The sequence below is a fragment of the Burkholderia sp. BCC0405 genome (assembly GCF_902833075.1).
Lineage (GTDB): Bacteria > Pseudomonadota > Gammaproteobacteria > Burkholderiales > Burkholderiaceae > Burkholderia.
Genome location: NZ_CADFEO010000003.1, coordinates 1 through 55,501 on the forward strand (window position 1 = coordinate 1; position 55,501 = coordinate 55,501).

Here is a 55,501-nt window from a genome sequence, read left to right on the forward strand (position 1 = left end):
ACCAGGACGTTGATAGGTCAGGTGTGTAAGCGCAGTAATGCGTTCAGCTAACTGATACTAATTGCCCGTAAGGCTTGATCCTATAACAAGTCTGCCTTGTAGATCGGCGCCGTGCGACAGCACCGGCCGCGATCCAAAGCGACAGGTTGGATTCTCGTGTGTGATACACACAACTCAAAATTACTGCTTCTTCCCAGATTGGTTCTGTTGGCCGCGCCAGCAGAACAACCCTCTTTGCCTGATGACCATAGCGAGTCGGTCCCACCCCTTCCCATCCCGAACAGGACCGTGAAACGACTCTACGCCGATGATAGTGCGGATTCCCGTGTGAAAGTAGGTAATCGTCAGGCTCCCTAAGCCAGAAACCCCCGCCCGAACAGGCGGGGGTTTTTGCATTGGGGCGACGGAAATGCGCGCGGCGTATTCGGCATGGCTGCATGTCGTGCTGCACGCATTGATGCTCGCGATGCCGCAGGATGCGGAGAAGACGGAACGCAACTTCTCGTCAGTTGTGACGATTGTTGAAGTTGCCTGCAGCCTCACCGCGGACCATTTGCGTCAACGCGTGTGCCGAAGTGCTGCACGCCGAGCCATCACCAGACAGTAGAGCCGCGCAAAGCGGCCAGCGCTGCGTAGTCCTCAGCCTCATCCTCTTCCTGGGCAGCTGCACCATAGGGCTGCTCTCGCCAGTTCAGCGCGCTGTAGTCGGGCGTGATGATGACCCTTCGGGAAGCAAAGCTGAACCGAAGATAGACGCGATCACCCGGCTTGAATCCGAACATCTCGAAATGCGCGTCGATGGCGCGCATCCATGGCATGTACGGTTGGCCATCCTGGGGAAGGTCCGGCTTGTTGCCGAGGGTTAGCTCAACCTCGGGATACTGTTTGAGCTTCTTGGGACGTGACTTACTATAGGCGTTAGCCATTTCCGACTCCGATGATGAGTTGGTTGTGGTCAGCGGGTCGTATGGGTGGCAGCCCATGCGGCCCGCGCTTTTACTGCTTTGCTCTCTTCAGTTTTTCATTGGATTCGCGTTTCAGAGAGAAACGATCTTCCCCACTGCTGGTGCTACGGGACCGCCGACAGACATTCGATGCTTGAGAAGCAGCGCCTCAAGTACCGATTTGGCGACGAGCTTGTCGTCGGGGCCGAGTGCTCGCAAGCCTTCAAAAATCGGGCGAAAGTCCTCGTCTAGTCGAAGCTCGCTCGAATCAAACAGCAACGAGTCGGTGCTTACACACAGAGCGATTGCGAGACGTTTCATCACGTCGAGATTCGGACATGTCAGCCCGGCTTCATATCGATTGATCTGCACCATATGAACCTTTGCACGATCGGCCAGTTGCTTTTGAGTGAACCCTCTCTGCTTGCGAAAGGTTGCGAGTCGATCCGGAAAAGTCATAGGTGTAATGGAGCAGTCGAAGAGGTGCGAGGTGGATACGTCGATCAGTGTGTATGGACAGTGTAGTGTCTGTCGCATCTCATAAATCACCGTGATGTGCGGATTGGCCGATCGGTAGATGTAGCGAGTTGATCTGCGCAGGCCGTAGATAGGGTTTCGTACCTGTCCAATAGTTTTGTGATGATCTGCATGATATGACTTCGCATACCTAATAAAATAAGGCGAAGAAGAATGAAACGGTTCTATCTCAAGAAAGGAGACCGTTCGTCTAACGGCGGAGTCGTCCTGGAGGGCATGGACTTCTTCAAGCATCACGGTACGCCGGTGACGTTTCTGGGGGCCGAAGTTTACTGCTCGGCGTGCGACTCGATTGGCGTCATCGTTGGTCACGGGCCACGACGGCCAGACTCACTCATGGGCAAGCACGCTGCGCTAGATGGTGATCTGTGTGCTTGTCGCTGCCATCCCCGCCCAGTGATGCGGGCGTCTCAAGATACCGCTTGTCTGGACTTCACATCAGGCGAACTCGCCGAGATGGGCTTCGGCCCCGCGGGAAATCCGCTCTCGAAGCGTCGTCGCGAATCGTACGACGAGCAGGTGCGAGTTGTGGATCGTGCTGGAAATCCAATATCCGGCGTGCCGTATCACATTCGTTCCGCAACCGGTGCCACGTACAAAGGGCTAACCGATAGCCAGGGGTACTGCCCTCGCGTCTATACAGACAACCCTCAACAGCTCGACATCGCGGTAGGCGTTCAAGCTCTGGAAAGGTGGGCGCGATGAGCGACTACATTTACCGAGCGCCGACAAACGATCGATCGGGATCACAATATGACGTCCTCGGGCATCTGATGCCCGCGCGCGTGTTCGTGCTTGTGGTGGTAGACGAGCCAGGTAAAGACGGGTTTCTCGTTCGACGCTGCTACACGACCATTCACGATCCGTACTTGCAGTCACTTCGCCTGGGGCCGCTCGAGGCGATGCGGGAAGTGCACCCGGAAAAATACGGGTTGTGGCCCAGGGGGCCGGGTTCGAGCGCGAGTATCGCCGAGCACGTGATGGGCTACGAAAAGCTGACGAGCTACATTTCCACTAGCAGTGACTTTCCAGGTGGAGCTGAGCGATTCAAGGGCAAGGTGCTTTACGTCGACATCGCGCAAGCCAAGCGTGCGGGCGCCAAGCTTGTAACGACGCAGGAGATCAGGCTTGCGTTGGATAGATACGCGACGGAGTACCCTCACCTGAAAAACAGGATTGCCCGTATCAAGAGTTATGCGGAAGGGCTCGACAAGGAGGTGCTCATCAAGCCGAATCCGATGGTTCCGTCGTCTGGGATTTACACCACGCGCGGGCTGGCTGTCACGCTCGGTCTGGTCAAGTTCGCACGCGTGGTTCAAGTCATTGGAATCGGGTTCACCGCGTACGATCTTTCCGTTGCTACAAACGAGTCGTTCAAGGCGAAGTCCGTGAAGCCAATTGAGAAAGAGGTGATTCGTCAGATGGGCGGCTGGGGCGGTGCTATTGCTGGCTGGAAGATGGGCGCAGCTGCCGGAGCGCTGGTCGGCATTGAGACTGGACCGGGTGCAGTGATCACGGGACTTGTCGGTGGCCTGGTTTTCGGATCCATCGGGTATTTCGGAGGCGCCCTTGCTGCTGACGAGATCGTCGGCAAATGACAGGGAGTTGATGTGTCGAACTTGAAGAGAATGTTCGCCGACTTCATGGATGGGCGCCAGAGCAGGCGTGCGTCGCGAGAGCTGTTCGAGCAGCAACAGATGGCAATTGAGGAGCTTTTCGAGGCGGATCTGACGTACTTGCGCAAGACGTTCGCAGGAACGCCGGAGACACTTCAAACGGAGTCGTTTCCGGACTATCCCGGGGCGGTATGGATGGGGGGCCTTGGCGTCAAAGCGTTCTGCGTGACGCGGGATGTCGAAGTCGAGCAGTTCCCGGTCTACGTCAATCTTGTGGCCGCTGGCAGGATGCGAGTGGGGCCACGCCAGTTCGTGCGAGCCGGGTCGATTCACGCATTCTTTTCCGGTGTCGATCGCTTCTCCGGGAAGCAGGTTAGTTTGCTGACGAACGATGTCGAGCTTGTTCGCTCAGTTTCGGCAGCCGGATTCAATCCGCCACCACCGTGGCTTGCGTGGTACGAACTCGGCCCGTTGATATACAACCTCCAGGGCGACGCGCAGTACTGGTATGAGAATGTGTGGGATCGGTACTGGGTGAGTCTGAGTCTGGTTGAGCAGGATGCTTTTATCGATGGACGGAGATCGTCGGCCCACACTTATCTGGGCAAGGAGGGGTGGGCGGAATGGACCGATGCGATTCGAACTAGGGACGCCCGTTATCGAGAGCGGTTGAGGATCGAGTACCCCGATGACGGGCGATGAGTTGCTGCCAATTGGTACGCGGGTGACAGCCGGGTGACATCAACCGGTGGCGGGCGACCGTCGGGATCGATTCAATGGCAGGTTGATGGCGGAGGTATCCGGGGATGCCCCAAGCTGTTTGCTGCAAGCCGCTATCCTGTGTGCCATGTCACTTCTTACTGCATCGCGCGTCACGTACAAAGCGCTGATCGATGGCCTGAGCGCGTTCATACTGACGCCCCTCAGCCGCTCGACATCGCGATTGGCTTTCAAGCGCTGCAAAGGTGGGCGCGATGAGCGACCATCTTTACCGAACCCCGCCGAACGATCGCGCGGGGTCACAATACGGCGTCCCTGGCATTGATACCCGCCCGTGTGTCGTGTTCGTGGCGGCGGAAGAGCCGGGCAAAGATGGGTTTGTCGATCGGCGCTGTTACACGATCATCCTCGCTCCGTATTTGCAAGTGCTTCGGCTCGGACCGATCGACGCGATGCGAGAGGCGCGCCCCAAAAAAAGCTGTGGTCCCGGGTCCCGGGGGCGAGCATGAGCATCACCGAACATGTGATGGGCTACGACAAACTGGCGAGTTACATCTCCACCAGGGGCGAATTCCCGGGCGGGGCTGATCGATTCAAGGGCAAGCTGCTTGATGTCGACATCGCTTAGGCCAAGCGCGCAGGTGAGAGGCTTGTAACGACGCAGAAAATCAAGCCCGAGTTGGATCGATGCGCAGCACGGTATCAGTATCTGACAAACTGGATTGCTCGTATCAAGAGCTACGCTGAAAGGCTCGACAAGGAGGTGCTCAACAAGCCGAACCAACTTCGAAATTGTCAGCTAGGATGATAGGAGCGGAGGGGGCCAGCTAATCGAGGCCGAAAAAAACAATCGTGTATAGAATTTTCGGCACACGCTTAATGATTTGTCGGTCGATGTAATTTTTATTTTACGGATTATTGGAAAAATTGAGGGGCGAGATATGGACAGAGTTTCGCCGAATCGAAGAAGCGAAATAATGCGACGCATACACTCCAAAGACACTTCTATCGAGATGCGTGTTCGGAAGTATATTTATTCATTAGGGTTCCGTTATAGATTGCATGTGAAAGATCTACCTGGAAAGCCAGATATCGTATTTAGAAAAACTAAAAAAATTGTATTCGTTCACGGTTGCTTTTGGCACGGGCACGGATGTAGGAAGGGGCAGCTGCCAAAAACTAATATAGAGTTTTGGGGGGATAAAATAAGGGCCAACGTAGATCGCGATTCGAGAGTAATTCGTGATCTAGAGTCGGCCGGTTGGCATGTCTTAGTAATATGGCAGTGCCAGATCGGCGATCTTTCAATGCTTCAGTCGGAAATTAAAAAATTCCTTCTGTGAAATAATCGTGCGATTCCGATCGATCGCGTTAACTTTCTATTAAGTGGCGTAGGATAGGGAGGATTTCATCCCGAATCTGAAACGCCTCGGATCGAGTAATTGGCTGGTAAGCGTTATGTGCTGCACTATTAAGCATCTTCTTATGGTACTGCATTCTAGTTAGGCTGTGCCGCAAATATTGATCTTTTCCTGCTCCGAAAACATCGGGATTTTTCGCAAGGTAAGTGAGCGCCTCGTCAAGGCTTGGAAGAATGCTTGGATTATTTTGTGTTGAATCTGTTTCCACGCTTGAATTTCTAGATTTTTTTCGTTCCTTTTTGATGTGCTCACTGAATTCGTCGAATGAATTGTGACGTATCATGTAAGTGACTACTGTCGTCTCAAACAGTATTCTAATTAGAACCAGTCCCGAGTAGACGAAATCGCCGAGTATGAACTGCTTCGCCTCATGGACGAGGGCAAGGTGCTTATCATTACAGTGTTTTTCATCGATATCAGCGGGTAAAATTGTTGCTACCTGATGATGGTCGATTTTCTCGATCACTTTCTTCTTAATCACCGGCCTCGGAATACCTGCGGGAGGTTCCTTTTTTGTGGGCTTGTCTTTGGGCGGTGGTGGATTCAGCGGAATATGCTGCTTCTTCTTTTTCTTTGCATCGGTTGCATTACTTCGCCAGTTTTCTGCAAAGCGACGCATATCATCGAGAGCAGTTTGATATGCCGAATTGTTAAGATCGACATCTTCCTTCGTAGTCGTCCATGGGAGTTTTGCCGGATCACCCACAAAATTTACTTCACCGACAAAGCCATAGAACTCGGTGTGAAATTTAGTATACCAGCCGGTTTTAGAGGATCTATCGTGACTTACGACAACGCGATCATTGCAATAAATTGTCCAGCCGAATTCATTGGTAATTTGACCGTTAACTTCCTTGTCGTAGTCCGGTTCAGCACCGAAGCGGTGTTTCGTATGTTGTCCCGCGTGCAAGAAAATAGAAATGCCGTCCTCTGTTTTATACAATTTTCGATCCGGGGCGTACGGGCCGTTTTCCCGGATCTCAATAGCATACGATTGAACAATTTTCCTGTTAACAAGAATTTTCAATCCTTTTTCTATGAAGCGGCTATAGATCCGACCTATCTCATTGCTGAAGTTTTCAATTTCATCTCTATCGGCGAATCTTCGAGCGGTCTCTGTCGACAGGCCGCTAATCTTTATGGTGGTGCCGGCTTTGCCTATAGTTGGAACTTCAACTGCAGGAAGCGCCCAACCTTTGGTTCGAAGATATTTGCCTGTATCTAGATCGAGCTCTGCTCGCTGAGTACCTGTATCAGTGACAATGTGACTGGTGCGTCCGATTTTGAATAACGCACGGTTCAATCCCATTCCGAAAACCCCGATGCCAAGCTGATGGGCCGAGCGCTCGCCGAATCTAAGAACCGATGTTCTCAGGTCCGCAATCGAAATTCCACCGCAATTGTCTTGTATTGAGAATTCGTCAGCGCTGAACTGTATTTTTATCTCGTAACTTTTGTATGAGATGGGGAGTTCATCGTTATCGCCATTCTCTTTCTTCTTGGTAAAAATTGAATTTCTTGCGGCATCGACGGCGTTATCGATTAGGTCGAATATGCAAGCATCAATCGATATATCCCGCGTAAGGCTTTCGACTATTACTTCTTTGCTTGGAGTTGTATCGACGGTAAATTTCGCTGTTTTCCTTGTTGCCATAACCGGCTCCCCGTTTTTGATTTAGGCGGCTCTGCGTTCCAATTTATTGTGGGATGGTTTTCTTTGACCAAGATTTCTTAATATTGTCGACAAAATGCCGAATGAAACGCTTGGTGAGACACTATTTCCAATCATCCGGAAGCTATGCCAAATGGTAGGATGAAAAATGAACCAATCTGGAAAAGCTTGCATCCGAGCGGCCTCTCTAACCGTGATGACGCGAGGTTCGGACGGATGTAGTGGGCGTACAGCTTGAAATGCACCTTTTTCCGAACCCGTACCGGCGCGAATAGTCGGGCATTGCCCCTCCCAACTGAGGCGGTAAGATTTGCTGACCTTGTCGCTACTTCCGTTGGGAATCGATCCATACCGCGCTTTTACCGCCTCTGTATGCTTTGTTTCAAACATCCCAGACACCATGTTAGAAGACAGACGCTTTAATGCATCTGACCAGCCCAAATGTTTCGGAGGAAGTTGGCGGAGGCTTTTCGCGTACTCCGATACTGTAGCAATTGAGCTGGAATTGTAACTTGCCCAACCAAAATCGTTCTTATCGTGAGGATTACGTGGTACCGGAGAGGAAAGATCACCAATTGCGTCTCGAACGGTTGCTTTTCTTTCTACGGCTACTTGATCGAAAAAATGTTGCTGAAGCATCAACTCGTTTGAATCGTAACCGACAACAACTGTCCGACGGCGATTGGTCGCTGCCCCAAAATCTGCTGCGTTTACTACGAATGGGCCCAAAACCGTATACTTGTGTTTGACAGTTTCAATGGCGGCATCTAGAACTCCAATATTATCTTCATCTAGCAAACCTTCCACGTTTTCCATTACGAAAAATTTAGGCTGCAACAGAAGTACATGCCTGTAAAAATGATGGATAAGTGTATTTCTTGGATCATCTTTGCTGCGCTTGCCAATTCGACTGAAGCCTTGGCACGGCGGACCACCTATTATTCCATCAGGTCTTTGATCCCCGATAAGGATATTCCAATCTGCTCGATTAATATCTGCGACGTTCGCTTGAACCGGCTTCGAATAGGGAAAATTTCGCCCGAAGCTTGATTGAAGAGTCGGCTCAATATCAATTGCGACAATAGATTGAAAGCCTGCTAATTCTGCCCCGAGCGAAAAGCCGCCGCAGCCGCAAAACAAATCTATGACGGTAGGCTTATTTTCTTTCATTCGTTATCAATTCAAGAATATTAACTTGGGACGTAAGACTCGTTCCTTCGGGGCAGGGTATCAGAAAAATACCGAGCTGTCGACTTACGGAGCGGAAGACCCCGAGCGGTGCCAATGGCGGTTTCGGTAGCCCTCTTCCCTGTCGATCTACGGCAATTTAGAGCCTTCGCCTTACTGAGTTTGAGTATCGTCTTGGGATGGAGTCGGGTCTACCTTCGCAGTAACGCTTGCCTGTTTGCGTTCACTTCTTCGATGATTGTCTGTCCTAGAATTGGCTGAGATCCATTTGATAAGTTTGACGTACGAAATTGGTGGCTAAAAGGGGCGATAGTACTTGTATCGTTGCGTAAGCTTGGTTGGTTGGATTTGGTTGATCTCGCTAGCCGAGCCTTGTGAGATGTCATCATGTGGCGCAAGGTTGGTGCCTGTTCTAACCTGGAGCGAGGTGTCAAAAAGCCGATAGCGCAGCGTTGGCGAGGAGTGAATGCGGACTATGATGCGCCTCCCATCAGCTAGGTAAATTTGCTGGCATCCACGACTACAAATACAAAACGCCCGACGCGGTGCGCCGGGCGTTCGAGAGTACGAGTAAAGAAGACTTGACGCTATTTGAAGGGTTTAGACGTCAATATTCCCCGCCCGCAACGCATTCGACTCGATAAACGCTCTCCGCGGCTCGACATCATCCCCCATGAGCGTAGTAAAGATCCCATCCGCAGCAATCGCGTCCTCGATCTGCACACGCAGCAGTCGCCGCACCGCCGGATCCATCGTCGTTTCCCAAAGCTGCCCGGGGTTCATCTCCCCCAGCCCCTTATACCGCTGCTTCGACACATTCCGCTCGGCATCCGCCAGCAACCACTTCATCGCGCTCTTGAAGTCCGTCACGGCCATGCTGCGCTCACCACGCTTGATAACCGCCCCTTCCCCAATAAGCCCCGTAAACGTATTCGCAGTAGCCACGAGCTGTTGATAATCCGCCGTGTGCTGGAACTCCTGATCGATAACCGAAACCCGCACATTCCCGTGATGGGTACGTTCGACATGCAGCGACCGCTGTTCCCGAACCGCGTCATACGCAGGCACCACGCGCACTTCGTTCTTCAAAGCCTCGTCATGCAACGCAGCGTGAAGAGCCTTCGCCGAAGCCTCCGTCGAAGCCTCGTTGGAAAGATCGATCGACACGCCATCCATGATCGCCTCGAGCGCCGCCGGGTCATACAACCGGCTCAACCGATCGATCACGCTCTGCGACAGCAGATACGACCGCGCCAGCTCCCCGAGCGCATCGCCGGAAATCGCCGCCGCATTCTCCCCAGGCACCAGCTCCGACCCTTGCAGCGCCAACCGCAGCATATGCGCGTTCAGCTCCACATCATCCTTCAGATACCGCTCGTCCTTGCCCGCCTTGATCTTGTAAAGCGGCGGCTGCGCGATATACACGTACCCGCGCTCGATCATGTCCGGCATTTGGCGATAGAGGAACGTGAGCAGCAGCGTCCGGATGTGCGCACCGTCGACGTCCGCGTCGGTCATGATGATGATGCGGTGATAGCGCAGCTTGTCGAGGTTGTAATCGTCCTTGCCGATCCCGCACCCGAGCGCCGTGACCAGCGTCACGATCTGCTCCGACGACAGCAGCTTGTCGTAGCGCGCCTTCTCGACGTTCAGCACCTTGCCGCGCAGCGGCAGGATCGCCTGGAACTTGCGGTCGCGCCCTTGCTTGGCCGAGCCGCCTGCCGAGTCGCCCTCGACGATGTAGATTTCGCACTTCGCCGGGTCTTTCTCCTGGCAGTCCGCGAGCTTGCCCGGCAGGCCGACGCCGTCGAGCACGCCCTTGCGGCGCGTCATCTCGCGAGCCTTCCGTGCCGCATCGCGCGCACGCGCGGCTTCGACGATCTTCCCGCAGATGATCTTCGCGTCGATCGGCGTTTCCAGCAGGAACTCTTCCAGCGCCTTGGCCACGACTTCCTCAACCGGCGCCCGCACTTCGGACGAAACCAGCTTGTCCTTCGTCTGCGAGCTGAACTTCGGCTCCGGCACCTTCACGGAAAGCACGCACGACAGCCCTTCGCGCATGTCGTCGCCGGTCGTCTCGACCTTGGCCTTCTTCGCGATTTCGTTGTCGGTGATGTACTTGTTGATGACGCGCGTCATCGCGGCCCGCAGGCCGGTCAGGTGCGTGCCGCCGTCGCGCTGCGGAATGTTGTTCGTGAAGCACAGCACGTTTTCGTTGTAGCTGTCGTTCCACTGCATCGCGACTTCCACCCCCACGCCGTCCTTCTCGCCGATCGCGTGGAAAACTGTCGGGTGCAGGTTGGTCTTCGTCTTGTTGATGTACTCGACGAAGCCCTTCACACCGCCGGCGAACGCGAAATCGTCTTCCTTGCCCGAGCGCAGATCGGTGAGACGAATCCGCACGCCGTTGTTCAGGAACGAAAGCTCGCGCATGCGCTTCGCGAGGATGTCGTAGTGATACTCGACCGTGCCGAAAATGGTCGGATCGGCCATGAAGTGCACTTCGGTGCCGCGGTTCTCGGTATCGCCGGTCACCAGCATCGGCGACACTTCCACGCCGTCCACCTTCTCGATCACGCGCTCCTGCGCGATGCCGCGATGGAACTCCATGAAATGCTTCTTGCCGTTGCGGCGCACGGTGAGGCGCAGCCAGCTCGACAGTGCGTTCACGCACGACACGCCCACGCCGTGCAGGCCGCCGGACACCTTGTAGCTGTTCTGGTCGAACTTGCCGCCGGCGTGCAGCTCGGTCATCACGATCTCGGCGGCGCTGCGCTTCGGCTCGTGCTTGTCGTTCATCTTCACGTCGGTCGGAATCCCGCGGCCGTTGTCGGTCACGGTAATCGAGTTGTCGACGTGAATCGTCACCTGGATGTCGTTGCAGTACCCGGCCAGCGCTTCGTCGATCGAGTTGTCGAGCACCTCGAACACGAGGTGATGCAGACCGGTGCCGTCCGACGTGTCGCCGATGTACATCCCGGGGCGCTTGCGCACCGCTTCCAGACCTTCGAGGATCTGGATCGACGAGGCGCCGTAGCTGCTGTTATCGGGTTGCGAATTGTGCTGTTCACTCATGGATATCTTCCGGTTCTGCGGGGCCACTCTCGTGGCGGCGCGGTGCGTTTCAGCGAGAAATCGCCGGGCCGCTCCAGTTTCCTGGCCCGTCCGAGGTGCCGTTAGGGCACCAAAGGGACGGGTTGTCGGTTCGCCATAAAAACGCCAAAGGGGCTTGCCGCCCCCTGGTGTGTGTCGCGATGTCGAGCGCGTCAGATGCGCATCGGCATCACGACATACTTGAACTCGTCGTTCTCGGGCACGGTAATCAGCGCGCTCGAACTGGCGTCGCCGAGGCTCACCTGCACGGTGTCGACCTTCAGGTTCGCGAGCACGTCGAGCAGATACGTGACGTTGAAGCCGATGTCGACGGTATCGCCCTGGTAGGCGATTTCCAGTTCTTCCTGCGCCTCTTCCTGATCGGCGTTGGTCGACATGATCTTCAACTGGCCCGGTGCGATGATGCAGCGCACGCCCTTGAACTTGTCCGAGGTCAGGATTGCCGCGCGTTGCAGCGAACGCTGCAGTTCTTCACGGCCGATCTCGAACGTGTTCTTGTGCGCCTTCGGGATCACGCGCTGGAAGTCGGGGAACTTGCCCTCGACGAGTTTCGACACGAGCTCGACCTGGCCGAACGTGAACTTGGCCTGGGTTTGCGCGATGTCGATGGTGACGGTGTCGTCGATGTCTTCGAGCAGGCGTTGCAGCTCGAGAATCGTCTTGCGCGGCACGATGACTTCCTGGCGGCCGAACGTGCCGCCTTCGAGCTTCATCGACGAGAACGCGAGGCGGTGGCCGTCGGTGGCCACGGCCATCAGCTGGTCGCCGTCGACGACGAGCAGCATGCCGTTCAGGTAGTAGCGGATGTCCTGCTGCGCCATCGCGAAGTGCACCATGCCGAGCAGCTGGCGGAACGACTTCTGCGGGACGGTGAGGGTGGCGCCGAAATCCTTGGCCTGCGCGACGGTCGGGAACTCGTCGGCCGCCAGCGTCTGCAGTGCGAAACGGCTCTTGCCCGATTGAACGGTGAGGCGCTTGTCGGCGAGCGACAGCGTGACCTGGCCGTCAGGCATCGCACGCAGGATGTCGAGCAGCTTGCGGGCCGCGACGGTGGTGGCCACCTGGTCGCCGCCGACGCCGAAATCGGCGCGCGTGGTGATCTGCAGCTCCAGGTCGGTCGACAGGAATGAAACGTCCGGGCCGTTCTTGGTGATCAGCAGGTTGGCAAGGATCGGCAACGTATGGCGGCGTTCGACGATGCCGCTGACCGTTTGCAGCGGCCTGAGGAGGGTGTCTCGTTCGGTCTTGACCAGTTGCATAGAGTTCCTTCGTTGAGTAACGGCCTGCAGCGCAGCAGCCACGCAGCGCCCCGCCGGCCGGGCTCTTGGCCCGCCACCGCCGGAGCGGTCAAACCAGTATTGTGCCTCAAAACCGAACCGCCCCCCTTAAATTGGGGCGGAGGCCGAATGATCAAGCGCGCCCGCGCGCTCAGCCCTTCAGCGTCTGTTCCAGCACGTGCAGCTCGTGGTTGAGCTGCGCGTCCTTGCTGCGCTCGTCGGCGATCTTGCGCACGGCGTGCAGCACGGTGGTGTGATCGCGCCCGCCGAACAGCTCGCCGATTTCCGGCAGGCTCTTCTGCGTGAGTTCCTTCGCGAGGTACATCGCGATCTGCCGCGGCCGCGCGATGTTCGCGGGACGCTTCTTCGAATACATGTCGGCGACCTTGATGTTGTAGAAGTCGGCGACGGTCTTCTGGATGTTCTCGACCGAAATCTGCCGGTTCTGCACGGTCAGCAAATCCTTCAGCGCTTCCTTGGTCAGCTCGATCGAGATCTCGCGGCCGTGGAACTTCGAATACGCGAGGATCTTGCGCAGTGCGCCCTCGAGCTCGCGCACGTTCGAGCGCAGGTGCTTCGCGACGAAGAACGCGACGTCCTCCGACAGGTTCACGCCTTCCGACTGCGCCTTGCGCATCAGGATCGCGACGCGCATTTCCAGCTCGGGCGGCTCGATCGCGACGGTGAGGCCCGAGTCGAAGCGCGAGATCAGGCGATCGTCGATGCCCGAGATTTCCTTCGGATACGTGTCGCTGGTGATGATCACCTGCGCCTTGTTCGCGACCAGCGCCTCGAACGCGTAGAAGAATTCCTCTTGCGTGCGCGATTTGCCGGAGAAGAACTGGATATCGTCGATCAGCAGCAGGTCGAGCGAGTGGTAGTAGCGCTTGAAGTCGTCGAACGCCTTGCGCTGGTACGCCTTCACCACGTCCGACACGTATTGCTCGGCGTGGATGTAGCGGATCCGCGCGCCGGCCTTGTCGAGCAGCAGCTGGTTGCCGATCGCGTGGATCAGGTGGGTCTTGCCGAGGCCGACGCCGCCGTACAGGAACAGCGGGTTGTACGAGATGCCGGGGTTGTCCGCGACCTGGATCGCGGCGGCGCGCGCCAACTGGTTCGCCTTGCCGGTCACGAAGTTGTCGAACGTGAGCACGGGGTTCAGCTTCGAGCGCTCGTACATCGAATCGGCTTCGCCGTTGGCGGGGGCCGCACCGGGGCCCGGGCGCCACGTGCGGCGGCCGGCGGCCGCCTCGTGCGCGGGCAGGCTCGGCAGGTCGATATCGGCGTCGTCGGCGTTCAGGTGGTGCGCGGCGGCGGCCGGCGGCGTCATCGGCACGTCGGCCGGCGCGGCGGGCGCAGCGGCGGCATTCGCGCTCAGGTTCGCGGCGATCGCAGCCACCGCGGCGGCCGGGCCGCCCGGTTGCAGCGGCGCGCGCGGGGCGGTGGCCGACGTGGCGCCCGTCGCGGCGCTGCGCATGCCGGCCTTCGGATCGAGGACGAACTGGACTTCGATCGGCGCATTCCAGAAATCCCGGGCCAGATCGGAGATCCGGCCCGAAAACTGGCTCTTGACCCAGTCCAGCTTGAAGCGGTTCGGCGCGGCGATGGACAGCGTGTTCGCCGACGCATCGAAGGCCACCGGGGCCAAGGGTTTGATCCACGTCACGTACTGCTGGGGCGTCAGCTCGCGCTCCAGCAGTGCGGAACAGTGTTGCCAGAAATCGTTCATCAAGTAGCTGTCGTTTTTTGCATGCACAGCGCGGCTCGCCGGCGCCCTTGTCGCGATGGCGCGACAAGGCCCGAAGCGGTCGTGCGAGCGTGCCTCGGACGCCTGCGTCACAGTCGTGCAGAGGCAGGCGGGAGCCGAAGCGGCGTGCGGGATTCTTGGAGATAAGGCGAGATTCTACCGCCAAACGCGGCCACAGCGGGACTTATCCACAGGCTGGACTTGTGGGTCGCGGGGCCGGATCGGCGCGGGCCGGCACAGGCGCTTGACTCGTAAAGTATTGACCGTCAAGAGAAAAACGGTTTAAATAGCGGGTTCCGCGAAAACCAATCCTGTATTCCCGGCGATTGCGTTCGCCCGAATGCCTCCGGTTAAGGGCACGCGGTCCCCTGAATTTCGACATTCTCGAACAAGTGAGAACATCATGAAACGTACTTACCAACCGTCCGTGACGCGCCGCAAGCGCACCCATGGCTTCCGTGTCCGCATGAAGACGGCAGGTGGCCGCAAGGTCATCAACGCTCGCCGCGCGAAGGGCCGCAAGCGCCTCGCCATCTAAGGCAGGTTGCGCGCTGTGTCCGCCGTCCGCAGTGGTGCGGAAGGTGCCGTCGAGCCGGGTGCGAATCCGTCGCAGACGAAAGCCGCCTTCCCGAAAGCTGCGCGACTTCTGAAAACGGATGAATTTTCATCCGTTTTTCGTTTGCGTCCCTGGCGGCGCTCCGCGCACTTCGTGATTTACGGCAAGCCGACCGGTCAGCCTGCACGTCTGGGGCTCGTCGTCGGCAAGAAGTATGCGCCGCGAGCAGTAACCCGTAATCTCGTGAAGCGGCTGGCGCGCGATGCGTTTCGCCTGCGCCGGGCCGAATTCGCCGGTTACGACCTGCTGCTGCGGCAGCACACGCGCTTCGACAAGAAAGCGCTGCCGAGCGCGGCTTCCGCCCCGCTCGCGGCGATGTGCGCGGCCGAGATCCGCGAGCTGCTCGACAGGGCAGTCCGGGAAATCGCCCGCCGCGCGTCGAAGCCCGCGTCCGAGTGACGCATCCGTGCCCGGTGCGGCGTTCGCGCCTGCCCGGCCGGTTTTGACGCGGCGTCGTACGGCGCCGCCCAAGGTATGAAAACGGTCTTGATCGCGTTGCTGCGCTTCTACAAGGTTGCCGTGAGCCCGATGCTCGGCAACCGTTGCCGTTTTTATCCTTCCTGTTCGGATTACGCGCGCGAGGCAATCCAGTATCATGGCGCCGCGCGCGGCACGTATCTCGCCGTCAGGCGCGTGTGCCGATGCCATCCGTTTTCCGCGGGCGGCATCGACCTCGTCCCGCCGCCCAACTCCGACACTCGCGCTCGCGGCGAAGCCGACGCGCGGTCCCATCGACTCTGAGACAACGCATGGATATCAAACGCACCGTCCTATGGGTGATCTTCTTCATGTCAGCTGTCATGCTGTACGACAACTGGCAGCGGTCCCATGGACGCCCGTCGATGTTCTTCCCGAGCGCCACGCAGACGGCCCCCGCGGCCGCTGCCGGCGGCGCATCGGGCACGGGCGCGACGACGACGACCGCAGGTGAAGTGCCTGCCGCCGCAGCCGGCGCCGCACCGTCGACGACGGCACCGGCCGCCCAGGCGCAGCTCGTGAAGTTCTCGACCGACGTGTATGACGGCGAAATCGACACGCGCGGCGGCACGCTCGCGAAGCTGACGCTGAAGAAGCAGGGCGACGGCAAGCAGCCCGACCTGTACATCACGCTGTTCGACCACACGGCCGGCCACACGTATCTCGCACGCTCGGGCCTGCTCGGCGGCGATTTCCCGAACCACAACGACGTCTACACACAGCTGAACCCCGGCTCGACGTCGCTGACGGGTGACCAGAATTCGCTGAAGCTGTCGTTCGAATCGCCGGTGAAGGGCGGCGTGAAGGTCGTGAAGACCTACACGTTCACGCGCGGCAGCTATGTGATCGGCGTCGACACCAAGATCGACAACGTCGGCACGGCGCCTGTCACGCCGACGGTCTATATGGAACTGGTGCGCGACAACACGGCCGTCGAAACGCCGATGTTCTCGCACACGTTCCTCGGGCCGGCGGTCTATACGTCGGACAAGCACTTCCAGAAGATCACGTTCAGCGACCTCGACAAGAACAAGGCCGACTACGTGACCTCCGCCGACAACGGCTGGGTCGCGATGGTGCAGCACTACTTCGCGTCGGCCTGGATTCCGCAGCAGGGCGTGAAGCGCGACATCTACGCCGAGAAGATCGATCCGACGCTGTACCGCGTCGGCGTGAAGCAGCCGGTCGCCGCGATCGCGCCGGGCCAGTCGGCCGACGTGCAGGCACGCCTGTTCGCCGGTCCGGAAGAAGAGCGCATGCTCGAAGGCATCGCGCCGGGCCTGGAGCTCGTGAAGGACTACGGCTGGGTGACGATCATCGCGAAGCCGCTGTTCTGGCTGCTCGAGAAGATCCACAGCTACATCGGCAACTGGGGCTGGTCGATCGTGCTGCTGACGATCCTGATCAAGGCCGTGTTCTTCCCGCTGTCGGCTGCGAGCTACAAGTCGATGGCGCGCATGAAGGAAATCACGCCGCGCATGCAGGCGCTGCGCGAACGCTTCAAGAGCGATCCGCAGAAGATGAACGCCGCGCTGATGGAGCTGTACAAGACCGAGAAGGTCAATCCGTTCGGCGGCTGCCTGCCGGTCGTGATCCAGATCCCGGTGTTCATCTCGCTGTACTGGGTGCTGCTCGCATCGGTCGAAATGCGCGGCGCGCCGTGGGTGCTGTGGATTCACGACCTGTCGCAGCGCGATCCGTTCTTCATCCTGCCGGTGCTGATGGCTGTGTCGATGTACGTGCAGACGAGCCTGAACCCGACCCCGCCGGACCCGGTCCAGGCGAAGATGATGAAGTTCATGCCGATCGCGTTCTCGGTGATGTTCTTCTTCTTCCCGGCCGGTCTCGTGCTGTACTACGTCGTGAACAACGTGCTGTCGATCACGCAGCAGTACTACATCACGCGCAAGTTCGGCGGGGCCAAGAAGAAACCGGCCTGACGCCCGTTGCACACGCGGGGCGGCGCGTTCGCCCCGCGCGGCACGAAAAAAAGCCGCATGGTTCGCCCATGCGGCTTTTTGCTTTCTCCGGATCCGGTGGTGCGGGCTCAGCCCTTCTTCGATTCGCCCGAGTCGCCGTAGAACTGCTCGACCAGTTCCTGCACGAGGTAGCGACGATGCGGCGCCAACGCTTCGATCTTCGACGCGAGTTCGATCGTCTCGGGCGTCAGCGGATAGCGCTCGTCACGCGGCAGCGGTTGCGGCGTCGGGTGTTCGATCACGCTCGGCGACGGGCCGTAGTGCAGCCAGTGGACGTCGACGCGCAGCCATTCGGCGAGCGTGGCGAGTTTGTCCGACGTCGGGATCGTGCGGCCCGTCAGCCATTTATGCGCGGTTTGCGGCGAAACGGGCTGCGCTCCGCGATGGCGCAGATTGAATCGGTTCGCCAGTTCCGTCGCACCCGCGATCTTCTCCGGGCTGCGCCGCAGGGCGAATTTCAGGCGTTCCGAGAACGCGGCTTTTTCTTCGGATGTCGGCATGGGGGAGATTGTGCAATTCCACCGCCGCATTTCAGACAACCATTCGGGATAAACATATCCCATTCGGACGAATCCCGGTCTTGGCCGAGGTGCGTGGCGGAATTGAGGGCCATAGCATTGGGCCGCTCCAGGAGGCATACTCGTCCGAAACGGTGGCTATAACATTGCGCCGGAATGATACTCGGCTTATCCCCAGCGGGATAAATTCGAGCGTGTCCTAATCGTGCGCCGCGGCCGGTGACGTGTGAGCCGGCACGCTACAATGCCGGCGTTCCGATGCCCGAACTGTTGCGCGGGCGCACCATATTCACCGATCACCCGATTCATCCCATTCATCCGATTCCCATGCTCGCTACCGATTCCGATCCGATCGTCGCCATTGCCACTGCTGCCGGCCGGGGGGGCATCGGGGTCGTGCGCGTGTCGTTCGGGCGCGGCGGCGAGGCGGCCGCGTTGCCGCTGATCGACGCGTTGTGCGGGCAGAAGCTCGCACCGCGCCACGCGAGCTACGTGCCGTTCCTCGACGAGCACGGCGCGCCGCTCGACCGCGGGATCGCGCTGTACTTCCCGGCGCCGCATTCGTACACCGGCGAGCACGTGCTCGAGCTGCAGGGGCACGGCGGGCCGATCGTGATGCAGTTGCTGCTGCAGCGCTGCCTCGATGCGGGGCGCGGTTTCGGGCTGCGGCTCGCGGAGCCCGGTGAATTCACGCGACGCGCGTTCCTGAACGACAAGCTCGATCTCGCGCAGGCCGAGGCCGTTGCCGACCTGATCGAGGCGAGCACCGAAGCCGCCGCGCGTTCGGCCGGGCGTTCGCTCGACGGCGCTTTCTCGCGGCAGATCCATGCGCTCGTCGACGACGTGATCACGCTGCGGATGCTGGTCGAGGCGACGCTCGATTTTCCGGAAGAAGAGATCGATTTCCTCGAAGCGGCCGACGCGCGCGGCAAGCTCGCGAAGATTCGCGCGCAGCTCGCGCACGTGCTGGGCGACGCGCGCCAGGGGGCGTTGCTGCGCGAAGGGCTGTCGGTCGTGCTCGCGGGGCAGCCGAACGTCGGCAAGTCGTCGCTGCTGAATGCGCTGGCCGGTGCTGAACTGGCGATCGTTACGCCGATCGCGGGCACGACGCGCGACAAGGTCGCTCAGACGATCCAGGTCGAAGGGATTCCGCTGCACATCATCGATACGGCCGGGTTGCGCGAGACGGAGGACGAGGTCGAGCGGATCGGTATCGCGCGGACGTGGAGCGAGATCGAGCGCGCGGATGTCGTGCTGCATTTGCTCGATTCGCGCAACGGGATGACGGCGGACGACGAGACGATCGCGGCGCGGTTTCCGGACGGCGTGCCGGTGGTGCGAGTGCTGAACAAGACGGATCTGACCGGTGTGGCGGCGTGCGTCGAGCATCCGGCGGCGGAAGGTGATCTGACCGAGGTGCATCTGTCGGCAAAGCGCGGCGACGGGATCGACATGCTGCGTGCGGAACTGCTGCGGATCGCGGGGTGGCAGGCGGGGGCGGAAGGCGTGTATCTCGCGCGCGAGCGGCATTTGATCGCGTTGCGGGCCGCGCAGGAGCATTTGGCCCAGGCAGCGGATCATGCGGAGCAGCGCGCGCAGTCACTCGATCTGTTTGCCGAGGAACTGCGGCTCGCGCAGGAGCAGCTCAATGCGATTACCGGGGAGTTTACTTCGGATGATCTGCTGGGGGTGATTTTCAGCAGGTTTTGTATTGGGAAGTGATTGGACGGCGAGAGATGCCGAGGTTTGGCTAGCAGATGTCATCTTGGACAATTGTAGCCAACACTACGAACATAGATGTCCTGCTTGGGCCTCGCTCCGTTAAGTTTCTCGTGGGTGCTTTGCGGATCGATTGACAAAGCCTCGCCAAGGCAGTGACTTCGGTCAGCGCTACTGGCCCGGACAGCACTTGTTAGGGCAATCGGGCGGGAAGGAAATTTCCACATGCCGCCCGTTAGGCTGGGAATGAACTTTGGCATTGGTCATTTGATAGACTTTGTAGTTGGCGTAACTCGAAGATCGTCGCATAAGTTATCGCACCCATTTTTACAAAATGGCAGAAGACTCACGCCGAGTTGCAAGTGCCCTGCATGACCGGTACTGTCAACCGGGTATGCGGTTCGATTTACGCGCGTATCGACATATATGTGTTGGGGGTTGATGCCGAGTTTTATTAGGAAGTCTTTCAGCTGTTCACCCCTGGATTTTGCCAATTTCGAGGCATTGTCTTCGCCGACATATGCGCTGGCAATAATTTGGGCCTGTATTTCAACATTAGGCCACTGCCGAGCAGCCAATACCATGTCCACCATTTTTAGTCGATATTCATTTGGGATGCTGGCATAATTTAGAGGGACGCTCTCAAGTATATTTTCTGATACGGTGCAAGCGTTTGCATGTTGAATGAAAAGCATGCATGTGAGCTTGGCGGCGAAAAATTGAATCCTTGACATGTGAGCGTCAAATCTTATTTTTATAAACTTGTTAATGTTGTTGGAATGTGAGCAGGGCCGCACTACTTGCCATCGCAGCAGTTGTTTGGGCATCCAGGGGTGAGCTGTAGCGTGCCGGTTCGAGCCTCATCTCCGTAACTGGCCGGATTCCCGAATGATCCAACGCGCGTCTTCAATTCTATGGGCGCACGTACCAGACCGTCATCTAACGCTAATTTTGTGAGCGAAACGGCTCGTGAAGTCGCCAAATCATCGGGGTTATCTTCATCGGGCTGTGCTTGTGCGCTAACCGAGAGCCATTGATGGGTTGAATAGTTGCTGAGCACCTTCTTTGACCACTCTTTTAGTTTCTCATTTTGTTCCGTGTTTGGCGATATTTCATTCCTCTTGAAGGTTATCGATACTTGTTGGCTTGGCATATTGATTGATCCAGCACATTTTGCGGAGCTTGGGGTGGGTGAAAGCGCTCCAATGAGAATCGCTGTGATTAATGAAAAAAATCGGTTTGTCATTTTTTTATCCATTATTTGGAATATCCGTATCGCGGTTCGTCGTATAGCACATAGCCTGCAAGGCTGTCCGCATTCGTCAAGGCTAGTTCGGGATTGTGTTGCCCCCATAGGGCCAAGGGTGTTGAAATGGAGTACATATGATCCTCGCTCGCGAACGTGTCATTAAAGTGCGTTATTTCATGAATGATAGTCGATATTCTTGAATCGTGATGCTCATCTTCGTCTCGTAAGCCGCTGCAGAATTTCATTCCAATGCTAATTAATTTTCTGGTTGTGTTTGGGGCGCATACGTGTGCTGCTTCACGATCTAAATCCTTTAGGTTGGGAGTGCACCCCAGTATTCGGTCTGTATTTGGGTCGGAGCGTACCAAACTTGCTGGGGCAAGTGATTTTATGGTTGTCGAGACTCGTTCGAATCCAGAGAGCAGGTATCGACGAGTTTTATCATCACCTTTTCCAAACCAAAATTGCATGCGTTCTTTTGTATCTTTATTGTTTGTCTCAAGATCTTTGATTCTCCTATCGACAGCTTTTTCTGCCCAGTTCAAAATACGCCTTGCCATTGTTCTAAATTCATTGTCCGTCATATTGGGGCAAATCGGTGTTGTGTCAATAGATACATAGACCTGCGATCCCGGGTTGGTGTTGGTGGCGGCGCCAGAATGAACAAGAAACCATTCTTCGTTTTCGTCAACATGGAAGTCGTATTTGTTTTTGTCGGAAAAGTCGTTCATTGCGTCAATGTCCCTTGGTATAGATTTTCAAGGATGCTGCTGCGTCGGTGACGATTCGAGCCGTTTGTCCGGCCGTGTCTGTGATACCGGTGAAGATCTGCCCGGTGTCGGTGACGATTCGATAGCGGACATTTGCGAGCGGGCGGCGCGCGCCATCGAGCAACGTGAATTGCTCGTCGTGCTCGGCGAGTGACACGTGCCCGGCAGCCTCATGTGTAATCGCATGTGCTGCGCCGAGTGCGTCGCTCTCGCTCGAATGAAAGACGGTTGTTGAGGGATCGGCCAGAACATAATTGGACCCGCACGGGCACGGTACGAGATCCATGTCCTTGACCATCGCTGTGCCGTTGTCGAGCCACGAGTCGACCGAGCCCGAGATCGGGAAAACGCCCTCACACACTCCGCAGCTCGCGCGGTCGTGATCTACAGCAAACCATCGCCCCAACTCGTCAAACAGGTATGCCGAACCGTCAATGACACATCCCGCTGTCGTCGTGCGGCTGCCTTGAACAACGAGCCGCTCAAACATGATCGCGATAGAGATAAAGGCGAAGGCTTTCTGCGTCGGCAGTCGTGACGTGTTGCGTACGCCCAGCGGAATCCGTGGTTCCTTCGATGACTTGCCCGGACGTGGTACGCACGCGGTATCGAATGCGAGCCAGCGGCTGTCCGGTGCTTGTGTCGCACAAGACGAATTGCTCGTCGTGTGCGGCATCCGACGGCGTGGGCGCCAAGTGGGCGGCGCCGGGACTGCGTCCGTTCAGCGTCGCAACCTGGGCGGCGGTGAAGGTCATTCGCATGCCGCGCTCGGCGTAGAAGATCGGCGGCGGATTGCAGCCGCAGACATTGATATCCCCACTCAATGCCCATTGCTTTCCGTTCGGGCCTGTACCCGGCCAGCGAGGCCCCACCGGTGCGATGTATCCTTCGCGCTTGCAGGTCGTACAGTAGGTTTTCATGTCGAGCGTGGCGATATTGACGCTCGGCGGCGGGTTCGAACAAGTCACGGCGTCGAGCCCTTCGATAATCACTGCATCCTTGGCACGATCGCCTTTGGCAAGAAAGTAGCGGATCATGGCGCCGCCTCAGTGGGACTTGAGCGCGCATGTAACGACGATGAATACAACGGACGACGCCACACCCTGTCGCTCGGGACTGTCGGTGATCGTGTCGCCGTTATCTAGTTCGCTGCCGACATAGGCGAGCGGTGCGAATTCAGGACGGTCGGCTAAACCCAGGCCACTCACGATGCGTGCCGTTGAACCGTCCGGATAGTGGATCAAGTCCCCCTCAGCGCCGGCCTTGCCCAAGTGCTCTGCGACTTCCCATGTGCTGGACGGCTCGCGTAACACGCCACCGCGCGCCGTCGTCGCACCGCGTACCGCCAGCCTGTAGGCGAGCGGTGCGGGCGGTGGCACATAAGCCGGATCGAACAACCCGGCGATGCTTTGTCCCTCAGGCACGTGAATGCCCCATGAGGTGCGCAGCGTCTCGGTAATGCTGTCGCCATTGCTCAAGCGGCTGCCGACCAATGCGAAGGGTTTGCCGGCGCTGTGGCATCTTCCCGCACCATCAATAATCGTGGCCTCGCTGCCGTCGTCGTAGGTCACTACATCTCCCACGCGTGCCACTTCCAGCCCGGCCAGGGTCAGCCCGCTGGTTGCGGCCGTGACGCGTCCGCCGCGTTCCGTGAGCGCGCCAATGGTGGCGAAAAGATGCGTCGGTGCTTCGAGTTCGTTGTTCATCCGCTTCCCCGTCTCAATAAATGGAATGATCTATTTGAAGACGTTAATTCATTTAAGGAATGCCAATCAATCGGATGAATTCGAATTTTTATCTAGAATCGATTGTTTGTAGGACTTGATTGATTTTGTGTCATCTGATCGAATTCTTACATGTGCCGACTGCCTCTGTAAGTGCGCCCATGGAGTTGAAGATGCACGATGGCCAGCTATGGAGATGAAGAGCGGTGGCGGGGGAAACTCACCGTTGAAGGAGTAACTCGCCGTGGGTTCGGGGTTGATGAAAGCTGCCGAACTTCTTGTATGCCTTCGAGATGGTGCCCCTTGGCGTGATGCATACACGAAAAAGGAAGGCGCTGCTCTCGCACTCAGTACAGGGAGACCGACGCAGTCAATGTGTCGTCTATCTGTCACCACTGAACTTGAACTACGTCGTGCATTTGCGGTTTTCGAGTGCTGCGCATCGTAGGGTGCATACGTTGATCTCAACGATGTCAATGCCGGGTGGAACTATCTTCGGGAAGAGGGGCTGGTTTCAACCGATCTGGAAGCCACGTGGAACGAATCGGGCGGCATCCTTCTGGCCTATTCCAATACCGGAATGCTAGCCAAAGCGGACAAGGAGCGTGGCACCTGATGGAGGTCATCGAGACGCAGCTTGAGGCCGTCAAGGGCAAGGTGGAAGGCATGGTGGATGCCGTCGTCGCACTCAATGTTGCCCGGCTCAAGTGCCCGTCGAAGAACTGGATCATCGACGGCGTTACGGAGATCGCACGTACTTCCAGATCGACATCGCCGAACTGCTGGGCGAGCCCTACCAATTCGATGACGAGCGCAATCTGATCGAAGACGCTGAAAAGGATGCGCGCCTCGAGCGTCTCCACTACGAAACGCGGGCAGCGCTACAGATATTTCTGCTGCATGCCGAGCTGACCACGCCGGCCTGATCGCGTGAGCGGGTCCGGCTCGACTCGTCCGGACCCCACCCGCCTCAATCCCAATGATGGTGATGGTAATACCCGCCACCACCGTAGTACCCACCGTCCGGCACCACGATACAGCCGCTCAACAGCACGGCGACGCTGGCAATCAGCAAAAGGGTTTTCTTCATCGCGTTCACCTGCTCGGGTTCAATATGAAACCCAGCATAGCGAGCGCCCGCAACACCGGCTGTAAGTGATCGTTTCCCTGTTCCGCAATCCGTAACGGCGGATTATTCCGGTCACAATGACCGTAACAAATAGCCAAACAGCAGACGTTTTCAGGCGGTGACGACCCTGTTTCGCCCCGCATCCTTCGCACGATACAGCGCGGCATCGGCGGCTTCGATCAACGCATCCGGTGTCGACAGATCGTCGGCCGACACGGTCGCGCAGCCGACGCTCACGCTCACGCGCCCGGCAGGTGACGCCGGCATCGCGAGATCGAGCCGCAGCACCGCTTCGCGCGCTTCCTCGGCGACCACCCGCGCGCCGCGCGCGCCCGTGTTCGGCAGCACGATCGCGAACTCCTCGCCGCCATAACGCGCGACGATGTCCGCCGGCCGCCGCACCGCGCCAGCCAGCGCATTCGCGACCGCGATCAGGCATGCATCGCCCTTCACGTGACCGAACGCGTCGTTGTACGCCTTGAAGTGGTCGACGTCGACCATCAGCAGCGACAGCGGTTCGCCTTGGCGCCGCGCCTGCAGGAACAGCGTGTGGAAATGATCGTTGAAGTGGCTGCGGTTGAACGCGCCCGTCAGGCCGTCGCGCGCGGACGAACGGATCAGCGTCGCGTGCGCTTCGAACAGCCGCTGGTACAGCATCGTCACTTCCCACGCGAGCACGCACACGAGCACGCCCGGCGTGAACATGCTGAACACGCGCGCGAGATACCAGCCGACCGTGAAGCGATGGGTGCTCATCAGGTTCAGCGTCGTGTCGGTGAGGCACGCGAGCACCGCGATCGCGAGCCACAGGTCGAGCGTCGTGCGCAGCCGGCCGGTGGCCAGCACGGTAACGAGCGCCAGCGCGTTGAGCAGCCACACGACCAGCGCGACCGCGTTGACGGGCAGCACGGCCGCGTCGCCCGGCGGATGAAACGCGGGCGGCAGCGACACGTTCAGCGCGAACAGACAGAGCAGTCCGGCGACGACAGCCGGCCCGCCGATCAGCGCGAGCGTCCACCAGCGTGTCTGCTGCGCGCCGATCGGTGCGCGCGCCAGCCGCTCGCGCGCGAGCAGCGCGACCATCACGAAACCCGGGAAGCCGGCATGCCAGAAGATCCACATCCACGCGGCGCTTTGCGGTTGCGCACCGAACAGCCCGTGTGGCGCGAACACACCGGGAAAGGTGAGCAGCTGCAATGCAACGGCGAGCGCGGTGAACGCGTAGGCGCCGCCGAGCGCGCCTAGCACCGGCCGGCGCGTCACGGTGAACTGCGCGCCAAGAAAGAACGCCGCGATGCTCGCGGTGGTAAACACCGTGAGCGCGCACATCGGCATGAACGGCTCGACGGCCGGCAGCGCAACGTTCGCGCGCGGCGCGGCGATCCCGAGTGCGAGCACGATGACGAGCGCCGTCAGTGCGCCGAACCAGAGCTGACGGCGTGTCGTGTGCTGGATCAGGATGCCTTCCATGGAGTTCCCCGGGCACGTAGGCGCAAACGCCCGGTCTTGCGCCGGACGACAGCCAGCCGGCCGCTACGCGACCGGTGCGGCCTGATGCTATCGCGTTATGGGGGCGCGCTCAAATCCCGAGGCCCGGACCGAAGTTGCCGGCGACCCATTGCGTGACGGCGTTGATGTCCGCGTAGTCCTGTTCGGGAAGGCCGTCGAGCATCGACAGCACCTCGTTGCTGGCGCCGGCGTCGCGCGCGGCATCGACGATCGCGTCCTTGTTGGCCGGGTAGCGGACGGCCGCCAGCACGTCGGCGATCTGCAGGTCGATCGTTTCGTTGGGAATGTCGTGCGGAGGCTGGGCGGGCTGGTCGTTCACGGCGGCGTCTCGCGGAGTGAGCGGGTTGGGTGGCTTGAGCGGTATTCGGATCGAGGCGGAATTCGGGTGCTTGACGGGGCGCGTCGTGGGGCGCGTGACGCGTTCGCATGCCGGGGTGGCCGGGTCGACGCGCCCCGCGGATGAACGGCGATCGACTCAATGCTCGCGTCGCACGCGGCGCCACGGATGCTTCCAGTCGATGTGCGGTGCGTTTTCGTCGCGCGGATGCTGGCGCCGATGTTCCTGCCAAAGTTCGTCGGAAAACAGCGCCGCCACGATGACGAGCGGCAGCACGAGGAAAATTCCGAGTATGACTTGCTCGAACACGATAGCCTCCTTGCGGTGGCAGGAACCCTTGCTCCCATTCTAGGCTCTGAACTTCGCCCGCGTTCAATTTCTTACAGTGCAGGACAGGCCCGGATGCGGCCTTGCCGCACGTGCGCCGGCATCAAAAAGGACATGACCATGCAACTCCAGAACGATACCAACACGCTCGCCCTGCGGCCGCTGGAGCGCCAGGACCTGCGCTTCGTCCACGAACTGAACAACGACGCAAAGATCATGCGCTACTGGTTCGAGGAGCCGTACGAAACCTTCTCGGAACTGTCACAACTGTACGACCGCCACGTGCACGACCAGCGCGAGCGCCGTTTCGTCGCGGTCGATGCGCAAGGCGAACTGGTCGGCCTCGTCGAGCTGATCGAGCTCGACTACATCCATCGCCGCGGCGAGTTCCAGATCATCATCGCGCCGCAATGCCAAGGGCGCGGCTATGCGGGGCAGGCGACGCGCCTCGCGATCGAGTACGCGTTCAAGGTGCTGAACATGCGCAAGCTGTACCTGATCGTCGATACGTCGAATGCGGCTGCGATTCATGTATACGAAAAATGCGGATTCCAGCACGAGGCCGAATTGAAGGAAGAATTTTTCGGAAACGGCGCGTATCACAACGCTTATCGCATGTGCATTTTTCAGCGCGATTATTTCGAGCGTCAGCAATCCACCCTGAATAAAGCAGGGTAAACACGCTGGCGAAAGGCGCTCGCGGCGGGGGCTCCGCGGGCGCTGAATACATGCGGAGAAGTACGGATAAATACGGATTTGCTTATACCTGGCATTTTTCTTGTATCAGGTAAATGCGATTCCGCGTTGCGGTAAAGTCGAATCGTTTCGGATGACTTTATGTGCGGCGCATCAAAATGATCCGGATAGCGAAATGGATTATCCAAACCGTTCAATCGCCGCCTTGTAACTTTTGATGGAAGTCTTGCTGCGTAACGCTTTCCGCCTGGCGGCGCGGGCCTGTTCGCAGGGCGGTGCGCGTCGTCGTGCCTGCGCATGGCGCGAAAAACGGGCTGCGCATGGGGTGCGACAATCCGCCGCTATTGCGGTCGCACAACAAATGTGCTTGATATCGCTTGCCGGTCTTCTAAAGTGAAAAACGCGGGTTCACGATCACCTTTAAACACATAGCTAACCCAAGCCTGGTGCCTGCAAGCCTGGAGACAGAACATGATGAAGCGTACCGGTATCCTCTTTGCCCTCGTCGGCGCATGTTGCGCGGTGTCGATTGCCCAAGCCGGCGGCGATTCGGCCGTCAAGCCGAAGCAGGAAATCCAGTTGACGAAGAACGCATGGGGCTGCCTGTCGAAAGACAATCTGGACTCCGTACTGAGTCACGAGCGTGACGGCAAGTCGCAGGCGAAGCAGCAATACTTCGACGACTATCGTTGCCTGTCGGTGCCGGAAGGCCAGCGCTTCCGCGTGGTGTCGGTCGACCAGGGCGACGTGCAGTTCGTCAGTGCCGACAACAGCGACCAGCAGGGTCTCTGGACCGATTCGCGCTTCGTCAAGCAGTAACCGTCCATTCACCGCGCTGTCGCACGACGCGCGAGCGCGCCGGCCCGATAAGCCGGCGGCGGGAATCGAACACGGCCCGGCACATGCCGGGCCGTTGCGCTGTGGGTGGCGCATGACGCGCGCCGGACGGCGCGCATTCGGTATCATCACGGCCCGACCGAACCGAATGCCCGCCCGGGCCGTATCCGCATGGCGCTGAAATCCACGATCTACAAAGCCGAACTGCAAATCGCCGACATGGATCGGCATTACTACGCCGATCACGCGCTGACGGTGGCGCGCCATCCGTCGGAAACCGACGACCGGATGATGGTGCGCATCGTCGCGTTCGCCCTGTTCGCACACGAGCGGCTCGAATTCTGCAAGGGATTGTCGGACGTCGACGAACCCGATCTGTGGCAGAAGGACCTGACCGGTGCGATCGACGTCTGGATCGAAGCCGGCCAGCCCGACGAGCGGCGTATCTCGAAGGCGGCCGGCCGCGCCGGGCAGGTCACGGTGATCGCATACGGCGGCAAGACGTCGGATATCTGGTGGCAGGGGGTGCGCAGCAAGGTCGAACGGCTGCGCAACGTGCAGGTGCTGTCGCTGAACGACGGTGTCGCGGCCGCGCTCGGGAAACTCGCGGAGCGCACGATGCGCCTGCAATGCACGGTGCAGGACGGCGCCGCGTGGATTTCGAGCGCCGACCACGATCCGGTGGCGGTCGAATGGACGGTGCTGAAGGCGCGCGCGGATGCGTGACGGCTGCGTTCAGCCGATCGCGGCCGGCGGCCCCTTGAATTCGAGCATGTTGCCTTCCGGGTCGAACAGGTAGATCGACGGCCCGTAGCCGCCGGCGCCGTAGCGCTCCGCGGGCGCGCCCGGCCGTGCGCCATGTGCGGCGAAATGGGCGGTCAAAGCGTCGGGATCGAACGGCTCGACGCGCAGGCACAGGTGATCGAGATTGCGTCCGGTGCCGGGCGGGCCGCTGTCGGGACGGTCGATCGGGCCGCCGACCGACAGCAGGTCGATCAGCGCGTCGCCGGCGCGCAGCTGCACGAGGCCCAGATCGGGCTGTTCCTTCTCCACATGGCAGCCGATGGCGTCGCAGTAAAAGCGCGTCATCGCGGCCATGTCCGTCACGCGCAGTACCACGTGATCGATCGCGCGGATGATCGGTTTCATGGGCAGGCACTCCTTCGCGGTCCACGAGCATCGAGTGTAGACGCATCGCGCCTGCGCCGCCGGCTGGAACGCGGCACAATCGACGGACGAAAAAAAGCCCGTTCACGCAGAGCGGAACGGGCTTAATCCATATCAGGAGGAGACATGGAGGAGACAGTTCCAACTATACACACGGCGATGGTGCGACGCAATATTCCGAATGCAAAAAAACGTCAGGACGGCGATTTGTCGCATCCGCAGCGCAGCAAAATGGTGACAGGACGATGACGAAAACCGCGCTGGAACAGCCGGCGTGCGCGGGTTGCCGAATTTATTCTTAGCCGATGCGCCCCCGATTATCCGGGGCGAATCACAGAGCAAGATTCAGGGCGCGACGGCACATGCCGATGTCTAGAGTAGGCACCATCTACAGTAGAGAGTGCGAGGTTCAGATGAAAAACGCCTATCCGACCGATGATGCCCGCTGGGGCGCCGTCACCGAGCGCGATCCGCATGCGGACGGCGCGTTCTTCTACGCCGTGAGCACGACCGGCGTGTTCTGCCGCCCGACCTGCGCGTCGCGGCTGCCGCGTCGCGAAAATGTGTCCTTCTTCGCCGATCCGGCCGCCGCGCGTGCGGCCGGCTTCCGGCCCTGCAAGCGTTGCCAGCCGGAGGGGCTGCCGCGCGAACTCGAGATCGTCAATCGCGCGTGTGCGGTGCTCGATGCGCATGCCGAGCGGCTCACGCTGCAGCAACTGAGCGATGCCGTGCACGTCAGCCCGTTTCATCTTCAGCGGCTCTTCAAGCGCGTGGTCGGCGTGTCGCCGCGGCAGTACCAGGCCGCGCAGCGCGGCGCCGCGCTGCGGCAGGCGCTGCAAAGCGGGCAGCCGGTCACGCAGGCGGCCGTCGACGCGGGCTTCAACTCGCCGTCGCGGCTCTATGCGTCGGTGCCGCGCGAGCTCGGGATGGCGCCGTCGGCGTTCCGCCGCCAGGGTGCCGGTCTGCGGATCGACTATGCGACCGCGTCGACGTCGCTCGGCACGGTGCTCGTCGCGGCAACCGGGCAGGGCATCTGCCGGATCGCGTTCGGTGACGAACCGGCCGCGCTCGTCGGCGAGCTGAAGGACGCGTTCGCGCGCGCCGAGCTGGCCGAAGCGTCGGGACGACTCGCGCCGTTCGTCGCGCAGATTCGCGCGTACCTGGACGGCACACGGCACGCGTTCGACCTGCCGCTGGACATCGCGCCGACCGCATTCCAGCAGCGCGTGTGGGAGGCGCTGACGCATATTCCGTACGGCGAAACGCGCAGCTACTCGGAGATCGCCGAGGCGCTGGGTTCGCCGCGCGCGGTGCGTGCCGTCGCATCCGCGTGCGCGTCGAACCCGGTCGCGCTCGCGATCCCGTGTCACCGTGTCGTGCAAAAGGGCGGCGCGCTTTCCGGGTATCGTTGGGGGGTGCGCCGCAAGGCGACGCTGCTGGCGTCTGAAGCGCGTCACGTGCACGACGATCAAACCGAATCCGTTGCGGAGGGCCGCGCAGTTTGAGCATCGCAAAAACAACGATCACATCCATCGTGAACGGCGGCCATGTGCCGCCGTCCGCGCAAATGGAACTGCGCTTCAATGCGCCTTACGACTGGGCGCGCGTACTGCGCTTCTTCAGCGGACGCGCGATTCCGGGCGTCGAGCAGGTGGCGGACGGCGTGTATCGCCGCATCGTCGACCTGCACGGCGACGCCGGCCGGCTCACGGTCGCGAAACATCCGCGCAAGCATTGCCTGGTCGCGACGGTCGAAGGCGCGGTCGTGCGTCATGTCGATGACGCATTCGCCACGCGCGTCGCGACGATGTTCGACCTCGGCGCGGATCCGGCCGCAATCGGCAGCGGGCTGGCGCGCGATCCGTGGTTCGCACCGCTCGTCGAGGCCGCGCCGGGGCTGCGCGTGCCGGGCGCCTGGTCGGGGTTCGAGCTGGCCGTGCGCGCGATCGTCGGCCAGCAGGTGAGCGTGAAGGCTGCGACGACGATCGTCGGCCGGCTCGTCGAGCGGGCCGGAGAGCGTGTGGTTGATGAGGACGACGGCGCGCCCGCATGGCGTTTCCCGACGGCCGATGCGCTGGCCGCGTGCGATCTCGACAAGATCGGGATGCCCGGCAAGCGGGTGGCGGCGCTGACGGGAGTGGCACGCGCGGTGGCGGCCGGCGACGTGCCGGTTGATCGCGAGCACGCCGATCTCGCGACGCTGCGCAGTGCGTGGCTCGATCTGCCCGGCATCGGCCCATGGACTGTCGAATACATCGCGATGCGCGCATGGCGCGATCCGGACGCGTGGCCGGCGTCCGATCTCGTGCTGATGCAGTCGATCGTCGCGCGCGATCCGGCGCTCGACCGGCTCGCGACCCAGAAGCACCGCACCGAAGGCTGGCGGCCGTGGCGTGCATACGCGGCGCTGCATTTGTGGAACGAAGTGGCCGACCGGGCGGGCGGCGCGCGCGGCGGGTGAGGGTGGCGGCCCGCGGCCGCGCGCGACCTGACGAGGTCGCGATGCAACCCGTTGCGCCGATCGTGCTGACGCTCATCGGTTGCCTGCCGCAGGGCGGCCATCACGGCCATTCCGTCAATCCGTCGCCCGCCGGATGCGCGACGCACACTTGTCCCGCTTTCCGCAGTCGGTTCGGCGGCAGGGTTGCACCTGCCGCCACCCGTTCGCGTGTCAGGTTCCGTCGGACGAATTCGCGTAACCGGCGCGCCCGTTGCCGCCGCCTGGAACCGGTCGCAGAGGCGGCGACCGCCGCGACCGGCCCGCCCGGCGGCCCGCTCCGGCCTGCGCACCGTGCCCGGAGCCACCTCAAGCGCGTGTTTCGGCGAGATGTTAAAGTGCCCGCTACCAACGAAGCGACCAACAATCCAGCCGGCCGCGCGCGGCGTTCTGCGCGCGGCCGTCACGCACTTGCGTCTCCATGTCGAACACCATGACTCACCGCCAGTCCGAACTGCTGCTGAATCGCCTCGAAGCGCTGAGCTCGGGCCCGACGCGGCAGCATCTGCCCGACGGCCTGCGCGGCATCGAAAAGGAAAGCCTGCGCGTGACGCGCGACGGGATGATCGCGTTCACGCCGCATCCGCGCGCGCTCGGTTCGGCGCTCACGCATCCGTCGCTGACGACCGACTATTCCGAAGCGCTGATCGAGCTGATCACGCCGGCGGAAAGCGACGCTGCGATCACGCTCGAACGTCTCGACGATCTGCATCGCTACGTGTATGCATCGCTCGGCGACGAGATGCTGTGGAACGACTCGATGCCGGGCCTGCTGCCGGCCGACGACCAGATTCCGATCGCGAACTACGGCACGTCGAACATCGGCCGCCTGAAGACGGTGTACCGGCGCGGCCTCGCGTATCGCTACGGCCGCACGATGCAGTGCATCGCCGGCATCCACTACAACTACTCGCTGCACGAGGAAGTGTGGCGGCGCCTGCATGCGGAAGAAGGCTCGACGGCCACGCTCGTCGATTTCCAGTCGGAGCGCTACCTTGCGCAGATCCGCAACTTCCGCCGCCGCAGCTGGCTGCTGATGTACCTGTTCGGCGCGTCGCCCGCGCTCGATACGAAGTTCCTGCGCGGCAAGCCGCACAAGCTCGACACGTTCGACGCCGATACGCTGTACCTGCCGCATGCGACGAGCCTGCGGATGAGCGATCTCGGCTACTCGAACACGACCGCGCAGGCCGCGCTGCACGTCGACTACAACACGCTGCCCGGCTATCTCGACGCGCTGTCGAAGGCCGTGAGCGAGCCGTATCCGGCTTATGAGGCAATCGGCACGCATCGCGACGGCGAGTGGATCCAGATCAACACGAACGTGCTGCAGATCGAGAACGAGTTCTACTCGACGATCCGGCCGAAGCGCGTCACGTATTCGGGCGAGCGGCCGCTGCATGCGCTCGCGTCGCGCGGCGTGCAGTACATCGAGGTGCGCTGTCTCGACATCGATCCGTTCGAGCCGACCGGCATCGCACTGGAAACCGCGCGCTTCATCGACGCCTTCCTGCTCGCGTGCGCGCTCGACGAGAGCCCGGCGCTCGACTGTCCCGCGTACCAGGAAGCGAACGCGAACTTCGGCAGCGTGACGATGGAAGGGCGCAAGCCGGGGCTCACCCTGCAACGCGACGGCCAGCCGGTCACGCTGCAGGCGTGGGCGGACGCGCTGATGGCCGATATCGAAATCGTCGGCCGCCGGCTCGACGAGATTCGCGGCGGCGACGAGCACGTGCGCGCGATCGCCGCGCAACGCGAGAAGCTCGCCGATCCGGAGCGCACGCCGTCCGCGCGCGTGCTGCGCACGATGCGCGAACGCGGTCAGTCGTTCCTCGGGTTCGCGCTGGCGCAGAGCGAAGCGCATGCCGCGCATTTCCGCGCGAGTCCGCCGTCGGCGGATACGTTGCGCGCCGAGCAGGCCCTTGCTGCGAAATCGCTGGCCGAGCAGGCCGAGCTCGAAGCGAAGGAGGCCGGATCGTTCGACGCGTTCGTCGCGGCCTATCGCGCCTATACGCTGAACCGCTTCAGCGTGTGATGCCGGCGCGGTGCGCGATGCGTATCTCCGCCGCCGGTCGGGCGCGCACCGTCGTGCGCTCGATCTGGTTCGATCAGCCGTCAATGGTGTGCGTATGTGCCGCGATCGATTGCATGCGGCAGCGCCGGCTTGCCCGATTCCACGTTTGCCCCGCCCTCGCTGCCGTAGCCGGCGTCGCCGCCGCGTGCCTGTGCGGCACGGTGCATGATCGCCTGCATGTTGCCCGGAAAGTCGGGACTGCTGGCGAGGCTCGTCCGGTAGCCGGCGGCCTGCAGCTCCACGAGTTCCTGGCGGACCTCGGCGCGCGTCAGCGTCGACGCGGCCTGCGCGTGAGCGGCGAAGGCCGCGCCGATCAGCACGCATGCGTATGTCGCCTGTTTCATCGTCTTCATCGTGTTTACTCCGTGAGGTTCCGGTGCCGTGCCGTGACCGGCGCGGGCGGAACCGAGGCGGCCAGTCTAGGCTTCGGATGCCAAACGAAACATCCCGCCGGCCGTCAGGCACCTTTGCCGCATGTGCAACATTGCGCGGGTGGCGCCGCCGCGCTGCGCCGGCGCGCCGCTCGTGGCGGGCTTTCTGTCGAACGCGACAGCAGGCCGCCCGCTGCCGGTCAGCGTGCGGCGGCTGGTCCATATCGGGTCGGCACGCATCGGGCTTGTCCCCCTTGTACAAGCGTCGTGCGCCTCCTAACCTCTTTTAAGCAACCGATCGGTTGGGCGTGCGACGTCGTTGCGTGCGCAAGCGCCCGATCGCGGTCGCGACCGCAGGACATCGCCTTGTACCGAACCCGGGGCATCCCGATGCCAGCTCGGGTCGACTCTGGAGACACGATGAATCCCACCGACGCCCTACCGCCCGGCATCGTCTTCGCACAGCCGTTGACGCCAGTCGCCCACTCGCTGCTGCTGTCCTTCCTCGTCGCCGCGATCCCGATCGCGGTCGCGCTGATCGCACTCGGCGTGTTGCGCCGCCCCGCATGGCAGGCCTCGCTCGCCGGGCTCGTCGCCGGCCTCGCGGTCGCGATCGGCGCGTGGGGCATGCCGGCCGGGCTCGCGTTCAACGCGGTCGGCGCGGGCATGGCGCTCGCGGTCGTGCCGGTGATGTGGATCGTCTTCAACGCGCTGCTGCTGTACAACATCGCGGTGAAGTCGGGCCGCTTCGACCAGTTCCGCCAATGGATGCTCGACAACCTGCCCGACGATCGCCGCCTCGTGCTGCTTGTCGTCGCGTTCTCGTTCGGCTGCCTGCTCGAAGGGATCTCGGGATTCGGCACGCCGGTCGCGATCACGAGCGCGCTGCTGATCGCGCTCGGCTTCCCCGCGCTCGAAGCGCTCACCTATACGCTGCTGTTCAACACGGCGCCGGTCGCGTTCGGCGCGCTCGGCGTGCCGATTACCGTGCTCGGCGCGGTGACGTCGCTGCCGCCCGCGACCCTCGCGCAGATGGTCGGCCGCCAGCTGCCGTTCTTCGCGCTGCTGCTGCCGTTCTACGTGGTCGGCGCGTATGGCGGGCTGCGCTCGATCGCGAAGCTGTGGCCCGCGCTGCTCGTGTCGGGCGGCAGCTTCGCGATCGCGCAGTTCGTCACGTCGAACTTCCTCGGCTACCAGCTCACCGACGTGCTGTCGTCGCTCACGTCGCTGATCGTCACGATCGGCTTCCTGCAGGTGTGGAAGCCGCAGCCCGATCCGCAATACGCGCTCGCGCGCAGCGTGCCGGCAACGGCCGGCGCGGCGCGTGCGGGCTTCGGCGGCTGGCTGCCGTGGCTCGTCGTGTCGGTGGTCGTGATCGTGTGGGTGCACGCGAACATCGCGGCGATCGGCGACGTGAAGATCAAGTGGCCGGGCCTGCACAACGCTGTGTTCGTGTCGCTGTATCACAAGCCCTATGCGGCGATCTGGGATTTCCAGCCGCTCGGCACGGGCACCGCGATCCTGGTCTCGGCGATCATCACGGCCGCGTTGACGCGCACCGGCGTTAGCGCGTTCCTCGAATGCGTGGTCAAGACCTGGCGGCAGACGTGGATCGCGATCGTCACGGTGATGATGATCGTCGGGCTCGCGTACCTGCTGAACTACTCGGGGATCAGCTACACGCTCGGCACCGGCGTCGCGTCGACGGGTGCGTTGTTCCCGCTGGTGTCCGCGTCGCTCGGCTGGATCGCCGTGTTCCTGTCCGGCAGCGACACGTCGGGCAACGCGCTGTTCGGCAACCTGCAGGTGGTCGCCGCCAGGCAGCTCGGCTTCGATCCGGTGCTGATGGCCGCGACCAACTCGTCGGGCGGCGTGATGGGCAAGATGATCTCGCCGCAGAACATCGCGACGGGCGTGTCGACGACGGATCTGAAAGGGCGGGAAGGGGTCGTGTTCGCGCGCACGTTCTGGCACAGCGTGATCCTCACGCTGCTGCTCGGTGTGCTGGTGTTCCTGCAGCAGCACGTGCTGACATGGATGATTCCGGCATTGCCGAAATGATGTGAGCGCAACGACAGAAGGAAGGCACGAGGAAAAACGAGGGAAGGCGCGGGAAAAGCGCCACTAAAGTGCGGAACCGGCGAACGCGCGGCAGTTCAGCGCGCGTTCGCCCGCCGCGCCGCGCGTCCTGCTTCATCCGTCCCGGCCGCGTGGCTGCCGGCCGGCAGGATGCACGCGAGAAATGCGTCGATCGCCGGGCTCTGGCGGCGCGCCTTCAGGTAGTACACGTATTCGTCGATCGTCGTGTCGACGCCGCGCAGCGCGATCACGCGCAAATCCGGATGACGTTCGGCCTCGCCGAGCGGAAACAGGCTGCCGCCCACGCCATGCAGGATCGCCTCGCGAATTGCTTCGCGGCTGCCGATCTCGGCAACCGAGACGGCCGCGACACCTGCCGTTTCGAGGATCGTCTCCGTGCAGCGGCGCGTGACGGATCCTGCTTCGCGTATCAGCAGCCGCACGTCGGCAAGCTGCGCCGGATCGATCGCGTCGAAACGCGCGAGCGAATGCGTGCGATGAACGACGAGCACGAGCGGGTCGGTCGAGATCACCTGGCGTTCGAGGCCGTCGGCATCGTTGCGCTGCGACGAGACGGCGAGGTCGATGCGGAATTCCTGCAGCGCCTGCAGGATTTCCTCGGAGTTGCCGATCCGGCACGTGAGCGCGATCGACGGATGCGCGTTCGAGAAGCGGCCGACCGCGTCCATGATGTAGTACGGCCCCGTCGCGCCGATCCGCAAATGGCCTTCGAACAGGCCGCCGACGTTGCGCAGCATGATGTCGGCCTGCGCCTCGAGCGCGATCATCTGCTCGACGAGCGGCAGCAGCTCGATGCCCGTCTCGGTGACCTCGAGCTTGCGCCCGCTGCGGTAGAACAGCTCGACGCCGTACACCTGCTCGACCTGCCGGATCTGCGCGGCAATCGTCGGCTGGCTCACGCCCAGGTGGCGCGCGGCGCGCGTGATGCTGCCCTGCCGGACGGTCGCGTGGAACGCCTTCAGCTGATCGAACACGACTCGGCTTCTCCCCTCGGTATCGCGCGTCAGCGTAGCGCATGCGTATGTCGGCCGGATGAAAGGCGTGTCGTGCGCCGCTTCGAAAAAATCTTGTGGGTCACCCAAAGAAACCTGCGGTAACCGGTCACGTCCGGGACACGCCGGTGCGGGGTAATACCGGCAACGCACCGGCGCCGGCCCCGCTCGACCGGCGCCCCACTCCCACCGACAACAGGGTTCCCTTCATGTCCTCGAACAATCGACGCGATTTCCTGCGCCTCGCCGCGCAGTCGGCCGGCGCGATGGCCGCCTACGCGGGCTTCCCGCCCGCGATCCGCAATGCGCTGGCGATGCCGGCCGCCTATCGCACGGGCACGATCCGCGACGTCGAACACGTCGTGATCTTCATGCAGGAAAACCGTTCGTTCGACCATTACTTCGGCGGGCTGCGCGGCGTGCGCGGCTTCAACGACCCGCGCCCGCACCTGCTGCCGAGCGGCGCACCGGTGTGGCAGCAGCCGCCGGCGTCGGTGTTCACGAAGAACTACCATGCGCGCGGCCTCGATCCGTCGGCGCCGTACGTGCTGCCGTTCTACCTCGATCCGAAACAGACGACCGAATTCCAGCCGGGCACCAACCACGGCTGGAGCAGCGGCCACCTGTCCTGGAACAACGGTCAGTGGGACCAGTGGGTGAACCAGAAGCAGGACGTGCTGACGATGGGCTACCTGAAGCGCCAGGATCTTACGTACCACTACGCGTTGGCCGATGCATTCACGATCTGCGATTCGTACTTCTGCTCCGCGCACGCCGACACCGCGCCGAACCGCATCTACCTGTGGACCGGCACGGTCGACTCGCGCAACATCTACGGTAACCCGCCGAACGGCCCGGGCATCGGCGAGCGCGACGACGTGAACGGCTACACGTGGACGACCTACGCCGAGCGCCTCGAGAACGCGAAGATCAGCTGGAAGGTGTACCAGGGCGGCACCGGCATCCCGGGCGACCCGACCGACAACTACACCGACAACTCGCTGATGTTCTTCAAGCGCTTCCAGGTGAAGGAAGGCGCGAGCGGCCCGCTGGTCGACAAGGGCGCATCGGACCATACGCTCGCCGAGCTGAAGGCCGACGTGCAGGCGAACCGGCTGCCGCAGGTGTCGTGGATCGTCGCGCCGTACAAGTACAGCGAGCACCCGCAGGCATCGCCGACCGACGGCGCGTTCTACATCAACATGGTGCTCGAGGCGCTGACGTCGAACCCCGAAGTGTGGGCGAAGACGGTGTTCATCCTCAACTACGACGAGAACGACGGGCTGTTCGACCACGTCGTGCCGCCGGTGCCGCCGGTTGCGAGCGGCGTGGGCGGCCAGGGCATCGTGTCGTCGAACCTGCTGTCGAACCTCGGTGATGAACTGCTCGACCTGAACAAGTACCCGGGCGAAATGAGCCCGCTCGTGCCGGGCGCGGACCCGGGCGGCATCCAGCCGATCGGCCTCGGGCCGCGCGTGCCGCTGATCATCATCTCGCCGTGGACGAAGGGCGGCTGGGTGTGCTCGGAGACGTTCGACCATACGTCGGTGCTGCGTTTCCTCGAAGCGCGTTTCGGCGTGAAGGAGCCGAACATCAGCGCATGGCGCCGCTCGATCTGCGGCGACCTCACGTCGGCGTTCGACTTCTCCGCACGCCCCGACACGCGCACGGTGAGCTTCACGGTGCCGCAGCATATCGCGACGGCCGGCCAGGCGTACCAGGTGCCCGCGCAGCAGTCGATGCCGGCGCAGGAGCCCGGCACGCGTCCGGCACGCGCGCTGCCGTACGAGCTGTTCGTGCACAGCCGCGTGAGCGGGCATGACGACACCGTGTCGCTCGACTTTGCGAACACCGGTGACGCAGGCGCCGCGTTCTACGTGTACGACCGCCGCAACCCGACGACCCCGCCGCGCCGCTATGCGGTGTCCGCGTACGACCGCTTCGTCGACACGTGGAACACATCGGCCGCGCGCGGCGACTACCATCTCGCGGCATACGGCCCGAACGGCTATCTGTGCGAGTTCCAGGGCAACACGCGGCTCGCGGCGGACGGCCGCCACGCGAACCCCGAAGCGCGGATCGGCTACGACGTGCGCAACCGCCACGTGTACCTGCAACTGCGCAACAGCGGGCGCGCGACGTGCCGCGTGACGGTCGACAACGCCTACAGCCACAAGCATGCGCGGACCTACACGCTGGAGCCGGGCGAGCGCGTCGAGGATCACTTCGAGCTGTCGTCGAGCCACGGCTGGTACGATCTGACGATCACCGCGACGACGCTGCGCGGGGGCGACGACAAGGTCGTGCGCCGCTTCGCGGGCCACGTCGAGACAGGCCGGCCGAGCCACAGCGATCCGGGGCCGGTGAAGCACGTGACGGCCTGACGTCCGGCGCGCGTCGCGTGAGGCGGGCGAGGGTGGCCCGCCGCGCGCCGGCTGTGTTCAGGGTGCATTCCGGCAGGCGGAATTGGCTTTTGGAAACTGAAAACTGTTGACAATGTGCCGGGCCGAGGGTATAGAAGGACCATTCGCCGACATGGCGCCCTCGTTCTCTACCGCAGCCTTGCTGCCTGCCCGACCATGACAGCCCCGAACGCGCTCAGCGCCATCGAACTCCTGCAAAGCCAGTCGCTCGCGATGATCGTTCAGGACATGCTCGAGCGCGCGATCGTCTCCGGCGAATACGCTCCTGGCGAGAAGCTCAACGAAGTCGAGATCGCGACCAAGCTGAACGTGTCGCGCGGCCCCGTGCGCGAAGCATTCCGCGCGCTCGAGCAGGCCGGCCTGCTGCACAACGAGAAGAACCGCGGCGTGACCGTGCGCATCGTGCCGTTGCGCGAGGCCGAGGAGATCTACGAAGTGCGCGCGATGCTCGACGAGTCGGTCGCGCGGGCACTCGCAAAGCGCATCTCGCCCGACACGCTGAAGGTGCTGAAGGGCATCGTCCAGTCGATGAAGGACGCCGCGAAGACGCGCAACGTCACGCGCTACACCGAGTTGAACGTGCAGTTCCACGACGCGATGGTCGTTGGCGTCGGCAATACGCACCTCACCGATACCTATCGCCGGCTCGTGCGCCAGCTCGGCCTGCTGCGCCAGGCGGCGATCGAGGCCGAGGAGGATGCGATCGCCGTGTCCGCGGCCGAGCACGAGAGGATCGTGCGGGCGCTCGCGGGTGGCGACGAAGAGCAGGCCGTCGCGCTGGTGCGCGAGCACGTCGCGCACGGACTCGCGCGGATGCGCCGCACGCATGAACAGGGGCTGCCGGTAGCAGGCAAGGCTGCGCGGGAGAAAACCGTGCGCGCGTAAGCGCCCGGCAATGCCGGCGCGGGTCGCCGCGCACGGCACAAAGCAAAGGGACGCTTTTCAGCGTCCCTTTGTTATTGCATCGTCAGGTTCTGCAGGTCGACGCATCGTCACGCCTTGTCGGCCTTCCCGGCCGCGCTCGCGAATTTCGCGAGCCACGTGTCGACCGCCGCCGGCTGCCGGCGCTCGTCCTCCGCACATTCCTTGCGGCGGATCGCATCGCGCACGGCGTGCGCGCCGACATAGCGGATCGGCTCCGGCGGGAAAGCCCCAAGCGGGCCGCGCACGATCGGGCCGACGCTTCGGCCATCGCCACGCGACATACGCCCGTCGCCCGCAACGTGTCGGCGATTGTCGCGACGGCGCCCGGGATGCCGGCGTCGCCGACATGGCCGATGCACCCGGCGCGCAACGTCCCGGTTTCGGTGAGCTTGCCTGGATACGGAATGTAGCCGCGCTTCCCGGCCTCCCGATAAAACCGTTTGAAGTCGTCGCTCGAATCATCTTCGCCCCTTGTCCGTGACGCCGCGCCACGCGGTGGATGAGGGGAGCCCCGCCCACTTTCCGCGATGTTGCTTTGCTTTCTGTTCTCTGCATGTTGTTGACAATCTACAAATCATCAATTTTAATGTCGAGCATGGAAAACACCTCTCCTCGGCGCGACGCGGGCGCCGACGGCTCTACCCTTCGAACCGAAAGGAATGAACGTCATGAATGAAACGCCTGTATCCGTGGAAGTGAACGGCCGCCGCTACAACTGGATGAGCCGGCCCGTGGTGATCGTCTGCGTCGATGGCTGCGCATACGAATATCTGGAAGAAGCGGCGGAGGCCGGCGTCGCGCCGTTCCTGCGCACGCTGCTGAAGCCGGGCACGGCGCTCAAGGGCGAGTGCGTGGTGCCGAGCTTCACGAACCCGAACAACCTGTCGATCGTGACGGGCGTGCCGCCGTCGATCCACGGGATAAGCGGCAACTACTTCTACGATCGCGACACCGGTGCCGAGGTGCTGATGAACGATCCGAAGTACCTGGTCGCGCCCACCGTGCTCGCGACCTTCGCGGAGCAAGGCGCGCGTGTCGCGGTCGTCACCGCGAAGGACAAGCTGCGCCGCCTGCTCGGCAAGGGGCTGAAGGGCATCTGCTTCTCGTCGGAAAAGGCCGACGAGGCGAGCGTCGAGGAAAACGGCATCGACAACGTGCTCGAACTGGTCGGCAAGCCGGTGCCGAGCGTGTACAGCGCGGATCTGTCGGAATTCGTGTTCGCGGCCGGCGTGCGCCTGCTCGAGACGCGCCCGATCGACCTGATGTACCTGTCGACGACCGACTACGTGCAGCACAAGTGCGCGCCCGGCACGGAAGGCGCGAACGCGTTCTACGCGATGATGGACACGTACCTGCAGCGCCTCGACGCACTCGGTGCAATCGTCGCGATCACGGCCGACCACGGGATGAACGCGAAGCACGACGACGAAACCGGCGAGCCGAACGTGATCTACCTGCAGGAGCTGTTCGACGAGTGGCTCGGCGAGGAGGCGGCGCGCGTGATCCTGCCGATCACCGATCCGTACGTCGTGCATCACGGCGCGCTCGGTTCGTTTGCGACCGTCTACGTGCCGGCGACGGCCGATGCCGACGCGCTGCGCGCACGGCTCGCCGCGGTCGACGGCATCGAGGTCGTACTGACGAGCGCCGAGGGTTGCGCGCGCTTCGAACTGCCGCCGGCGCGGATGGGCGACCTGATCGTGATATCGAAGCAGGACGTCGTGCTCGGCACGCGCCGTATCAGGCACGACCTGTCGGGGCTCGACGTGCCGCTGCGCTCGCACGGCGGGATCTCCGAGCAGATCGTGCCGCTGATCTTCAGCAAGCCGGTCGCCGGCGACGTCTCGGGCCGCGAGCGGCTGCGCAACTTCGACATCATCGACATCGCGCTCAACCATCTGCAGTGATGCGCACGCATCCGCAAGGGGACACACTCATGAACGCCATTGCGGCATCGCCGGACGTCCGCGAGATTCGTCGCGAAGCACTGCGAATCGACGGCGAACGGATTCATCGGGATGCGGTCATCGACGTGCGCAATCCGTACGACGGCTCGCTGGTCGGCACCGTGCCGAAGGCGACACTGGACGACGTGCGGCGTGCCTTCGCGGCCGCGCGTGCATACCGGCCGACGCTCACGCGTCACGACCGGGCCGCGATCCTGCGTCGCGCGGCCGACATCGTGCGCTCGCGCACCGCCGAAATTGCGGCGCTGATCACGGCCGAGTCCGGGCTGTGCATCAAGGACACGACGTACGAAGCCGGCCGCGTGGCCGACGTGCTGACGTTCGGCGCCGGTGAAGTGCTGAAGGACGACGGGCAGATCTTCTCGTGCGACCTGACTCCGCACGGCAAGAAGCGCCGCGTGTACACGCAGCGCGACCCGCTGCTCGGCGTGATCTCGGCGATCACACCGTTCAACCACCCGATGAACCAGGTCGCGCACAAGATCGTGCCGTCGGTCGCGACCAACAACCGGATCGTCGTGAAGCCGTCGGAAAAGGTGCCGCTGTCGTGCTACCTGTTCGCGGACATCCTGTACGAAGCCGGCCTGCCGCCGCAGATGCTGCAGGTCGTCACCGGCGACCCGCAGGAGATTGCCGACGAGCTGATCACGAACCCGGCGATCGACCTGATCACGTTCACGGGCGGCGTATCGATCGGCAAGTCGATTGCGTCGCGGATGGGCTACCGGCGCGCGGTGCTCGAACTCGGCGGCAACGATCCGATCATCGTGATGGAAGACGCCGATCTCGACGAAGCGAGCACGCTCGCGGTGTCGGGCTCGTATAAAAACTCGGGCCAGCGCTGCACGGCGATCAAGCGGATGCTCGTGCACGAGTCGGTGGCCGATCGCTTCACGGCGCTCGTGGTCGAGAAGACGCGTGCGTGGTCGTACGGCAATCCTGCCGATCCGTCGGTCGACATGGGCACGGTGATCGACGAGGCGGCCGCGAAGTTCTGCGAGCAGCAGGTAAACGATGCGATCGCGCGCGGTGCACGGCTCCTGGTCGGCAACGTGCGCGACGGCGCGCTGTATTCGCCGACGGTGATCGATCGCGTGACGCCCGACATGCCGCTCGTGAAACACGAAACCTTCGGCCCGGTGTCGCCGATCATGCGCTTCAGCAATATCGACGAAGCGATCCGGATGTCGAACAGCACCGACTATGCGCTGTCGTCGTCGGTCTGCACGAACCGCTTCGACACCATCACGCGCTTCATCACCGAGCTGGAAGTCGGCAGCGTGAACGTGCGCGAAGTGCCGGGTTACCGGCTCGAACTGACGCCGTTCGGCGGCGTGAAGGATTCGGGGCTCGGCTACAAGGAGGGCGTGCAGGAAGCGATGAAGAGCTTCACGAACACGAAGACGTATTCGCTGCCGTGGTAAGTGGCGTATAAGCCGCGCGCACCGGTTTCACAGCCGGTGCGCGCGTTATTCGATCGGCTCATATCGATAGCCGATTTGCGTTTTTGCCGGGCCCCGGCGCGTCGGTAGAATTCGCGGACCTCTCGAACGGCATGCATGTGCCGCGGGAAAATTCCGTCCAATCATTCGGGGTCCGCACCATGAAATTCCTTCGCTCCATCCTGGTCGTTGCCATGCTGCAGGCCGTTTCGGTCACGAGCGCACTGGCTGCCGACGACCTGTCGCAGATCAAGTCGTCCGGCGTGTTCCGGGTCGGTACCGAAGGCACGTACGCGCCGTTCACGTACCACGACGAAACCGGCAAGCTGACGGGCTTCGACGTCGACATCGCGACCGCGATCGCGCAGCGCCTCGGCGTGAAGCCGCAGTTCGTCGAAGGAAAGTGGGACGGGCTTATCGCGGGCCTCGACGTGAACCGCTACGACGCGGTCGTCAATGAAGTGTCGATCACCGACGCGCGCAAGGCGAAATACGATTTCTCGACGCCATACATCACGTCGCGCGCGGTGCTGATCGTGCGCGCGGACAACACGACGATCCGCTCGTTCGACGATCTCAAGGGCAAGAAATCCGCGAACACGCTGACCAGCAACTTCGGCAAGCTCGCGGCCGCGCACGGCGCGGACGTCGTGCCCGTGCAGGGCTTCAACGAATCGATCGACCTGCTCAGCTCGGGGCGCGTCGACGCGACGATCAACGATTCGCTGTCGTACCTCGATTTCCGCAAGCACAAGCCCGACGCGAAACTGAAGATTGCGGCGACCGACACGGGGGGCGCGAGCGACGCATCGGGCGTGCTGCTGCGCAAGGGCAGCCCGGCGCTGGTGGCCGCGATCGACAAGGCGCTCGCGGACATCAAGGCCGACGGCACCTACGCAAAGATCTCGCAGAAGTATTTCGGCCGCGACGTGTCGCAGCCGTGACGCGAGGCTGAACGATGCCGGCCTGGCTTCACCTGATGGCGGAATCGCTGCGGCCCCTGCTCGTCGCGGGGCTCGTGTTCACGGTGCCGCTCACGCTCGCGTCGTTCGCGATCGGCTTGCTGCTCGCATTCGGCGCGGCGCTCACGCGGCTGTTCGGGCCGCGCTGGGCGCAAGCCGCCGTGCGTTTCTACATCTGGCTGTTTCGCGGTTCGCCGCTGCTCGTGCAGCTGTTCGTGATCTTCTACGGCTTGCCGAGCGTCGGTATCGTGCTAGATCCGCTGACGGCCGCGGTGATCGGCTTCTCGCTGAACGTCGGCGCGTACAACGCCGAGGTGATCCGCGGCGTGATCGAATCGATTCCGAAGGGGCAGTGGGAAGCCGCGTACTCGATGGCGATGACGCGGCCGCAGGCGCTGCGCCGCGCGATCCTGCCGCAGGCCGCGCGCGTCGCGCTGCCGGCACTGTCGAATTCGTTCATTTCGCTCGTGAAGGACACATCGCTCGCGGCCGTGCTGACCGTGCCGGAGATCTTCCAGGCCGCGCAGCGGATCGCGGCCGTGACCTACGAGCCGATGATTCTCTATACGGAAGCCGCGCTGATCTATCTGCTGCTCAGCTCGGTGCTGTCGACGCTGCAGCGTCGCCTCGAAATTCGCTTCGGTCGTCACGCGCTGTTCCAGGCGGAGTGGCGATGATCCGGCTCGAACGCATCGACAAGTCGTTTGGCGCGCATCGTGTGTTGCACGGGATCGACCTCGCGTTGCAGCCCGGCAGCGTGACGGCGCTGATCGGGCCATCCGGCAGCGGCAAGAGCACGTTGCTGCGTTGCGTGAACCTGCTCGAAGTGCCCGAGGCGGGCACGCTGACGGTCGGCGACGCACGCATCGACTTCTCGCCGGCGTACCGGCCGGCGCGCGACGCCGTGTTCGCCGTGCGCCGCCAGACCGGCATGGTGTTTCAGAACTTCCAGCTGTTTCCGCACCTGAGTGTCGTGCAGAACGTGATGGAAGGGCTCGTCACCGTGCAGCGCTGGCCGCGTGAACGGGCCCGCGAACGCGCGCTCGCGCTGCTCGAGAAGGTCGGCATCGCCGACAAGGCCGACGCGTGGCCCGGCACGCTGTCGGGCGGCCAGCAGCAGCGCGTTGCGATCGCACGTGCGCTCGCGCCGTCGCCGCAGGTGCTGTTGTGCGACGAGCCGACGTCGGCGCTCGATCCCGAACTGTCCGTCGAAGTGGTCGAGGTGCTGCGCCAGCTCGCACGCGAAGGCACGACGATGCTGATGGCCACCCACGACCTGCGCCTGGCCGCGTCGATCGCGCACGACGCGGTGTTTCTCGCGGACGGCCGCGTCGTCGAAGCCGGTGCATCGCGCGACCTGTTCGGCGATCCGCGCGATCCGCGCACCGCGAAGTTCATCTCGACGCTTGCGCAGGGCGTGCCGGTGTTCTGACGCGACAGGCGAAAAGCGGCATGCGGTACAGCGGGCGTCAACCTTGCCCCGGCCCGTCGAGCACTGCCGCGACGATTGCCTCCGGCGCATCTTCCTGCACCAGGTGGCCTGCGCTGGGCACCCGGATCAGCGTGCCGCTTGCGATGCGATCGGCCAGCGCCTGCCCCTGTTCAAGCGGAATCCACGCATCATCCTCGCCCCACACGATGCGCACCGGAAAGTCCGGCGGCGCGTAACGAGCCTCGGCTTCCTCGATGTAGCGCTGGCGCATCTGCGCGATCTGGCGATAGAACGCGGCCTGGCCGGCGGCCGTGAGCCACGGCGCACGGTAGATCGACAGCGCTTCGTCGCTCAGCGGCCGGGCGACCGCATTGCCGAGATAGGCCGACACGAGCGCGTGATGCGCATACGCAGGCAATCCGGTGAAGGCGGCTTCGTGCTGCGCGACGTGGCGCACGAACGGCGAACCCTGCGGCGCGATCGCGACCGGATTCACGAGCGTGAGGTCCGCATACGCGACGCCGTCGAGGAAGTGCGCGCGCAGCACGGTTGCGCCGCCGTAGTCGTGCGCGAGCACGCGCGGGCGTGAGATTTTCCACGCGTCGAGCATCGAGGCGAACAGCCCGTTCTGGCGGCCGAGCGACACGTCCGCGTCCGGCATGTCGGATTGACCGTAGCCGAGCAGGTCGTAGAAGAACACGCGATGACGTCGCGCGAGCCACGGTGCGATCCGGCGCCACACCTGCGACGAAAACGGCGTGCCGTGCACGAGCACGAGCGGCGGGCCTTCGCCGAGCGTTCCCCAGGCAATCCGGTGGCCTTCGAAAATGAAGCGATTGGCGAGTTCGAGCATCGGCCTCTCCGTGCTAACCTATTTTGGTTGATAACAGGTTACTCCGGATTGCCTGGACGTGAAACCTATAGGTGCAAATAAATGGTTACTCGAAACGAACCCACGCGACCCGCGCACGAATGGGGTGCAGCCGATTTCGTCGGCGGCCATCCGGCGCTCGACTTCCTCAACACGGTGGCCGACACGGGCAAGACGCGCGACGCGGACAAGCTCGTCGACTGGCCGGCCGTGCATGCGTGGGTGCAACGATCGGGGCTGGTGGCGCCAGCCGATCTGTCGCGGCTTCTGCGTCATGCACGGCAGGACGACGCCGATGCGCTGGCGGCGCTGCATCGCTTTCGCGATGACGCTTACACCGCGATCGCGCACCTGACGGCCGGAGGCGGCGGCATGGCCGGCGCGCGCGCGGCGGACCGGCTCGCTGTCGCGATTCGCGAGGCGATCGGGCGTAGCGCGTTCGAGGCGGTCGACGGCCGGTTCGCGTGGCGGCCCGACGCGCGCGCGACGTCGCGCTGGGTCGATGCGGCCGCACTCGGCTTCGAGCAACTGCTGCGCAGCGACGACTTCGCGCGCGTGCGGCAGTGCGGCCGGTGCACGTGGTTCTTCGTCGATCGCGGCCGCGGCGTCGGGCGCCGCTGGTGCGACATGCGCACGTGCGGGAACCGCGCGAAGGTGGAGGCGTTCAGGGAGCGGTGACGCGCGCGTCGTGACGGTGGTCGCGCCACACGATGCGCGGCCGGCGCGCGAGCGTCATGGGGCGGCTTCGTGCGCGGGGTGTTCCGGCCACAGCGTCACGGCGATGAACAGGCCGGCCGCGAGGAATGGTGCGCCGATCGCGAACAGGATGGCCGCGACGCCCCAGCGATCCCAGAAGCGGTCGACGACCGCGCGCTCGGGTGTGACGGGGTCGTACAGCACGTTGACCGCTTCGCCTTCGCGCAGGCCCGGATGCGATGACGCCGAGCCCTGGGCGAACGTGATCTGGCGTCCGCTGTCGGTCGTGAACGCGACGATCGCCGAATATAGCGACGTGCGCGATCGGGACGCGCGCGCGTTTTCCGCGATCTCGACGACATGGCCGGTCGAACGCGCGTAGTGATGGGCGATCTGCCACTGACGCAGGCCGGCCGCACCGGCGCCGGCGACGAAGCCCGTGCCGATCGCGATCGGAATCAGCGCGATTGCGATATCCCAGCGTCTTCGCGCGTGCTTGCGGGCGGCGCGGGCCGGTGGTGGTCCGGATGACCGGCGGCGGCGCCCGCCGACGATCAGGAGGCCGCCGATCGCGAACGATGCGACGGCGAGCAGCGCCGCCACGGCGGCCGGAAACCAGCGTTGCGCGAAATCGTCGATCAGTGCGGGGCGTTCGGGGTGGCTGGGGTCGAGCCATACCTCGACGTTCTCGCCGATGTCGTAGGCGGGGACGGTCGAGGCGGTATTGCCGGCGATTTCGCGACGCTGGCCGTCGTTCGCGAGGTACGCGACGATCGGCCGGTACGCGCGCATCGCGTCGCTGTCCTGGACGATGCGCACGACCGTGCCCGGCGTACGGACCAGCTGGCCGGTCGCTTGGCCCGCCGTGACGGCAAGCATGCCGGCCAGCACGAGCAGCACGACGCCGAGCGCCATGGCGACGAGCGCGTCCTTACCCGCCATGACCGGATCCGGTTCGTGCGTCGCACTGCGGATGCCGGCGTGATCATGGCGGTGGCGTGTCCGGACGGACTCGCCGATATCGGCGCAACCAGGCTCTCTGAATGGTCGCGTCTCGGTTCCATGCTTCCATGTCTGACGTCCCATGTTCTCTCAGTGCCGGCGGGCAAACGGCAATGCCTGCGCCGGTCGTGTGATATTTGTCGGACGATTTTAGCGGAAACGATGCGGAACAGGCGGGCGGTGGCGTACTGCGACAGGGCGCGCGCGACGAGTGCGGCGGGCGGAAAAGGAAAAAGCCCGGTCAGCTTTCGCTAACCGGGCTTCGGAATTCCTGGTGGGGCGTGAGTGACTCGAACACTCGACCTACGGAGTAAGAGGCAATCGTAAACTCGTTTGTGATCAAGGCCCTTTGGGAGGTTTTCCTCTACAAATCGTCGTTTGCACAACGGGCTGGAATCCGCTTCGTACCTAATCCTTGCCCCAAATTGTAGAAGGCTCGATCTAGATCAGATCGGCGGCTTCGCGAATGCGAAGAGCGGTTGCGAGTAGAGCATTACGTTCAAGCGCCTGGGCGAAATCTTCCGGTGTCGCTTTCGGATTTCTCCACCGGGCCCGCATGCCCTTGAATGCTGACATGGTGGCGATATGGTCTAGGTCCCATTGGTTGATGATGAACCGGTCGGGATGGATGATTTCGATTCCATACGGGCTGACAATCTCGGCCGGGAAATCCCGGAGATTGGCCGTCACAATGCAATCGGCGTGGCCTGCGATGGCCGCGGCCAAGACATGCTGATCGTCAGGATCGGGTAGTTTCATATTCCCGACGAGTGGTTCCCATGCGGATTCGTTCACCTCCCAATCCGGCACAGCTTCCCGCATACCGTCTCGTCGCACTTCGAGCCTACCTTTTAGGTCTGGCCGAAGCTCTTCGAGATTGGTGATCCATTCCTGTTCGATACGTTGAGTCCACTTCGCGGCGAAAAGCCCTGCAGCCGCCAGACTCATGAGCGAGTCGGCGACGGCAATCGGAAACAGAACGCACGCATCGAGCAAAGCCGTATAACGTACGTGGCCGGCCATGTTAGTAATCTAGCCCTAACTCTTGGGCGTTTGCCGCCAGCCGGTCCAGCGCAGCTACTTGCTTTTCGCGCATTTGACGAGCGTATTCGATGAGGTCTTCAAACGCGATCCGACGATGCGTCCCAACCATGTGATGCTTGAGCCTGCCAGCTTCTATTTCTTTGATCACGAATGGGCGCGACACGTTGAGGAAGTTGGCGGCTTCCACGGTCGTGAATTCGCGGTCTGCGGGCATGAGGGTGATCTGTCGGCCCTCGCTCATGGCCCCGAGTAATTGCCCGATGAATTTTAGCGATGCAGGCGGGAGGGCAATGGATGGATGTTCGCCGGCATCCGTTGTTAGGGTGATTTTCGCCGCGCGCGAATGATCCAGAGCCTCCATGATGCAGCGCTGTGCAACGCGGGCCATTTCAAGATCCTTCTCCGTCATCGGCGGTGGCGTCATCTCCCGAATCCGCTCTACGGTGCGCATATTTTCCTCTCTCAAGGCCAAAACAAGATAGGCGCTACGCTTACAACCGCAGCGTGCGGTTGTAAGCGTAGCGCCTATCTGAAATAAATGCAACAAGTGCAATATCTGAATAGTAGCGCTTGCGTGTAGCGTTGGCCGCCGGGGTGCTCGTTTGCCGCCGCCCGAATCACCGTGACCACCGCGACTGCTCGCCCAGCTTGGCTCAACCGGTGTTTTACTGCGTCACGGGAGGCCGATCGTCGCCGGTGCACGGACGCAGCGCAGGGCGGGGCGCGATCGCGGTCAACCCTCTCGCCATCGTCCAAATTGCACGCGCGGCGCAATTTCAAGTGCCCGCGTAGCCTGAGCATCCGCGAAACCCGACGCTGTTGTGCCGTTCTAGGGGGGGCGAGTACAAAGTCGTCTGCTGACTACGGGGCAAACAATGAATTGGGATTTATCGATCAAGCTCACGGATCTGGCGATCATTCTCGCCACCTTCTGCGGCCCGATCTTCGCAGTGCGGACTCAGCGCAAACTCGACGATGCAAAAGCACTCCGGGCGGGGCGCGAGCGAGTGTTCAATATGCTGATGTCGACTCGTGCCACTTGGCTCGCCCCGGGGTGTATCGAAGCACTGAACAGTATCCCGATCGCGTTCTATGGAAAAGGTGAGGAGCCCATTGCTGGGCTTGCTGCTTGGTGTCGAGCGATCGATAGACCGGTTTGTATCCGCGGCGACGGACTTCGGCTCGCCAATACTCGCCGCGCTGACTGATGTATGCCATACCAGACTCCATGCGAAAGGTTGAGATCGCTTGGTCTGGATTTTTCCGTTCCGGCAGATTTCCGGCAAAGGCCAGTTTTTGACGCCCATCCACGCGGGCTATAGACGAAAAAAAAGCACCGACGCTTACGCGCAAGTGCTTGATTTCCTACAACTAATTCGGTGGTGGGGCGTGAGTGACTCGAACACTCGACCTACGGATTAAGAGTCCGCTGCTCTACCAACTGAGCTAACGCCCCCAACAGAAGAAAGATTATGCCTGGGTATTTCGGACCTTGCAAGCCCTTTCTGCAAATTTCCTGAAAATATTTCGTCACGACAACCGCGGCTGTCGGTCCGATAACGAGCGATCGGAGATTCCGCGCTCCCGGTATGATGACGCCACACGTGTTGCGCGGCGGTCGCGCAACGCTTTCTGGGCTTTCGAAGATGGACGAAAACGCAGTCCGCGAATTGCTGGATCGCCTGCTGGCCCCCTGGGTCCGCTCGCTCGGTCTGGTCCCCGTGTCGATCGGCGACGACAGCGTCACGCTGCGCCTGCCGTTTTCCGGCGAATTCCGTCATTCAGGCGGCGTGATCTGCGGCCAGGTGTTCACGGCGGCCGCCGACACCGCGATGGTGGTCGCGATCTCGGCCGCGCTCGGCGAGTTCCGGCCGATGACGACCGTGTCGTTGAACACGAACTTCATGCGGCCCGTGCGCAAGGGCGACGTGCTCGTCACCGCGCGCGTGCTACGGATGGGCCGCAACCTCGTATTCGGCGAAGTCGAGCTGTTCGACGAAGACGGCAAAATGGCCGTCCACGCGACGTCGACTTACGCGCTCGTCAGCTGAGCGGCGCGATGTTCGACCAGATCGTCTTTGCGGGCGGCGGCAATCGCTGCTGGTGGCAGGCCGGCTTCTGGGACGTCGCCCAGCCGGCGCTCGACCTGCGCCCGCGCGTGATCACCGGCATCTCGGCCGGCGCGGCGACCGCGTGCATGCTGTATACGCGCGACGCCGCATGGGTGATGCGCTATTACGAAGAGGCGCTGCGCCACAACCGGAAGAACGCGTACTGGGGCAACCTGTTCGGGCGCGAGCCCGTGTTTCCGCATTACCGGATTTACCGTCAGGCGCTGCTCGACATCTACGGCGAGCCGTTCGCGAAGCTTGCCGCGGCGCCGGAGATCCGCATCGGGGTGTCGCACGTGCCGCGCTGGCTCGGCGCGCGCAGCGCAGTGGCCGCCGGCCTCGTCGCGTACAACATCGAGAAGTACGTGCGCAAGACGCTGCACCCGACGCTCGGGCGCACGCTCGGCTTTCGGCCCGAATTCGTGCGCGCGCAGGCCTGCACGCGAGTCGACGAACTCGCCGACCTGATCCTGCAGTCATCCTGTACGCCGCCGTTCACGCCGGTGCTGCGCCGCGATGGCCGGCCCGTGCTCGACGGCGGGATGGTCGACAACGTGCCGGTCGACGCGCTCGACCCGACACCGGGCGATGTGCTGGTGCTCGTCACGCGGCTGTACCCGCGCCCGCAGATGTTCACGGTCGCGCACGGCGAGCAGCGGCGGCTGTATGTCCAGCCGTCGAGCAAGGTGCCGATTTCGAGTTGGGATTACACGAGCCCGTCGCAGATGCGGCATGCGTACGATCTCGGGCGGCGCGACGGCGAGCATTTCCTCACGCGCGTCGGCGCGATGACAGGCGGCCGCGCGGCCGCCTGAAGACGGGAAGCAGGAAGCGGGGCCGTGCTCAGCGCACGCGGCGCGGCGTCAGTGCTTCCGGGTTGACGACGCTCGACATGTCGCCCTGGTCGAACGCCAGGATGTTCCTGAACGCCGCGCTGAAGTAGAGCTCGTAGCTTTCGCGCTCGACATAGCCGATGTGCGGCGTGCAGATCACGTTTTCCATCCGCAGCAGGCTGTAGCCCTGCAGGATCGGCTCGCTCTCGAACACATCGATCGCGACCATCCCCGGACGGTTGTGCGACAGCGCGTTGACCAGTGCATTTTCCTCGAGCAGTTCGGCGCGGCTCGTGTTGACGAGCAGCGACGTCGGCTTCATCCGCATCAGGTCTTCCTGCCTCACGATCCCGCGCGTGTCGTCATGCATGCGCAGGTGCAGCGACAGCACGTCGCTCTGCTCGAACAGCGCTTCGCGGCTTTCGGCGGCCGTATAGCCGTCGGCCCGCGCGGCCTCGAGCGAATGCTCGCGGCCCCAGATCAGCACGTTCATCCCGAATGCCTTGCCGTAGCTGGCGACGAGCCGGCCAATCTTGCCGTAGCCCCAGATGCCGAGCGTCTGGCCGCGCAGCACCTGACCGAGGCCGAAGTTCGGCGGCATGGCCGACGTCTTCAGGCCCGACTGCTGCCAGGCGCCCTGCTTCAGGTTCGCGACGTACTGCGGAATGCGGCGCTGGGCGGCCATCACGAGCGCCCAGGTCAGCTCGGCGGGCGCAACCGGCGAACCCGTGCCTTCGAGCACCGCGATGCCGCGGTCGGTACAGGCTTCGAGATCGATGTGGCTCGAAATGCGGCCGGTCTGGCTGATCATGCGCAGGTTCGGCAGCTTGGCGAGCAGTTGCGAGGAAATCGGGGTCCGCTCGCGAATCAGCACGAGCGCCTCGACTTCCGCCAGGCGGCTCGCGAGTTGTCCCAATCCGCGCACCGTATTGTTGAAGACCTTCACGTCGTGGTCGGCAAGCAGCTCGAAGCAGTTCAGCTTGCGGACGGCGTCCTGGTAGTCGTCGAGGATGGCAATTTTCATGGTGAGCGGGTGTCGCGCGTTGAAAGCGGCGGTGGCGGCGGCGCACGTCGCGCACCCGTTCCGCCCGGCCGGGGCCGACATGATGCTACGTCGGCTGCCTTCATGGTGTCTTTTTAACAGGTTGTTACGCTCCGCCGCAATCGGCGTCAGCCTGACCCGGAGCCGCTCGCGCGACGGGCGGAAGGGTGCGCTGTTGTGTCGCATCAAACACGTCCTTCCTGATTCGGCCGCTTACTCGACGAGGTTCACCCAATTATTGCTCCAATCAGAATAATTGGATCAACTATCCGCAGAGGGCGAGGATTTTTGACTATTTTTATCGTCAACAGGGGCCTTGTTGAGCAACTCTGCATCATTTCCGCTGTCGTAGGAGAATTACGCATTTGCTTCATCTTTTTGAAGTTGTACTAGCGGCAGGAGTCGTTTATGGATCATTTGCAGTCGATGCGCGTGTTCGTCAAGGTTGCAGATCTCGGCAGTTTCGCGCGGGCCGCGAGCGCAATGGATATCTCCAACGCGGTCGCGACGCGCCACGTCGCCGATCTGGAAGGTCGGCTCGGCACGCGCTTGCTGAACCGCACCACGCGCAGTCTCTCCCTGACGGAGTCGGGCCAGGTCTATCTGGAGCGTGCCCGCCAGATCCTCGATGAGCTCGAGGACGTCGAGCAGATGGTCGTCGCGCGCAATCACGAGCCGGTCGGCACGCTGCGCATCGTCGCGCCGGTCGTGTTCGGCCTGCACAACCTCGCGCCCGTGTTGCAGTCGTACACGGAGAATTTCCCGAAAGTGGTGCCAGATCTCACGCTGGTCGACCGGCAGGTCGATCTCGTCGAGGAGGGCTTCGACGTCGGCATCGTCGTCACGCGCCAGATGCGCAGCGCGAGCATCGTCACGCGGCGCCTGACCACGGGTTGCATGACCGTGTGCGCGACGCCGAGCTATCTGGAGAAGCACGGCGTGCCGACCCATCCGGAGCATCTCGCCGAGCACCCGAGCCTGAGCCTGCCGACCGAGTACTGGGGCGACGAGCGTGTGTTCACGGGGCCGGACGGCGAAGTGCGCGTGCGCCCGACCAACGTGATCGTCGCGAACAACACCGCGATGCTGCGCCAGTTCGCGCTGCTCGGGATGGGTGTCGCGATCCTGCCGAGCTACCTGATCGGCGGCGACATCGCGCGTGGCGCGCTCGTGCGGCTGCTGCCGGATTTCCGGCTGCCGCAGGTCGAGATCAACATCGCTTACCCGAGCCGGCGCCATCTGCCGGCGAAGGTGCGCACGTTCATCGACCACCTCGTCGAGCATTTCAGCCACTCGACCGACGCAACGATGGGCGAGCAATGGGCCGCGCAGGGTTCGGTGCTCGCGCCGATCGGTGTCGAGACGCGTGCGGAGCAGCCGGATTCGGCCGACCCGAACCTGTCGCCGCGCCTGCCGCGTTCGCCGCGT

54 protein-coding genes, 1 tRNA gene, 2 rRNA genes and 2 pseudogenes (1 of these 59 cut by a window edge) are annotated in these 55,501 nt (G+C 62.4%); 32 read left to right on the forward strand and 27 right to left on the reverse strand.

Annotated features, from left to right (window positions below; all coding sequences use genetic code 11):
• A 23S ribosomal RNA gene (locus HWX36_RS05245) occupies positions 1 to 82 on the forward strand; the annotation flags it as partial.
• A gap of 155 nt (positions 83 to 237) precedes the next feature.
• Positions 238 to 350, forward strand: a 5S ribosomal RNA gene (gene rrf / locus HWX36_RS05250).
• A 243-nt stretch (positions 351 to 593) separates the two neighbouring features.
• Here the strand turns inward: rrf and HWX36_RS05255 are convergent.
• Both HWX36_RS05255 and HWX36_RS37010 read right to left on the reverse strand, forming a co-directional pair.
• Positions 594 to 926 (reverse strand): hypothetical protein, encoded by a 333-nt coding sequence (locus HWX36_RS05255; RefSeq protein ID WP_175951178.1) that lies wholly within the window; start codon positions 924 to 926, stop codon positions 594 to 596.
• A 111-nt stretch (positions 927 to 1,037) separates the two neighbouring features.
• A complete protein-coding gene (locus HWX36_RS37010; protein WP_244136325.1) occupies positions 1,038 to 1,715 on the reverse strand; it encodes a helix-turn-helix transcriptional regulator in 678 nt (225 codons plus the stop codon).
• 467 nt (positions 1,716 to 2,182) lie between these two features.
• On the opposite strand from HWX36_RS37010, the gene HWX36_RS05270 reads away from it, so the two are divergent.
• From HWX36_RS05270 to HWX36_RS05280, 4 genes are all read left to right on the forward strand, one after another.
• Entirely contained in the window at positions 2,183 to 3,079 is an 897-nt protein-coding gene (locus tag HWX36_RS05270; RefSeq protein WP_175951181.1) for a glycine zipper family protein, read from the forward strand.
• 30 nt (positions 3,080 to 3,109) lie between these two features.
• Positions 3,110 to 3,799: a hypothetical protein gene (locus HWX36_RS05275; RefSeq protein ID WP_175951182.1), complete on the forward strand. Its 690-nt coding sequence runs from the start codon at positions 3,110 to 3,112 to the stop codon at positions 3,797 to 3,799.
• 523 nt (positions 3,800 to 4,322) lie between these two features.
• Positions 4,323 to 4,445, forward strand: coding sequence for a hypothetical protein (locus tag HWX36_RS37580; protein WP_279613377.1), 123 nt, complete (start codon positions 4,323 to 4,325; stop codon positions 4,443 to 4,445).
• A gap of 313 nt (positions 4,446 to 4,758) precedes the next feature.
• Positions 4,759 to 5,160: a very short patch repair endonuclease gene (locus tag HWX36_RS05280; protein WP_175951493.1), complete on the forward strand. Its 402-nt coding sequence runs from the start codon at positions 4,759 to 4,761 to the stop codon at positions 5,158 to 5,160.
• 28 nt (positions 5,161 to 5,188) lie between these two features.
• Here HWX36_RS05280 and HWX36_RS05285 read toward each other — a convergent pair whose 3' ends face one another.
• From HWX36_RS05285 to dnaA, 5 genes are all read right to left on the reverse strand, one after another.
• Complete coding sequence (locus HWX36_RS05285; protein WP_175951183.1) at positions 5,189 to 6,892, reverse strand: ATP-binding protein; 1,704 nt, start codon at positions 6,890 to 6,892, stop codon at positions 5,189 to 5,191.
• Between the two features lie 21 nt (positions 6,893 to 6,913).
• A complete protein-coding gene (locus HWX36_RS05290) occupies positions 6,914 to 8,080 on the reverse strand; it encodes a DNA cytosine methyltransferase (protein ID WP_175951184.1) in 1,167 nt (388 codons plus the stop codon).
• Positions 8,081 to 8,698: 618 nt separating this feature from the next.
• Positions 8,699 to 11,173: a DNA topoisomerase (ATP-hydrolyzing) subunit B gene (gene gyrB / locus HWX36_RS05295; protein ID WP_175951185.1), complete on the reverse strand. Its 2,475-nt coding sequence runs from the start codon at positions 11,171 to 11,173 to the stop codon at positions 8,699 to 8,701.
• 191 nt (positions 11,174 to 11,364) lie between these two features.
• On the reverse strand, positions 11,365 to 12,471 hold the full coding sequence (gene dnaN, locus HWX36_RS05300; RefSeq protein WP_006756934.1) for a DNA polymerase III subunit beta: 1,107 nt from the start codon (positions 12,469 to 12,471) through the stop codon (positions 11,365 to 11,367).
• Between the two features lie 169 nt (positions 12,472 to 12,640).
• Positions 12,641 to 14,218, reverse strand: a complete 1,578-nt coding sequence (gene dnaA, locus HWX36_RS05305) for a chromosomal replication initiator protein DnaA (protein WP_244136327.1) — start codon at positions 14,216 to 14,218, stop codon at positions 12,641 to 12,643.
• Positions 14,219 to 14,639: 421 nt separating this feature from the next.
• Here dnaA and rpmH point away from each other — a divergent pair, with 421 nt between their 5' ends.
• From rpmH to yidC, 4 genes are all read left to right on the forward strand, one after another.
• On the forward strand, positions 14,640 to 14,774 hold the full coding sequence (gene rpmH, locus HWX36_RS05310; protein ID WP_004198824.1) for a 50S ribosomal protein L34: 135 nt from the start codon (positions 14,640 to 14,642) through the stop codon (positions 14,772 to 14,774).
• A 15-nt stretch (positions 14,775 to 14,789) separates the two neighbouring features.
• Complete coding sequence (gene rnpA, locus HWX36_RS05315) at positions 14,790 to 15,251, forward strand: ribonuclease P protein component (RefSeq protein WP_175951187.1); 462 nt, start codon at positions 14,790 to 14,792, stop codon at positions 15,249 to 15,251.
• A 75-nt stretch (positions 15,252 to 15,326) separates the two neighbouring features.
• The gene (gene yidD, locus HWX36_RS05320; protein ID WP_006489939.1) at positions 15,327 to 15,593 is read left to right on the forward strand and encodes a membrane protein insertion efficiency factor YidD; all 267 of its coding nucleotides are present in this window, start codon (positions 15,327 to 15,329) and stop codon (positions 15,591 to 15,593) included.
• Between the two features lie 8 nt (positions 15,594 to 15,601).
• Positions 15,602 to 17,269, forward strand: a complete 1,668-nt coding sequence (gene yidC, locus HWX36_RS05325; RefSeq protein ID WP_175951188.1) for a membrane protein insertase YidC — start codon at positions 15,602 to 15,604, stop codon at positions 17,267 to 17,269.
• A gap of 107 nt (positions 17,270 to 17,376) precedes the next feature.
• On the opposite strand, the gene HWX36_RS05330 is transcribed toward yidC, so the two are convergent.
• The gene (locus HWX36_RS05330) at positions 17,377 to 17,808 is read right to left on the reverse strand and encodes a transcriptional regulator (RefSeq protein ID WP_175951189.1); all 432 of its coding nucleotides are present in this window, start codon (positions 17,806 to 17,808) and stop codon (positions 17,377 to 17,379) included.
• A gap of 345 nt (positions 17,809 to 18,153) precedes the next feature.
• Between HWX36_RS05330 and mnmE the strand changes: the two genes are divergently transcribed.
• Positions 18,154 to 19,548: a tRNA uridine-5-carboxymethylaminomethyl(34) synthesis GTPase MnmE gene (gene mnmE / locus HWX36_RS05335; RefSeq protein WP_175951190.1), complete on the forward strand. Its 1,395-nt coding sequence runs from the start codon at positions 18,154 to 18,156 to the stop codon at positions 19,546 to 19,548.
• Positions 19,549 to 19,808: 260 nt separating this feature from the next.
• On the opposite strand, the gene HWX36_RS05340 is transcribed toward mnmE, so the two are convergent.
• The 6 genes from HWX36_RS05340 to HWX36_RS05365 form a co-directional block, all read right to left on the reverse strand.
• Positions 19,809 to 20,240: a hypothetical protein gene (locus tag HWX36_RS05340; protein ID WP_175951191.1), complete on the reverse strand. Its 432-nt coding sequence runs from the start codon at positions 20,238 to 20,240 to the stop codon at positions 19,809 to 19,811.
• Between the two features lie 101 nt (positions 20,241 to 20,341).
• The gene (locus HWX36_RS05345) at positions 20,342 to 20,803 is read right to left on the reverse strand and encodes a hypothetical protein (RefSeq protein WP_175951192.1); all 462 of its coding nucleotides are present in this window, start codon (positions 20,801 to 20,803) and stop codon (positions 20,342 to 20,344) included.
• Positions 20,803 to 21,525: a M35 family metallo-endopeptidase gene (locus tag HWX36_RS05350; protein ID WP_175951193.1), complete on the reverse strand. Its 723-nt coding sequence runs from the start codon at positions 21,523 to 21,525 to the stop codon at positions 20,803 to 20,805. Before HWX36_RS05350 ends, HWX36_RS05345 begins: the two co-directional genes overlap by 1 nt.
• A gap of 4 nt (positions 21,526 to 21,529) precedes the next feature.
• A complete protein-coding gene (locus HWX36_RS05355) occupies positions 21,530 to 22,054 on the reverse strand; it encodes a PAAR domain-containing protein (protein WP_175951194.1) in 525 nt (174 codons plus the stop codon).
• Positions 22,047 to 22,601: a hypothetical protein gene (locus HWX36_RS05360; protein ID WP_175951195.1), complete on the reverse strand. Its 555-nt coding sequence runs from the start codon at positions 22,599 to 22,601 to the stop codon at positions 22,047 to 22,049. Before HWX36_RS05360 ends, HWX36_RS05355 begins: the two co-directional genes overlap by 8 nt.
• A 9-nt stretch (positions 22,602 to 22,610) precedes the next feature.
• Positions 22,611 to 23,270, reverse strand: coding sequence for a PAAR domain-containing protein (locus HWX36_RS05365; RefSeq protein ID WP_175951196.1), 660 nt, complete (start codon positions 23,268 to 23,270; stop codon positions 22,611 to 22,613).
• Positions 23,271 to 23,995: 725 nt separating this feature from the next.
• Here HWX36_RS05365 and HWX36_RS05370 point away from each other — a divergent pair.
• Positions 23,996 to 24,214 (forward strand): hypothetical protein, encoded by a 219-nt coding sequence (locus tag HWX36_RS05370; RefSeq protein WP_175951197.1) that lies wholly within the window; start codon positions 23,996 to 23,998, stop codon positions 24,212 to 24,214.
• Positions 24,215 to 24,528: 314 nt separating this feature from the next.
• On the opposite strand, the gene HWX36_RS05375 is transcribed toward HWX36_RS05370, so the two are convergent.
• Together HWX36_RS05375 and HWX36_RS05380 are read right to left on the reverse strand one after the other, a co-directional pair.
• Positions 24,529 to 25,887, reverse strand: a complete 1,359-nt coding sequence (locus HWX36_RS05375; protein WP_175951198.1) for a sensor domain-containing diguanylate cyclase — start codon at positions 25,885 to 25,887, stop codon at positions 24,529 to 24,531.
• Positions 25,888 to 25,996: 109 nt separating this feature from the next.
• Positions 25,997 to 26,245 carry a DUF2795 domain-containing protein gene (locus HWX36_RS05380; protein WP_175951199.1) on the reverse strand — a complete coding sequence of 83 codons (249 nt, stop codon included), beginning with the start codon at positions 26,243 to 26,245 and terminating at the stop codon, positions 25,997 to 25,999.
• A gap of 465 nt (positions 26,246 to 26,710) precedes the next feature.
• On the opposite strand from HWX36_RS05380, the gene speG reads away from it, so the two are divergent.
• The 3 genes from speG to HWX36_RS05395 all read left to right on the forward strand — a co-directional run bounded on the left by speG (position 26,711) and on the right by HWX36_RS05395 (position 28,849).
• Complete coding sequence (gene speG / locus HWX36_RS05385) at positions 26,711 to 27,268, forward strand: spermidine N1-acetyltransferase (RefSeq protein WP_175951494.1); 558 nt, start codon at positions 26,711 to 26,713, stop codon at positions 27,266 to 27,268.
• Positions 27,269 to 27,757: 489 nt separating this feature from the next.
• Positions 27,758 to 28,105 carry a hypothetical protein gene (locus HWX36_RS05390; RefSeq protein WP_175951200.1) on the forward strand — a complete coding sequence of 116 codons (348 nt, stop codon included), beginning with the start codon at positions 27,758 to 27,760 and terminating at the stop codon, positions 28,103 to 28,105.
• 189 nt (positions 28,106 to 28,294) lie between these two features.
• Positions 28,295 to 28,849, forward strand: coding sequence for a YaeQ family protein (locus tag HWX36_RS05395; protein WP_039364653.1), 555 nt, complete (start codon positions 28,295 to 28,297; stop codon positions 28,847 to 28,849).
• A gap of 9 nt (positions 28,850 to 28,858) precedes the next feature.
• Here the strand turns inward: HWX36_RS05395 and HWX36_RS05400 are convergent, their stop codons facing one another.
• Positions 28,859 to 29,272, reverse strand: a complete 414-nt coding sequence (locus HWX36_RS05400) for a VOC family protein (RefSeq protein WP_175951201.1) — start codon at positions 29,270 to 29,272, stop codon at positions 28,859 to 28,861.
• Between the two features lie 144 nt (positions 29,273 to 29,416).
• Here HWX36_RS05400 and HWX36_RS37585 point away from each other — a divergent pair, with 144 nt between their 5' ends.
• From HWX36_RS37585 to gshA, 4 genes are all read left to right on the forward strand, one after another.
• A complete protein-coding gene (locus tag HWX36_RS37585; RefSeq protein WP_279613378.1) occupies positions 29,417 to 29,539 on the forward strand; it encodes a hypothetical protein in 123 nt (40 codons plus the stop codon).
• A 164-nt stretch (positions 29,540 to 29,703) separates the two neighbouring features.
• On the forward strand, positions 29,704 to 30,795 hold the full coding sequence (gene ada, locus HWX36_RS05405) for a bifunctional DNA-binding transcriptional regulator/O6-methylguanine-DNA methyltransferase Ada (protein ID WP_175951202.1): 1,092 nt from the start codon (positions 29,704 to 29,706) through the stop codon (positions 30,793 to 30,795).
• Positions 30,792 to 31,751 (forward strand): AlkA N-terminal domain-containing protein, encoded by a 960-nt coding sequence (locus HWX36_RS05410; protein WP_175951203.1) that lies wholly within the window; start codon positions 30,792 to 30,794, stop codon positions 31,749 to 31,751. Before ada ends, HWX36_RS05410 begins: the two co-directional genes overlap by 4 nt.
• A 457-nt stretch (positions 31,752 to 32,208) precedes the next feature.
• Positions 32,209 to 33,822, forward strand: coding sequence for a glutamate--cysteine ligase (gene gshA, locus HWX36_RS05415; protein ID WP_175951204.1), 1,614 nt, complete (start codon positions 32,209 to 32,211; stop codon positions 33,820 to 33,822).
• Positions 33,823 to 33,902: 80 nt separating this feature from the next.
• Here gshA and HWX36_RS05420 read toward each other — a convergent pair whose 3' ends face one another.
• The gene (locus HWX36_RS05420) at positions 33,903 to 34,214 is read right to left on the reverse strand and encodes a DUF4148 domain-containing protein (RefSeq protein WP_175951205.1); all 312 of its coding nucleotides are present in this window, start codon (positions 34,212 to 34,214) and stop codon (positions 33,903 to 33,905) included.
• Between the two features lie 438 nt (positions 34,215 to 34,652).
• Between HWX36_RS05420 and HWX36_RS05425 the strand changes: the two genes are divergently transcribed.
• Positions 34,653 to 36,293, forward strand: coding sequence for an L-lactate permease (locus HWX36_RS05425; protein ID WP_175951206.1), 1,641 nt, complete (start codon positions 34,653 to 34,655; stop codon positions 36,291 to 36,293).
• Positions 36,294 to 36,388: 95 nt separating this feature from the next.
• Here HWX36_RS05425 and HWX36_RS05430 read toward each other — a convergent pair whose 3' ends face one another.
• Positions 36,389 to 37,306, reverse strand: coding sequence for a LysR family transcriptional regulator (locus tag HWX36_RS05430; RefSeq protein ID WP_175951207.1), 918 nt, complete (start codon positions 37,304 to 37,306; stop codon positions 36,389 to 36,391).
• A gap of 227 nt (positions 37,307 to 37,533) precedes the next feature.
• Between HWX36_RS05430 and HWX36_RS05435 the strand changes: the two genes are divergently transcribed.
• Together HWX36_RS05435 and HWX36_RS05440 are read left to right on the forward strand one after the other, a co-directional pair.
• Positions 37,534 to 39,708: a phospholipase C, phosphocholine-specific gene (locus tag HWX36_RS05435; protein WP_175951208.1), complete on the forward strand. Its 2,175-nt coding sequence runs from the start codon at positions 37,534 to 37,536 to the stop codon at positions 39,706 to 39,708.
• Positions 39,709 to 39,903: 195 nt separating this feature from the next.
• Positions 39,904 to 40,632, forward strand: coding sequence for a phosphonate utilization associated transcriptional regulator (locus HWX36_RS05440; RefSeq protein ID WP_175951209.1), 729 nt, complete (start codon positions 39,904 to 39,906; stop codon positions 40,630 to 40,632).
• 107 nt (positions 40,633 to 40,739) lie between these two features.
• Here the strand turns inward: HWX36_RS05440 and HWX36_RS05445 are convergent.
• Positions 40,740 to 40,922 (reverse strand): annotated as a pseudogene (locus HWX36_RS05445) (FAD-dependent oxidoreductase); the annotation flags it as partial.
• Positions 40,922 to 41,134: pseudogene (locus HWX36_RS37015) on the reverse strand (2-aminoethylphosphonate--pyruvate transaminase); the annotation flags it as partial. The pseudogenes HWX36_RS37015 and HWX36_RS05445, both read right to left, overlap by 1 nt.
• Positions 41,135 to 41,339: 205 nt before the next feature.
• Here HWX36_RS37015 and phnA point away from each other — a divergent pair.
• The 5 genes from phnA to HWX36_RS05470 all read left to right on the forward strand — a co-directional run bounded on the left by phnA (position 41,340) and on the right by HWX36_RS05470 (position 46,474).
• Positions 41,340 to 42,578, forward strand: coding sequence for a phosphonoacetate hydrolase (gene phnA, locus HWX36_RS05450; protein ID WP_175951210.1), 1,239 nt, complete (start codon positions 41,340 to 41,342; stop codon positions 42,576 to 42,578).
• Between the two features lie 29 nt (positions 42,579 to 42,607).
• Positions 42,608 to 44,062, forward strand: a complete 1,455-nt coding sequence (gene phnY, locus HWX36_RS05455) for a phosphonoacetaldehyde dehydrogenase (RefSeq protein WP_175951211.1) — start codon at positions 42,608 to 42,610, stop codon at positions 44,060 to 44,062.
• A 179-nt stretch (positions 44,063 to 44,241) separates the two neighbouring features.
• Complete coding sequence (locus HWX36_RS05460) at positions 44,242 to 45,024, forward strand: amino acid ABC transporter substrate-binding protein (protein WP_043185191.1); 783 nt, start codon at positions 44,242 to 44,244, stop codon at positions 45,022 to 45,024.
• Between the two features lie 14 nt (positions 45,025 to 45,038).
• Positions 45,039 to 45,719 carry an amino acid ABC transporter permease gene (locus tag HWX36_RS05465; RefSeq protein ID WP_069249162.1) on the forward strand — a complete coding sequence of 227 codons (681 nt, stop codon included), beginning with the start codon at positions 45,039 to 45,041 and terminating at the stop codon, positions 45,717 to 45,719.
• The gene (locus HWX36_RS05470; protein WP_175951212.1) at positions 45,716 to 46,474 is read left to right on the forward strand and encodes an amino acid ABC transporter ATP-binding protein; all 759 of its coding nucleotides are present in this window, start codon (positions 45,716 to 45,718) and stop codon (positions 46,472 to 46,474) included. The genes HWX36_RS05465 and HWX36_RS05470 overlap by 4 nt, the downstream gene beginning before the upstream one ends.
• Before the next feature lie 37 nt (positions 46,475 to 46,511).
• Here the strand turns inward: HWX36_RS05470 and HWX36_RS05475 are convergent, their stop codons facing one another.
• Positions 46,512 to 47,327, reverse strand: coding sequence for an alpha/beta fold hydrolase (locus tag HWX36_RS05475; RefSeq protein ID WP_175951213.1), 816 nt, complete (start codon positions 47,325 to 47,327; stop codon positions 46,512 to 46,514).
• Between the two features lie 81 nt (positions 47,328 to 47,408).
• On the opposite strand from HWX36_RS05475, the gene HWX36_RS05480 reads away from it, so the two are divergent.
• Positions 47,409 to 48,023: a CGNR zinc finger domain-containing protein gene (locus HWX36_RS05480; RefSeq protein ID WP_175951214.1), complete on the forward strand. Its 615-nt coding sequence runs from the start codon at positions 47,409 to 47,411 to the stop codon at positions 48,021 to 48,023.
• Between the two features lie 54 nt (positions 48,024 to 48,077).
• Here HWX36_RS05480 and HWX36_RS05485 read toward each other — a convergent pair whose 3' ends face one another.
• The 3 genes from HWX36_RS05485 to HWX36_RS05495 form a co-directional block, all read right to left on the reverse strand.
• A complete protein-coding gene (locus tag HWX36_RS05485) occupies positions 48,078 to 49,127 on the reverse strand; it encodes a DUF3592 domain-containing protein (RefSeq protein WP_175951215.1) in 1,050 nt (349 codons plus the stop codon).
• Between the two features lie 357 nt (positions 49,128 to 49,484).
• Positions 49,485 to 50,066, reverse strand: coding sequence for a PIN domain-containing protein (locus HWX36_RS05490; RefSeq protein ID WP_175951216.1), 582 nt, complete (start codon positions 50,064 to 50,066; stop codon positions 49,485 to 49,487).
• Between the two features lies 1 nt (position 50,067).
• Positions 50,068 to 50,511, reverse strand: a complete 444-nt coding sequence (locus tag HWX36_RS05495; protein WP_244136328.1) for a helix-turn-helix domain-containing protein — start codon at positions 50,509 to 50,511, stop codon at positions 50,068 to 50,070.
• A gap of 451 nt (positions 50,512 to 50,962) precedes the next feature.
• Here HWX36_RS05495 and HWX36_RS05500 point away from each other — a divergent pair, with 451 nt between their 5' ends.
• Positions 50,963 to 51,295, forward strand: a complete 333-nt coding sequence (locus HWX36_RS05500) for a DUF6680 family protein (protein ID WP_175951218.1) — start codon at positions 50,963 to 50,965, stop codon at positions 51,293 to 51,295.
• A 172-nt stretch (positions 51,296 to 51,467) separates the two neighbouring features.
• On the opposite strand, the gene HWX36_RS05505 is transcribed toward HWX36_RS05500, so the two are convergent.
• Positions 51,468 to 51,543: transfer RNA gene (locus HWX36_RS05505), tRNA-Lys, on the reverse strand.
• Positions 51,544 to 51,733: 190 nt separating this feature from the next.
• Between HWX36_RS05505 and HWX36_RS05510 the strand changes: the two genes are divergently transcribed.
• Together HWX36_RS05510 and HWX36_RS05515 are read left to right on the forward strand one after the other, a co-directional pair.
• Positions 51,734 to 52,138: a PaaI family thioesterase gene (locus HWX36_RS05510; RefSeq protein WP_027785770.1), complete on the forward strand. Its 405-nt coding sequence runs from the start codon at positions 51,734 to 51,736 to the stop codon at positions 52,136 to 52,138.
• An 8-nt stretch (positions 52,139 to 52,146) separates the two neighbouring features.
• The gene (locus tag HWX36_RS05515) at positions 52,147 to 53,013 is read left to right on the forward strand and encodes a patatin-like phospholipase family protein (RefSeq protein WP_175951219.1); all 867 of its coding nucleotides are present in this window, start codon (positions 52,147 to 52,149) and stop codon (positions 53,011 to 53,013) included.
• A 28-nt stretch (positions 53,014 to 53,041) separates the two neighbouring features.
• Here the strand turns inward: HWX36_RS05515 and HWX36_RS05520 are convergent, their stop codons facing one another.
• Entirely contained in the window at positions 53,042 to 54,055 is a 1,014-nt protein-coding gene (locus HWX36_RS05520; protein ID WP_175951220.1) for a D-2-hydroxyacid dehydrogenase family protein, read from the reverse strand.
• A gap of 426 nt (positions 54,056 to 54,481) precedes the next feature.
• Between HWX36_RS05520 and HWX36_RS05525 the strand changes: the two genes are divergently transcribed.
• Positions 54,482 to 55,501: the 5' portion of a LysR family transcriptional regulator gene (locus HWX36_RS05525; protein WP_175951221.1), read on the forward strand. 30 nt of this gene lie beyond the right edge of the window; only the first 1,020 of its 1,050 coding nucleotides appear in the window; the start codon lies at positions 54,482 to 54,484; the stop codon falls past the right edge of the window.

Bases quoted from the DNA above. Each gene is read 5' to 3' on its own strand.
- HWX36_RS05255 (WP_175951178.1), bottom strand. From the start codon at position 926: ATGGCTAACGCCTATAGTAAGTCACGTCCCAAGAAGCTCAAACAGTAT.
- HWX36_RS37010 (WP_244136325.1), bottom strand. From the start codon at position 1,715: ATGCTTGAAGAAGTCCATGCCCTCCAGGACGACTCCGCCGTTAGACGA.
- HWX36_RS05270 (WP_175951181.1), top strand. From the start codon at position 2,183: ATGAGCGACTACATTTACCGAGCGCCGACAAACGATCGATCGGGATCA.
- HWX36_RS05275 (WP_175951182.1), top strand. From the start codon at position 3,110: ATGTTCGCCGACTTCATGGATGGGCGCCAGAGCAGGCGTGCGTCGCGA.
- HWX36_RS37580 (WP_279613377.1), top strand. From the start codon at position 4,323: ATGAGCATCACCGAACATGTGATGGGCTACGACAAACTGGCGAGTTAC.
- HWX36_RS05280 (WP_175951493.1), top strand. From the start codon at position 4,759: ATGGACAGAGTTTCGCCGAATCGAAGAAGCGAAATAATGCGACGCATA.
- HWX36_RS05285 (WP_175951183.1), bottom strand. From the start codon at position 6,892: ATGGCAACAAGGAAAACAGCGAAATTTACCGTCGATACAACTCCAAGC.
- HWX36_RS05290 (WP_175951184.1), bottom strand. From the start codon at position 8,080: ATGAAAGAAAATAAGCCTACCGTCATAGATTTGTTTTGCGGCTGCGGC.
- gyrB (WP_175951185.1), bottom strand. From the start codon at position 11,173: ATGAGTGAACAGCACAATTCGCAACCCGATAACAGCAGCTACGGCGCC.
- dnaN (WP_006756934.1), bottom strand. From the start codon at position 12,471: ATGCAACTGGTCAAGACCGAACGAGACACCCTCCTCAGGCCGCTGCAA.
- dnaA (WP_244136327.1), bottom strand. From the start codon at position 14,218: ATGAACGATTTCTGGCAACACTGTTCCGCACTGCTGGAGCGCGAGCTG.
- rpmH (WP_004198824.1), top strand. From the start codon at position 14,640: ATGAAACGTACTTACCAACCGTCCGTGACGCGCCGCAAGCGCACCCAT.
- yidD (WP_006489939.1), top strand. From the start codon at position 15,327: ATGAAAACGGTCTTGATCGCGTTGCTGCGCTTCTACAAGGTTGCCGTG.
- yidC (WP_175951188.1), top strand. From the start codon at position 15,602: ATGGATATCAAACGCACCGTCCTATGGGTGATCTTCTTCATGTCAGCT.
- HWX36_RS05330 (WP_175951189.1), bottom strand. From the start codon at position 17,808: ATGCCGACATCCGAAGAAAAAGCCGCGTTCTCGGAACGCCTGAAATTC.
- mnmE (WP_175951190.1), top strand. From the start codon at position 18,154: ATGCTCGCTACCGATTCCGATCCGATCGTCGCCATTGCCACTGCTGCC.
- HWX36_RS05340 (WP_175951191.1), bottom strand. From the start codon at position 20,240: ATGCTTTTCATTCAACATGCAAACGCTTGCACCGTATCAGAAAATATA.
- HWX36_RS05345 (WP_175951192.1), bottom strand. From the start codon at position 20,803: ATGGATAAAAAAATGACAAACCGATTTTTTTCATTAATCACAGCGATT.
- HWX36_RS05350 (WP_175951193.1), bottom strand. From the start codon at position 21,525: ATGAACGACTTTTCCGACAAAAACAAATACGACTTCCATGTTGACGAA.
- HWX36_RS05355 (WP_175951194.1), bottom strand. From the start codon at position 22,054: ATGTTTGAGCGGCTCGTTGTTCAAGGCAGCCGCACGACGACAGCGGGA.
- HWX36_RS05360 (WP_175951195.1), bottom strand. From the start codon at position 22,601: ATGATCCGCTACTTTCTTGCCAAAGGCGATCGTGCCAAGGATGCAGTG.
- HWX36_RS05365 (WP_175951196.1), bottom strand. From the start codon at position 23,270: ATGAACAACGAACTCGAAGCACCGACGCATCTTTTCGCCACCATTGGC.
- HWX36_RS05375 (WP_175951198.1), bottom strand. From the start codon at position 25,887: ATGGAAGGCATCCTGATCCAGCACACGACACGCCGTCAGCTCTGGTTC.
- speG (WP_175951494.1), top strand. From the start codon at position 26,711: ATGCAACTCCAGAACGATACCAACACGCTCGCCCTGCGGCCGCTGGAG.
- HWX36_RS05390 (WP_175951200.1), top strand. From the start codon at position 27,758: ATGATGAAGCGTACCGGTATCCTCTTTGCCCTCGTCGGCGCATGTTGC.
- HWX36_RS05395 (WP_039364653.1), top strand. From the start codon at position 28,295: ATGGCGCTGAAATCCACGATCTACAAAGCCGAACTGCAAATCGCCGAC.
- HWX36_RS05400 (WP_175951201.1), bottom strand. From the start codon at position 29,272: ATGAAACCGATCATCCGCGCGATCGATCACGTGGTACTGCGCGTGACG.
- HWX36_RS37585 (WP_279613378.1), top strand. From the start codon at position 29,417: ATGGAGGAGACAGTTCCAACTATACACACGGCGATGGTGCGACGCAAT.
- ada (WP_175951202.1), top strand. From the start codon at position 29,704: ATGAAAAACGCCTATCCGACCGATGATGCCCGCTGGGGCGCCGTCACC.
- gshA (WP_175951204.1), top strand. From the start codon at position 32,209: ATGTCGAACACCATGACTCACCGCCAGTCCGAACTGCTGCTGAATCGC.
- HWX36_RS05420 (WP_175951205.1), bottom strand. From the start codon at position 34,214: ATGAAGACGATGAAACAGGCGACATACGCATGCGTGCTGATCGGCGCG.
- HWX36_RS05425 (WP_175951206.1), top strand. From the start codon at position 34,653: ATGAATCCCACCGACGCCCTACCGCCCGGCATCGTCTTCGCACAGCCG.
- HWX36_RS05435 (WP_175951208.1), top strand. From the start codon at position 37,534: ATGTCCTCGAACAATCGACGCGATTTCCTGCGCCTCGCCGCGCAGTCG.
- HWX36_RS05440 (WP_175951209.1), top strand. From the start codon at position 39,904: ATGACAGCCCCGAACGCGCTCAGCGCCATCGAACTCCTGCAAAGCCAG.
- phnA (WP_175951210.1), top strand. From the start codon at position 41,340: ATGAATGAAACGCCTGTATCCGTGGAAGTGAACGGCCGCCGCTACAAC.
- phnY (WP_175951211.1), top strand. From the start codon at position 42,608: ATGAACGCCATTGCGGCATCGCCGGACGTCCGCGAGATTCGTCGCGAA.
- HWX36_RS05460 (WP_043185191.1), top strand. From the start codon at position 44,242: ATGAAATTCCTTCGCTCCATCCTGGTCGTTGCCATGCTGCAGGCCGTT.
- HWX36_RS05465 (WP_069249162.1), top strand. From the start codon at position 45,039: ATGCCGGCCTGGCTTCACCTGATGGCGGAATCGCTGCGGCCCCTGCTC.
- HWX36_RS05470 (WP_175951212.1), top strand. From the start codon at position 45,716: ATGATCCGGCTCGAACGCATCGACAAGTCGTTTGGCGCGCATCGTGTG.
- HWX36_RS05475 (WP_175951213.1), bottom strand. From the start codon at position 47,327: ATGCTCGAACTCGCCAATCGCTTCATTTTCGAAGGCCACCGGATTGCC.
- HWX36_RS05480 (WP_175951214.1), top strand. From the start codon at position 47,409: ATGGTTACTCGAAACGAACCCACGCGACCCGCGCACGAATGGGGTGCA.
- HWX36_RS05485 (WP_175951215.1), bottom strand. From the start codon at position 49,127: ATGGGACGTCAGACATGGAAGCATGGAACCGAGACGCGACCATTCAGA.
- HWX36_RS05490 (WP_175951216.1), bottom strand. From the start codon at position 50,066: ATGGCCGGCCACGTACGTTATACGGCTTTGCTCGATGCGTGCGTTCTG.
- HWX36_RS05495 (WP_244136328.1), bottom strand. From the start codon at position 50,511: ATGACGCCACCGCCGATGACGGAGAAGGATCTTGAAATGGCCCGCGTT.
- HWX36_RS05500 (WP_175951218.1), top strand. From the start codon at position 50,963: ATGAATTGGGATTTATCGATCAAGCTCACGGATCTGGCGATCATTCTC.
- HWX36_RS05510 (WP_027785770.1), top strand. From the start codon at position 51,734: ATGGACGAAAACGCAGTCCGCGAATTGCTGGATCGCCTGCTGGCCCCC.
- HWX36_RS05515 (WP_175951219.1), top strand. From the start codon at position 52,147: ATGTTCGACCAGATCGTCTTTGCGGGCGGCGGCAATCGCTGCTGGTGG.
- HWX36_RS05520 (WP_175951220.1), bottom strand. From the start codon at position 54,055: ATGAAAATTGCCATCCTCGACGACTACCAGGACGCCGTCCGCAAGCTG.